Annotated in this window: 70 protein-coding genes and 2 pseudogenes (1 of these 72 running past the window's edge); 51 read left to right on the plus strand and 21 right to left on the minus strand. The window is 58.7% G+C overall.

All coding sequences use genetic code 11. The annotated features are described in order from the left end of the window. On the plus strand, positions 1-544 hold a 544-nt coding region (locus tag L4G42_RS25210), incomplete at its 5' end, for an ATP-binding cassette domain-containing protein (protein ID WP_237260031.1). A 503-nt stretch (positions 545-1,047) separates the two neighbouring features. Here the strand turns inward: L4G42_RS25210 and L4G42_RS25215 are convergent. The 3 genes from L4G42_RS25215 to L4G42_RS25225 form a co-directional block, all read right to left on the minus strand. Next, positions 1,048-1,233, minus strand: coding sequence for a hypothetical protein (locus tag L4G42_RS25215; RefSeq protein ID WP_237252434.1), 186 nt, complete (start codon positions 1,231-1,233; stop codon positions 1,048-1,050). Beyond that, positions 1,230-1,388: a hypothetical protein gene (locus L4G42_RS25220; RefSeq protein ID WP_237252436.1), complete on the minus strand. Its 159-nt coding sequence runs from the start codon at positions 1,386-1,388 to the stop codon at positions 1,230-1,232. The genes L4G42_RS25215 and L4G42_RS25220 overlap by 4 nt, the downstream gene beginning before the upstream one ends. 213 nt (positions 1,389-1,601) lie before the next feature. Beyond that, entirely contained in the window at positions 1,602-2,297 is a 696-nt protein-coding gene (locus tag L4G42_RS25225) for a hypothetical protein (RefSeq protein ID WP_237252437.1), read from the minus strand. Positions 2,298-3,034: 737 nt separating this feature from the next. Here L4G42_RS25225 and L4G42_RS25230 point away from each other — a divergent pair. Both L4G42_RS25230 and L4G42_RS25235 read left to right on the plus strand, forming a co-directional pair. After that, positions 3,035-3,580, plus strand: a complete 546-nt coding sequence (locus tag L4G42_RS25230; protein ID WP_237252439.1) for a GNAT family N-acetyltransferase — start codon at positions 3,035-3,037, stop codon at positions 3,578-3,580. 123 nt (positions 3,581-3,703) lie between these two features. Next, a complete protein-coding gene (locus L4G42_RS25235) occupies positions 3,704-4,573 on the plus strand; it encodes an AraC family transcriptional regulator (protein WP_237252441.1) in 870 nt (289 codons plus the stop codon). 278 nt (positions 4,574-4,851) lie between these two features. Here L4G42_RS25235 and L4G42_RS25240 read toward each other — a convergent pair whose 3' ends face one another. Continuing rightward, positions 4,852-5,589 (minus strand): hypothetical protein, encoded by a 738-nt coding sequence (locus L4G42_RS25240; RefSeq protein ID WP_237260032.1) that lies wholly within the window; start codon positions 5,587-5,589, stop codon positions 4,852-4,854. 132 nt (positions 5,590-5,721) lie between these two features. Then, positions 5,722-6,105, minus strand: a complete 384-nt coding sequence (locus L4G42_RS25245; RefSeq protein ID WP_237252444.1) for a hypothetical protein — start codon at positions 6,103-6,105, stop codon at positions 5,722-5,724. A 506-nt stretch (positions 6,106-6,611) separates the two neighbouring features. On the opposite strand from L4G42_RS25245, the gene L4G42_RS25250 reads away from it, so the two are divergent. Next, positions 6,612-6,884 carry a glycosyl hydrolase family 28-related protein gene (locus L4G42_RS25250; RefSeq protein ID WP_237252446.1) on the plus strand — a complete coding sequence of 91 codons (273 nt, stop codon included), beginning with the start codon at positions 6,612-6,614 and terminating at the stop codon, positions 6,882-6,884. A 91-nt stretch (positions 6,885-6,975) separates the two neighbouring features. Here the strand turns inward: L4G42_RS25250 and L4G42_RS25255 are convergent, their stop codons facing one another. Both L4G42_RS25255 and L4G42_RS25260 read right to left on the minus strand, forming a co-directional pair. Then, positions 6,976-8,022, minus strand: a complete 1,047-nt coding sequence (locus L4G42_RS25255; RefSeq protein ID WP_237252448.1) for a diguanylate cyclase — start codon at positions 8,020-8,022, stop codon at positions 6,976-6,978. A gap of 890 nt (positions 8,023-8,912) precedes the next feature. Then, a complete protein-coding gene (locus L4G42_RS25260; protein ID WP_237252450.1) occupies positions 8,913-9,302 on the minus strand; it encodes a response regulator in 390 nt (129 codons plus the stop codon). Positions 9,303-9,564: 262 nt separating this feature from the next. Between L4G42_RS25260 and L4G42_RS25265 the strand changes: the two genes are divergently transcribed. From L4G42_RS25265 to L4G42_RS26485, 5 genes and pseudogenes are all read left to right on the plus strand, one after another. Next, the gene (locus L4G42_RS25265; RefSeq protein WP_237252452.1) at positions 9,565-9,768 is read left to right on the plus strand and encodes a hypothetical protein; all 204 of its coding nucleotides are present in this window, start codon (positions 9,565-9,567) and stop codon (positions 9,766-9,768) included. 583 nt (positions 9,769-10,351) lie between these two features. After that, the gene (locus tag L4G42_RS25270) at positions 10,352-10,801 is read left to right on the plus strand and encodes a hypothetical protein (protein WP_237252454.1); all 450 of its coding nucleotides are present in this window, start codon (positions 10,352-10,354) and stop codon (positions 10,799-10,801) included. 1,577 nt (positions 10,802-12,378) lie between these two features. Continuing rightward, entirely contained in the window at positions 12,379-13,308 is a 930-nt protein-coding gene (locus L4G42_RS25275) for a S66 peptidase family protein (RefSeq protein ID WP_237252456.1), read from the plus strand. Between the two features lie 1,086 nt (positions 13,309-14,394). Further along, a pseudogene (locus L4G42_RS26480) lies at positions 14,395-14,589 on the plus strand (HAMP domain-containing protein); the annotation flags it as partial. Continuing rightward, positions 14,587-15,450, plus strand: coding sequence for a methyl-accepting chemotaxis protein (locus L4G42_RS26485; protein ID WP_419789407.1), 864 nt, complete (start codon positions 14,587-14,589; stop codon positions 15,448-15,450). The pseudogene L4G42_RS26480 and the gene L4G42_RS26485, both read left to right, overlap by 3 nt. Before the next feature lie 150 nt (positions 15,451-15,600). Here L4G42_RS26485 and L4G42_RS25285 read toward each other — a convergent pair whose 3' ends face one another. After that, on the minus strand, positions 15,601-16,788 hold the full coding sequence (locus L4G42_RS25285) for a benzoate/H(+) symporter BenE family transporter (protein WP_237260035.1): 1,188 nt from the start codon (positions 16,786-16,788) through the stop codon (positions 15,601-15,603). 129 nt (positions 16,789-16,917) lie between these two features. Next, the gene (locus tag L4G42_RS25290) at positions 16,918-17,361 is read right to left on the minus strand and encodes a MarR family transcriptional regulator (protein ID WP_237252459.1); all 444 of its coding nucleotides are present in this window, start codon (positions 17,359-17,361) and stop codon (positions 16,918-16,920) included. A gap of 81 nt (positions 17,362-17,442) precedes the next feature. Here L4G42_RS25290 and L4G42_RS25295 point away from each other — a divergent pair, with 81 nt between their 5' ends. From L4G42_RS25295 to L4G42_RS25305, 3 genes are read left to right on the plus strand one after another with little or no spacing between them, the layout of a single operon-like run. Further along, positions 17,443-18,609 (plus strand): aminotransferase-like domain-containing protein, encoded by a 1,167-nt coding sequence (locus L4G42_RS25295; protein WP_237252476.1) that lies wholly within the window; start codon positions 17,443-17,445, stop codon positions 18,607-18,609. Between the two features lie 60 nt (positions 18,610-18,669). Then, positions 18,670-19,272 (plus strand): glutathione S-transferase family protein, encoded by a 603-nt coding sequence (locus L4G42_RS25300; protein WP_237252461.1) that lies wholly within the window; start codon positions 18,670-18,672, stop codon positions 19,270-19,272. A gap of 30 nt (positions 19,273-19,302) precedes the next feature. Beyond that, on the plus strand, positions 19,303-19,689 hold the full coding sequence (locus L4G42_RS25305) for a lysozyme inhibitor LprI family protein (RefSeq protein ID WP_237252463.1): 387 nt from the start codon (positions 19,303-19,305) through the stop codon (positions 19,687-19,689). 110 nt (positions 19,690-19,799) lie between these two features. On the opposite strand, the gene L4G42_RS25310 is transcribed toward L4G42_RS25305, so the two are convergent. From L4G42_RS25310 to L4G42_RS25360, 10 genes and pseudogenes are all read right to left on the minus strand, one after another. After that, positions 19,800-20,165 (minus strand): glutathione S-transferase N-terminal domain-containing protein, encoded by a 366-nt coding sequence (locus L4G42_RS25310; protein WP_237252467.1) that lies wholly within the window; start codon positions 20,163-20,165, stop codon positions 19,800-19,802. Between the two features lie 79 nt (positions 20,166-20,244). Next, the gene (gene folE / locus L4G42_RS25315) at positions 20,245-20,790 is read right to left on the minus strand and encodes a GTP cyclohydrolase I FolE (protein WP_237261287.1); all 546 of its coding nucleotides are present in this window, start codon (positions 20,788-20,790) and stop codon (positions 20,245-20,247) included. Between the two features lie 22 nt (positions 20,791-20,812). Further along, positions 20,813-21,960, minus strand: a pseudogene (locus L4G42_RS25320) (tyrosine-type recombinase/integrase). Further along, a complete protein-coding gene (locus L4G42_RS25330; RefSeq protein ID WP_237261289.1) occupies positions 21,861-22,205 on the minus strand; it encodes a hypothetical protein in 345 nt (114 codons plus the stop codon). Before L4G42_RS25330 ends, L4G42_RS25320 begins: the two are co-directional and overlap by 100 nt. Before the next feature lie 628 nt (positions 22,206-22,833). After that, positions 22,834-23,232: a hypothetical protein gene (locus tag L4G42_RS25335; protein WP_237261290.1), complete on the minus strand. Its 399-nt coding sequence runs from the start codon at positions 23,230-23,232 to the stop codon at positions 22,834-22,836. Next, a complete protein-coding gene (locus tag L4G42_RS25340) occupies positions 23,225-23,617 on the minus strand; it encodes a hypothetical protein (RefSeq protein WP_237261291.1) in 393 nt (130 codons plus the stop codon). The genes L4G42_RS25335 and L4G42_RS25340 overlap by 8 nt, the downstream gene beginning before the upstream one ends. After that, positions 23,607-23,810 carry a hypothetical protein gene (locus L4G42_RS25345; RefSeq protein ID WP_237261292.1) on the minus strand — a complete coding sequence of 68 codons (204 nt, stop codon included), beginning with the start codon at positions 23,808-23,810 and terminating at the stop codon, positions 23,607-23,609. Before L4G42_RS25345 ends, L4G42_RS25340 begins: the two co-directional genes overlap by 11 nt. Then, positions 23,807-24,505, minus strand: a complete 699-nt coding sequence (locus L4G42_RS25350; RefSeq protein ID WP_237261293.1) for a hypothetical protein — start codon at positions 24,503-24,505, stop codon at positions 23,807-23,809. The genes L4G42_RS25345 and L4G42_RS25350 overlap by 4 nt, the downstream gene beginning before the upstream one ends. A gap of 139 nt (positions 24,506-24,644) precedes the next feature. Next, a complete protein-coding gene (locus L4G42_RS25355) occupies positions 24,645-24,962 on the minus strand; it encodes a response regulator transcription factor (RefSeq protein ID WP_237261294.1) in 318 nt (105 codons plus the stop codon). Positions 24,963-25,091: 129 nt separating this feature from the next. Continuing rightward, on the minus strand, positions 25,092-25,847 hold the full coding sequence (locus L4G42_RS25360; protein WP_237261295.1) for a S24 family peptidase: 756 nt from the start codon (positions 25,845-25,847) through the stop codon (positions 25,092-25,094). A 110-nt stretch (positions 25,848-25,957) separates the two neighbouring features. On the opposite strand from L4G42_RS25360, the gene L4G42_RS25365 reads away from it, so the two are divergent. The 13 genes from L4G42_RS25365 (at position 25,958) to L4G42_RS25425 (ending at position 32,698) form a co-directional block, all read left to right on the plus strand. Next, positions 25,958-26,254: a transcriptional regulator gene (locus L4G42_RS25365; protein WP_237261296.1), complete on the plus strand. Its 297-nt coding sequence runs from the start codon at positions 25,958-25,960 to the stop codon at positions 26,252-26,254. A gap of 135 nt (positions 26,255-26,389) precedes the next feature. Further along, positions 26,390-26,761: a hypothetical protein gene (locus L4G42_RS25370; protein ID WP_237261297.1), complete on the plus strand. Its 372-nt coding sequence runs from the start codon at positions 26,390-26,392 to the stop codon at positions 26,759-26,761. After that, positions 26,758-27,057 (plus strand): hypothetical protein, encoded by a 300-nt coding sequence (locus L4G42_RS25375; RefSeq protein WP_237261298.1) that lies wholly within the window; start codon positions 26,758-26,760, stop codon positions 27,055-27,057. The genes L4G42_RS25370 and L4G42_RS25375 overlap by 4 nt, the downstream gene beginning before the upstream one ends. Then, the gene (locus tag L4G42_RS25380; RefSeq protein WP_237261299.1) at positions 27,054-27,287 is read left to right on the plus strand and encodes a hypothetical protein; all 234 of its coding nucleotides are present in this window, start codon (positions 27,054-27,056) and stop codon (positions 27,285-27,287) included. The genes L4G42_RS25375 and L4G42_RS25380 overlap by 4 nt, the downstream gene beginning before the upstream one ends. Further along, the gene (locus L4G42_RS25385; RefSeq protein WP_237261300.1) at positions 27,284-27,568 is read left to right on the plus strand and encodes a hypothetical protein; all 285 of its coding nucleotides are present in this window, start codon (positions 27,284-27,286) and stop codon (positions 27,566-27,568) included. Before L4G42_RS25380 ends, L4G42_RS25385 begins: the two co-directional genes overlap by 4 nt. Beyond that, positions 27,565-28,329, plus strand: coding sequence for a BRO-N domain-containing protein (locus L4G42_RS25390; RefSeq protein WP_237261302.1), 765 nt, complete (start codon positions 27,565-27,567; stop codon positions 28,327-28,329). The genes L4G42_RS25385 and L4G42_RS25390 overlap by 4 nt, the downstream gene beginning before the upstream one ends. After that, positions 28,326-28,910, plus strand: coding sequence for a hypothetical protein (locus L4G42_RS25395; protein ID WP_237261304.1), 585 nt, complete (start codon positions 28,326-28,328; stop codon positions 28,908-28,910). Before L4G42_RS25390 ends, L4G42_RS25395 begins: the two co-directional genes overlap by 4 nt. Continuing rightward, the gene (locus tag L4G42_RS25400) at positions 28,907-29,134 is read left to right on the plus strand and encodes a hypothetical protein (protein WP_237261306.1); all 228 of its coding nucleotides are present in this window, start codon (positions 28,907-28,909) and stop codon (positions 29,132-29,134) included. The genes L4G42_RS25395 and L4G42_RS25400 overlap by 4 nt, the downstream gene beginning before the upstream one ends. Further along, positions 29,131-29,889, plus strand: coding sequence for a hypothetical protein (locus L4G42_RS25405; protein ID WP_237261308.1), 759 nt, complete (start codon positions 29,131-29,133; stop codon positions 29,887-29,889). The genes L4G42_RS25400 and L4G42_RS25405 overlap by 4 nt, the downstream gene beginning before the upstream one ends. Further along, positions 29,886-30,665: an ATP-binding protein gene (locus tag L4G42_RS25410; protein ID WP_237261310.1), complete on the plus strand. Its 780-nt coding sequence runs from the start codon at positions 29,886-29,888 to the stop codon at positions 30,663-30,665. The genes L4G42_RS25405 and L4G42_RS25410 overlap by 4 nt, the downstream gene beginning before the upstream one ends. After that, complete coding sequence (locus L4G42_RS25415; protein ID WP_237261312.1) at positions 30,662-32,038, plus strand: replicative DNA helicase; 1,377 nt, start codon at positions 30,662-30,664, stop codon at positions 32,036-32,038. The genes L4G42_RS25410 and L4G42_RS25415 overlap by 4 nt, the downstream gene beginning before the upstream one ends. Beyond that, positions 32,031-32,318: a hypothetical protein gene (locus L4G42_RS25420; protein ID WP_237261314.1), complete on the plus strand. Its 288-nt coding sequence runs from the start codon at positions 32,031-32,033 to the stop codon at positions 32,316-32,318. The genes L4G42_RS25415 and L4G42_RS25420 overlap by 8 nt, the downstream gene beginning before the upstream one ends. After that, positions 32,315-32,698, plus strand: coding sequence for an antiterminator Q family protein (locus tag L4G42_RS25425; RefSeq protein ID WP_237261315.1), 384 nt, complete (start codon positions 32,315-32,317; stop codon positions 32,696-32,698). Before L4G42_RS25420 ends, L4G42_RS25425 begins: the two co-directional genes overlap by 4 nt. A 58-nt stretch (positions 32,699-32,756) precedes the next feature. Here L4G42_RS25425 and L4G42_RS25430 read toward each other — a convergent pair whose 3' ends face one another. Together L4G42_RS25430 and L4G42_RS25435 are read right to left on the minus strand one after the other, a co-directional pair. Then, on the minus strand, positions 32,757-33,029 hold the full coding sequence (locus L4G42_RS25430) for a hypothetical protein (RefSeq protein ID WP_237261317.1): 273 nt from the start codon (positions 33,027-33,029) through the stop codon (positions 32,757-32,759). A 249-nt stretch (positions 33,030-33,278) separates the two neighbouring features. Next, the gene (locus L4G42_RS25435; RefSeq protein ID WP_237261319.1) at positions 33,279-33,605 is read right to left on the minus strand and encodes a hypothetical protein; all 327 of its coding nucleotides are present in this window, start codon (positions 33,603-33,605) and stop codon (positions 33,279-33,281) included. Between the two features lie 402 nt (positions 33,606-34,007). On the opposite strand from L4G42_RS25435, the gene L4G42_RS25440 reads away from it, so the two are divergent. The 26 genes from L4G42_RS25440 to L4G42_RS25565 all read left to right on the plus strand — a co-directional run. After that, positions 34,008-34,325, plus strand: coding sequence for a phage holin, lambda family (locus L4G42_RS25440; RefSeq protein ID WP_419789408.1), 318 nt, complete (start codon positions 34,008-34,010; stop codon positions 34,323-34,325). Positions 34,326-34,366: 41 nt separating this feature from the next. After that, on the plus strand, positions 34,367-34,753 hold the full coding sequence (locus L4G42_RS25445) for a hypothetical protein (protein ID WP_237261377.1): 387 nt from the start codon (positions 34,367-34,369) through the stop codon (positions 34,751-34,753). Further along, on the plus strand, positions 34,713-34,901 hold the full coding sequence (locus L4G42_RS25450) for a hypothetical protein (protein WP_074891356.1): 189 nt from the start codon (positions 34,713-34,715) through the stop codon (positions 34,899-34,901). The genes L4G42_RS25445 and L4G42_RS25450 overlap by 41 nt, the downstream gene beginning before the upstream one ends. A gap of 32 nt (positions 34,902-34,933) precedes the next feature. Continuing rightward, positions 34,934-35,251, plus strand: a complete 318-nt coding sequence (locus L4G42_RS25455; protein WP_237261323.1) for an HNH endonuclease — start codon at positions 34,934-34,936, stop codon at positions 35,249-35,251. A gap of 163 nt (positions 35,252-35,414) precedes the next feature. Next, positions 35,415-35,909 (plus strand): terminase small subunit, encoded by a 495-nt coding sequence (locus tag L4G42_RS25460; protein WP_237261325.1) that lies wholly within the window; start codon positions 35,415-35,417, stop codon positions 35,907-35,909. Continuing rightward, a complete protein-coding gene (locus L4G42_RS25465) occupies positions 35,909-37,594 on the plus strand; it encodes a terminase large subunit (protein ID WP_237261379.1) in 1,686 nt (561 codons plus the stop codon). Before L4G42_RS25460 ends, L4G42_RS25465 begins: the two co-directional genes overlap by 1 nt. Before the next feature lie 2 nt (positions 37,595-37,596). Then, positions 37,597-38,814: a phage portal protein gene (locus tag L4G42_RS25470; RefSeq protein ID WP_237254977.1), complete on the plus strand. Its 1,218-nt coding sequence runs from the start codon at positions 37,597-37,599 to the stop codon at positions 38,812-38,814. Continuing rightward, the gene (locus L4G42_RS25475) at positions 38,798-39,442 is read left to right on the plus strand and encodes an HK97 family phage prohead protease (RefSeq protein ID WP_237254976.1); all 645 of its coding nucleotides are present in this window, start codon (positions 38,798-38,800) and stop codon (positions 39,440-39,442) included. Before L4G42_RS25470 ends, L4G42_RS25475 begins: the two co-directional genes overlap by 17 nt. Beyond that, positions 39,439-40,659: a phage major capsid protein gene (locus L4G42_RS25480; RefSeq protein ID WP_237261327.1), complete on the plus strand. Its 1,221-nt coding sequence runs from the start codon at positions 39,439-39,441 to the stop codon at positions 40,657-40,659. The genes L4G42_RS25475 and L4G42_RS25480 overlap by 4 nt, the downstream gene beginning before the upstream one ends. Before the next feature lie 53 nt (positions 40,660-40,712). Then, positions 40,713-41,054, plus strand: a complete 342-nt coding sequence (locus L4G42_RS25485; RefSeq protein WP_237261329.1) for a hypothetical protein — start codon at positions 40,713-40,715, stop codon at positions 41,052-41,054. Next, a complete protein-coding gene (locus L4G42_RS25490) occupies positions 41,054-41,350 on the plus strand; it encodes a head-tail connector protein (protein WP_237259332.1) in 297 nt (98 codons plus the stop codon). The genes L4G42_RS25485 and L4G42_RS25490 overlap by 1 nt, the downstream gene beginning before the upstream one ends. Then, on the plus strand, positions 41,350-41,712 hold the full coding sequence (locus L4G42_RS25495) for a phage head closure protein (RefSeq protein WP_237254972.1): 363 nt from the start codon (positions 41,350-41,352) through the stop codon (positions 41,710-41,712). Before L4G42_RS25490 ends, L4G42_RS25495 begins: the two co-directional genes overlap by 1 nt. Next, positions 41,705-42,166 carry a hypothetical protein gene (locus L4G42_RS25500; protein WP_237261330.1) on the plus strand — a complete coding sequence of 154 codons (462 nt, stop codon included), beginning with the start codon at positions 41,705-41,707 and terminating at the stop codon, positions 42,164-42,166. The genes L4G42_RS25495 and L4G42_RS25500 overlap by 8 nt, the downstream gene beginning before the upstream one ends. A 15-nt stretch (positions 42,167-42,181) precedes the next feature. After that, on the plus strand, positions 42,182-42,769 hold the full coding sequence (locus L4G42_RS25505) for a phage tail terminator protein (protein ID WP_237261332.1): 588 nt from the start codon (positions 42,182-42,184) through the stop codon (positions 42,767-42,769). Then, positions 42,766-42,942, plus strand: coding sequence for a DUF2635 domain-containing protein (locus L4G42_RS25510; protein WP_237261334.1), 177 nt, complete (start codon positions 42,766-42,768; stop codon positions 42,940-42,942). The genes L4G42_RS25505 and L4G42_RS25510 overlap by 4 nt, the downstream gene beginning before the upstream one ends. Beyond that, positions 42,939-44,438: a phage tail sheath subtilisin-like domain-containing protein gene (locus L4G42_RS25515; RefSeq protein WP_237261336.1), complete on the plus strand. Its 1,500-nt coding sequence runs from the start codon at positions 42,939-42,941 to the stop codon at positions 44,436-44,438. Before L4G42_RS25510 ends, L4G42_RS25515 begins: the two co-directional genes overlap by 4 nt. A gap of 56 nt (positions 44,439-44,494) precedes the next feature. Beyond that, positions 44,495-44,842: a phage tail tube protein gene (locus L4G42_RS25520; protein WP_237259337.1), complete on the plus strand. Its 348-nt coding sequence runs from the start codon at positions 44,495-44,497 to the stop codon at positions 44,840-44,842. Then, the gene (locus tag L4G42_RS25525; RefSeq protein ID WP_237261338.1) at positions 44,839-45,135 is read left to right on the plus strand and encodes a phage tail assembly protein; all 297 of its coding nucleotides are present in this window, start codon (positions 44,839-44,841) and stop codon (positions 45,133-45,135) included. Before L4G42_RS25520 ends, L4G42_RS25525 begins: the two co-directional genes overlap by 4 nt. Positions 45,136-45,325: 190 nt before the next feature. Beyond that, entirely contained in the window at positions 45,326-47,488 is a 2,163-nt protein-coding gene (locus L4G42_RS25530; protein WP_237261340.1) for a phage tail tape measure protein, read from the plus strand. Further along, positions 47,489-48,856, plus strand: coding sequence for a DNA circularization protein (locus tag L4G42_RS25535; protein WP_237261343.1), 1,368 nt, complete (start codon positions 47,489-47,491; stop codon positions 48,854-48,856). It abuts the gene before it with no gap. 6 nt (positions 48,857-48,862) lie between these two features. After that, positions 48,863-49,966: a phage baseplate assembly protein gene (locus L4G42_RS25540; RefSeq protein ID WP_237261345.1), complete on the plus strand. Its 1,104-nt coding sequence runs from the start codon at positions 48,863-48,865 to the stop codon at positions 49,964-49,966. Next, positions 49,963-50,478, plus strand: a complete 516-nt coding sequence (locus L4G42_RS25545) for a phage baseplate assembly protein V (protein ID WP_237261347.1) — start codon at positions 49,963-49,965, stop codon at positions 50,476-50,478. Before L4G42_RS25540 ends, L4G42_RS25545 begins: the two co-directional genes overlap by 4 nt. A gap of 2 nt (positions 50,479-50,480) precedes the next feature. Then, positions 50,481-50,879 (plus strand): phage GP46 family protein, encoded by a 399-nt coding sequence (locus L4G42_RS25550; RefSeq protein WP_237261381.1) that lies wholly within the window; start codon positions 50,481-50,483, stop codon positions 50,877-50,879. After that, the gene (locus L4G42_RS25555; RefSeq protein ID WP_237261349.1) at positions 50,869-51,906 is read left to right on the plus strand and encodes a baseplate J/gp47 family protein; all 1,038 of its coding nucleotides are present in this window, start codon (positions 50,869-50,871) and stop codon (positions 51,904-51,906) included. The genes L4G42_RS25550 and L4G42_RS25555 overlap by 11 nt, the downstream gene beginning before the upstream one ends. Further along, positions 51,897-52,493 carry a YmfQ family protein gene (locus tag L4G42_RS25560; RefSeq protein ID WP_237261351.1) on the plus strand — a complete coding sequence of 199 codons (597 nt, stop codon included), beginning with the start codon at positions 51,897-51,899 and terminating at the stop codon, positions 52,491-52,493. Before L4G42_RS25555 ends, L4G42_RS25560 begins: the two co-directional genes overlap by 10 nt. 12 nt (positions 52,494-52,505) lie before the next feature. Then, on the plus strand, positions 52,506-53,267 hold the 5' portion of the coding sequence (locus L4G42_RS25565) for a hypothetical protein (protein WP_237261353.1). The gene runs 381 nt beyond the window's last position; the window shows 762 of its 1,143 coding nt (coding positions 1-762); its start codon is at positions 52,506-52,508; its stop codon lies beyond the right edge, outside the window.

Genomic DNA, 53,267 nt, shown 5'->3' on the forward strand with positions numbered 1-53,267 from the left:
CTGGGACGAACAGGCCTTGCACCAGCGCATCGGGGTGATCTTTCAGGACTACATCCGTTACCAGATGACGGTCGGCGAAAACCTTGGGGTGGGTGACGTCGAAGCGTTCTATGATCAGGACCGTTGGCGCGATGCGGCCACTCAAGGTATCGCCGCCGAATTCATCGAACGCTTGAGCAACGGCTATCACACGCAGTTGGGGCGCTGGTTCGCCGGTGGGCAGGAACTGTCCGGTGGGCAATGGCAAAAGCTGGCGCTGTCTCGGGCCTACATGCGCCGTGAGGCCGATCTGCTGATTCTGGACGAACCGACGGCCGCCCTCGACGCTGCGGCCGAGGCTGCCGTATTCGAGCACTTCCGCGAGTACGCCAAGGGGCGCATGACGTTGCTGATTTCTCACCGATTCTCCAGCGTGCGCAACGCTGATCACATCATCGTGCTGGATCAGGGCCGGATTCTGGAACAAGGAACCCACGTGCAACTGATTGCTGGCGGCGGGCGCTATGCCAGCCTGTTCGACATCCAGGCGCGTGGGTATCGGTAACCGCACCGACTACCCACTGACGAGGCAACACTCGTTTAGTCACCCAGGTAGTAGTGGTTGAACAAACCGGCGGCCTGCAGGCCGATCAACCAGTGGCCGGGATTGCAAACCAGTTCGTGCCAACCCCTGATTTGCCTGGACAGCGCAGGATCGATCTCTATTTAATCGTCCTGTACGCGTGGCCCGCTAGGGGGAAATTGCCCTGTACCTGACCACCTCTTCGCATTCAATTTGACCAGGTGTTCGCATCCTCTCTGACCAGCATATTTCGCGCCCTCGACCGGCTGAAGTCGACCCAAGGCGGACGGTGCGCTTTCAGGCAAATTTATTTGAGTTCCTCTTAGGAGCGATGCAGTCCTATTGCGTCCCGCCAGCACAAGATTTCTTCGAACTGGAAAGTTATAAGGAAGAGGGAGGAACAAGCCCGAGCAATGGATTTCTCTATTTTGTCCAGATCTTCCATGGGCGAATGCCCCTCCGGTTCAGGGCAATCGTCGTGAGGGTTATTTCATCGTGAGGCCACGATGCCTGGCCAGAGCGCGACGCAGGCGGAAGTTATCCACCCCCAGCGAGATGAGCAGCACGGCGCTCAGCACCGAAAACGCATCATCGCCCAGATAATGCAGGATCGCCCACGCGAGCAACGAGACGGCCAGGGCGCAGATCAACAGCAGCACAGAATCTTTCACGCGGTTTGCTGCCAGTGTTGATACAACATCTTCCTCTGCGTTGCCAGGGCCGTGGCGGTCGCAAGTGCAGTGGTTGCGTTGGCGAAGAGCGTTTCCGGGGCGGCAAGCCCGAGAGCATCCATGTTTTCTCTGAAGTACCGGTAAAACTCGGACATCTGTTGTCTTCCTTGGCAAAGTGGTTATTGCACAACCCGTAGGCGGTCTCGATCTGCAGGGTTGCTATCGTAGCCACCCGGAATCGGCCTGTCCAAAAAACATACACGCCTTTGGTAGCCAAATTTTTGGGTAGGGAAGCGATTGACCCATGAACAACTTATCCGGTGAGCAGAGGCAAAAACCGACCCAGAGTGGACCTTCACCGGAAGCTATTATTGCTTCAGGTTTTCTATCAGTTTGCTTACCGCCAAATCAGTCACATGCGAAAACACTGCACGCAGTGCTTCGGGGTTGGTGGCGTACTGCTGAGGGGTAAAAGCGACGGTGTTGGTTTCGTTAAATACCGAAATAGTATCGAAGTTACGCCACACTGATGTGCCGTTGCGTTTCATGGAGCCGTTGACGCCAATGACTGGGTAAAGCACGGTGCTGAAGTTTTTCAGGCAAAGCCCCCACTGCGAGACCATGAGTTCTACATCGGCGTCAGCCTTTTCTCCTTCCGCGACGATGGTGAATAGCCCTTCGCGCTTGATGCGCTTTTCAAAGCTTTCACGTACCAGCTGACCCAAATCAATACCATGGGCCTGCATGTTGTTCAGGATGGCTTGGGAAATATCTGCCTTTGCACCGTTAGCGGCCTTCGTGCCAGCTACAGAGCCGGCACCCGTCAAGGCGCTCGTGCCTGCGCTTGATGCTCCGGCGGCCATACCAGTAGCGGCACCTGCTCCAGCCCCCAGGCCTGCGCCCCAAGCCTGAGTCATGCTCGTGTATTTGAAGCTCTCCAGGGAAAAGTAAACGGGAAGAACCTTAATCGTCTTGATCTGGCTGCGGTCTTCAACACTCAACGACTTGGTTACACAACCAGAAAGTAAAGCGACCGACATCAACGCGAGAAATAGCTTTTTCATCAATTTTGCAACCGGTAGCGTAGATGATTGACGTATCGTCTGCCCCCGGATTTTCTTGAATTCCGAAACGTCTCCTTAGCCGTTGCAGTTTTCCCCTGATACTAAAGGCTCGCTATGCAGGGCTCTATGGGACAGGGCGCCTTGCCAATATCCACTGCCGATTCGTCAACCGCACACTAAGCTTATTTACCTGCTGAACCGCGACGCCACATGCCGTTGCGGCTGGAAAAATGCCACCAGCACGATTCATGATTGGTCGGACATTGCTGTTGATCTATGCCCCTCAGATACTTGCTATGGGTCGGTAGCAGCCCGTCCATGCCATCGGCAGCATACGACCCTAAGCAGACATCCACGACAGTCTGCTTTCGGCCGATTCTGTAGAAAAAGTCGGTTCCTCTAGACCGCCCGCATACTGACCGCAGAAAACTCCTTTTTTGGGCGCCGCTACGCGAAATGTGGGCCCGGAATCCTCTGCTAAATGTAGAGATTTCAATCTCAAGCGCGTACTTTTCTACGGTGGAAAACATGGCCGACTTTTTCAACAGAATCGGCCAACAGCTGCCTTTCAGAAAGGGCAGCTAACGATCTAAACCGCACAGCCAGCTGTTACTCGGAAAATAAATCCGTCCCCTTTCCTACAGCGATGGCTCCATCATTACCGTCACATTGGATCTTTCTTTATCAAACTGCCGCTCTAGACTGGCTCCATCCCTTGGCCAATCGGAAAGAAACCCATGTCCGCCCCCGACTTCGACTGCCAACCCGATCTGTGCGGAAGCACCCTGAGGCTTAAACCTCTGGCAGACAGTGATCTTGAAGGTATGTTTCAGGCTGCGGCTGATCCAGACATCTGGGGCGACCATCCCGCCAGGGATCGCTATAAACGCAAGGTGTTCGAGGCGTACTTCGCCTCTCTACTCGCCACCAAGAAGGCGCTCGCTGTCATTGATATTGCCTCGGGGGAAATCGTTGGCACATCAAGCTATTACACACCGCCGGACCTACCGAACAGCATTGCCATCGGTTTTACATTTCTGGTGCGTGCGAAGTGGGGTGGCAATTCCAACCGCGAGCTTAAGCAGTTGATGCTGGAGCATGCATTTATGGCTTACGACATCGTCTATTTCCACATAGCGACTACGAACATTCGTTCGCAAACGGCCACGATGAAGTTGGGTGCGGTGCACTTGTATGACGCCGAACTGAAAATATCCGCCGCGCCTGCCTTGGCGAAGTGTTACGGACTTACGCACACTCAATGGAAGACGTCACGGGGGTAAAAGGGGCGGTCACTCATCTATGGATGTTCCAACCCAAAACCTGCGTTGAGCAAACCCGGCTAGGCATGCTCGCGTCGCTATAGTCGACTCTATTGCCGACCGTACTTCCAGGAGCTTGTCCCATTGTCCGACACGCCGATCAACGTCGCTTACACAAAGCGCTTCAACGCCGTACTCGCCTACATTGATGAGAATCTCGAAGGTGATCTGTCGGTGAAGACGTTGAGTCATGTGGCGAATTTTTCGACGTTTCACTTCCATCGCCAATTCACCGCGTTCGTCGGCGTGCCTGTTTCACGTTATGTGCAACTGATGCGGCTACGACACGCCGCCCATCGCTTGGCCGCCGTTGCGGATCACTCGGTACTGGAGGCGGCACTCAGTGCCGGTTTCGACAGTCCCGAGGCATTTTGCAGGGCGTTCAAGCGGGCGGTCGGTATGACGCCGAGTGCGTTCAGGAAGGCGCCGAACTGGCAGGTCTGGCATGCGGTGTTCGCCACCCCTCATTTTTCCAGGACTATCATCATGCAAGTACGAATCGTGGAATTCCCCGAAGTCCGGGTCGCAGCGCTTGAACATTGCGGCTCCCCCGGGCTCGTCAATGAGAGCGTGAGCAGGTTCATCGAGTGGCGCATGCAGAGCGGCCAGTCGCCGGTGGCATCGAGTCGCAGCTTTGGCATTCCCTACGGCAACCCCGACACCACGCCAGCAGAAGTATTCCGCTTCGCCATTTGCGGCGAGATTCACGAGGCGGTGAAACCGAATGCGTTCGGCGTGCACGAACGGGTCATTGCTGGCGGTCGCTGCGTCGTAGTGCGGCACGTAGGGTCGCCGGACCATATCGGCGAATCGATCTATCCGATCTACCGCGATTGGCTGCCTGCCAGTGGCGAAGAACTGCGTGATCAGCCACTGTTCTTCCATTACCTGAGCGTGTATCCGCAAACACCGCAGGATCAATGGCAAACGGACGTGTATGTTCCGTTGCAGTAACGGGGGCGAGCTGCTTTTTGATCTTGGCTGACGTTGGCGAGTGTCCGCTCAGGGGGATAGCTTTTTGTGACAGGCCGCAATCGACCCAAAGCTGCCGCTCGGGGAGGGGCGCTACCGGCCGATTTCTGCCACCCCACGCAGCCAGAAATCTATCCGAAGCGGCCATTGAAGAACAGCCACTCCAAGTTTGAAACTGCTTCACCTCCGCTACGGTAACAATCCAATCGTAAAATTGATCGACGCGCATAGCATTAAAAAAGGATAGAGTGTTTGCCGATTTACTTATAGTCAATTTCACAGACGTACACTGGCGAATTCTCACCTTTTCTCTCCACTCTTACTCCGGCGGAACCAGCATTGATCAGGTAGGGCGTATCGCCATGTAGTTTAGGAAATCCGTACAAATTGCCTTGGCGATTTTCAACTGCCGTTAGATCGTTGTTTACAGGTGCTAGGATGCCATCCTCATAATCTTTTAGCGCGAGATGCGGACAAAGTTCGTCAGAACTGGTGAGAGCAGCTACGTTTCCAGGTATCCATGCCACGATCCGATCTTCAGGTACTTTATTTTTTCTGTCACGACCGAGAAACTCGCTATACGAATTCTTTGAGATCAAGATAATGTTGTGCTGTGAAATGAGCTTGTCTAGCTTTTGTTTGGCTTCGTTGACAAAGTAAAGGTTGCCTTTCTGGGTAGCGCTATCAGCATCCTTTTTGAATAATGCCTCATACCGCTCTGATCCGAGAGAATGCTGAATTAACATGCTGAGCGCGAGATCTTGGTGCTCGTCCAACTTCAACTGCTCCCACTGCATATCCTGAAACTCTTTCATCTCTAATACGGCTGCCCTAGTGCATTTGCCAAGACGCGACTCCAGCCCGCGATCAATCTTATGAGCTATTGATAAATCAATTTCGTTTCGCAATTGGTTAAATATCGCAGGGCACAGAGTTTCGTCTAAGCTGATCACTGTATTCCAACCATGCTCAAAGGCAAGCCCTGAGTCAGGCGTCACGCTAGTGTCGTCGCAGTATGTCTCCGTGTAACCAGCGTTCCAGTCCCAACTGGCATGACAGCCGGTTATATGCGGTGAATCTTGTTTTCCAATGATCTCGATCTTGTAGTATGAATCTGGATTAAAGCAGTACTAGTTAAAACTTATATCCTCAAGAACCGGGTGATCGTTAATTGACAACCGGTCGACGACTGCACCGCCTACCGCACCGCACATACCCTTATCTCTGATCTCGAGTATTGAGATCTGAGCTTCAATCTGAGCAGTATTGAGCGAACATTTTAAGGTGCTAGAGTCTGAAATAGGTTGGTAGCCATCGGGCACATCGACAGTCCCTACATCTGGTGTACTGGTAGCCATGGTGGCGACCAAGCTAAATGTGCCTGAGATTTGATCACATTTGTAAGCTACACCTGGGTTTGTCCAATCAGCGTATGATTGGCAGCAAAATAGCAAAGCTGCGACTAAGGTTGTAATTTTTATAGCCACGGTACTGTCCTTTTTTATTGGACTCATCAGGACATATCTCTTTGCCGCTTACGGATAGAGATCCAAGGGAACCATAGACAAACCGACAGTTATGACGGCTCTAAGTCCTATTTGCACGGCAGGTGCGTTACGCCTGCTAGCCATTTACCTGATGCATTTTGCCACTACTCCCCTGCGCGAGCTATTAGTAATGCAGGCGTATGTTGTTGCGGATTGGGATGAGAACGCAGAGCTGCCCAGTTATGTGGCAGGTCAGCAGCGGCCTGAATGCGGCCAGACGAACTGATCCGGGATGCAGAGGGAGTCAGCGCCTTGCTCTTGAGCATCCGAAGACGTAGAGAATGACCGCCCGAAACCTGGGGCGATTCAAGTTTTTACTCTTCTTGCGGGTTCCTACCTGTTAATTGCCGTCAGCGGCTGATCTTTCTCGAAAGGCGCTGAGGGGAAACTCTCGACTTGGCGTCCATAAAATCCCAGGGCCGCTATCGACCCAGCGCGGCCGTTCGTGATCCGTCTCTGCCTAGCTAGCGATCATGCTTTACAACCAAATCACGCTCTGGCCAGCCAAAGGGGCTTCTTTGTCTACCCTCGGTTCGGTTCGAAAACTCTGTACCGAACAACTCCCAACCAAAAACGACCTGATCGTGAAGTTTTTCAATATTGAAAACTACGGCGCGGTGGGCAATGGTCGTACCGATGACACCGAAGCGCTGCAAAGTGCTATCGATGCGGCAGTCAGCTTCGGTGTTAAGCTGTTCATACCGACTGGCGGCTTCCAAAACATTAATGACACGCTGAAACTGTAACCCGCCCCAAGCGATATTGTGTGGCCTGATCTAAGGCTCCCCCTGACTTAAAGCACGTCCGGCAGTCCATTGAATCGGCTAATTAGCCTCCTTAGATAAATCCCTTGTCTGTAGCTCCTATCACCACACGATTGCGTCCCTGGCGTTTGGCATCGTAGAGCGCGGCATCTGCTGCGATGACCCAGTCCCGGTGGTGGGCCATCGGCGCGGAGAGTTGTGCGGCCCCGATGCTCAGCGAGACCCTAGGCAGATCGCTCTGCGCTTTGAAAGCTTCAGTGATGCACTGCTTGAGCAAGACAAGCATCTCCTCGGCCTGAGATGCCGTTGCGTCCCTCATCACCAAACCGAATTCATCCCCACCTAAACGGCCTGCCACATCGATCGCATTGCTGGATTCCCGCAGCGTGGACGCGAGTAGTCGAATGACTTCATCACCCACAGGGTGGCCATAGGTATCGTTGATCGCCTTGAAATGATCGATGTCGATCAAAGCCAGCGTGGTTGGAAGCTTGCCCTGTCGAGCGGACGTGAATTCTTCATCTAGAAAGGTCTTCCACGCACCTTGGTTGAGAAGGCCTGTCAGACTGTCGAAACGGCTCGCTTCCTTGAATTGCCGCTTATGCTCGGCGAGCTTGGCGGCCAAATTATAAGCCGCCAAGGCGACCGCTATAGGATAGATGGCGAGCATCGGCAGACAGGCATATACCTGGTCATGGCGCGTTTCAGGCAGAAACGATGACCCCAGAAAAGCGCAAGCGACTACGCATATCGAGGCCATCATCGGCAGGCTTGCCACCAGTAGTCGCGGGCCACCAACGGCGATGCAATTCATGCAGAACATGGACACCAGCAACGTGCAAGGGAGGGCATTGAACTGCATAGCCGCGACCCATAGGCCTCCAAATGCCGACTCGACGATCATGTTGCGGCACTCGACCAGGTAAGGGACGGGCACTTTGCGGCCGAGCAGGTAGGCGACGTGCGGCCAAATGAATCCGTGAAAGACCAGCAGTACCCACACCCAGGCGGGCATGGCGTAGTCGTTAAGAACGACGGATACCGCCCAAAATCCCGCCGCAGAGCCTAAGAGCCTGGGAAGGTAAATGCGTTTTGCGAAAGAACCTGGCTTAGAGGTCATAAAGCGCCTGGGGCCGAAACGGGGGAATGTGTGAAGGACAAAAATGGTCGGCGTCTGCAGAGTGGAGCAAGCTGTTTGGCGACTAGTTGCGCTCCGATGTGCAGCGACTTAAGCGCGTCAAAACTCTTAGGCGCTCCGGGCTAAGGCCAACCTGGGGGTGATGAATCCTATTCGTTCGTTTCATCTAAGGCAGTCGCGTTGCGCTTGCAACGCTGATCGAGTCGATCTGGTAAGTCACCTGCAGATGAGAGGTTGCCATTGATGACTGTCAGCAAACGCCAGTAGCGTTAATACTGTGCAATGCCGAAAGCGCTGCCGAACTCAGTTGAGTGTCCATTCCGACATCGTATGCACTGTGCTCAGCTGGTTTTGCAAGCGAACCGGTGATCGCGATGACGTCATGCCAGTGAGTGTCAGGACGCTGGTCTGTCGACCGAGAGTTGCAGCCTGTCAGTTATAGCATTGTCATGGCAGTGTCTCGCCGGCCTCGACACTCCTTACAGGCTAACGGCCGGTAGCTACAAGGCTTGATAGCATTCTGATCGGCGGTATGACCGCAGTCATGGAAGCTTACCTAAAGTTGCCAGTGATCCGATTGAAACTGGAGCGTAATTTCTATGGCCCCAGAGCACTCTCCATGAACAAATCAAAGGGACTTTAGAGTTTCGCGGCGGCGGCCACCACAAGTCATTTGTAGCCGGCGCGGCCATCCTGCCCTCGGCCGCTATTGGCCTAAAGCGGCGGGGCGCGCCCTGTTGCGCCTGGTTATGGTCAGGTGGATATCAGAGATCCAGGTATGGGTGGCCCTGGCCCGTAGCTGATGCGCAGCGACACACATTCAGATCCGGCCGTTTCATGGTATGACAACTCACCCGGTAGTTCCAGTTTCACTACGCAGTGAGGCGCAGAATCAGGCTTGCCAAAACCTCAACTGACCAAGGCTTGGATACGTACGTAATTCCAGATACGAGTTTGTACGCAGTGCCGGCTGCACCAGAAGTCACGACAATGGGAAGGCTGGGAATCATCGACATTGCTTTGATCGCCAGCTCCCCGCCGGTTGTATCTCCCGGCGTACGAAAATCAGTCCATAGCAGTCGTATTTCGACAGGTCCTTCCTGCATAAAACTCAATGCGTCATCCGCGTTGGCAAACACCAGCGGCTTGAAGCCGAGATCCGTCACCAGCTCGATCATTGCGTCCAGTTGTAATGGGTCATCTTCGACTAGCAATACTGATCCGGAGCGCATTGGCTGTGCTGCAACTTCAGTTTGAATCATTGCGTAAATATCCGTTGAGTCGGCGGGATTGGCCCATAGGTTACGCAAATTTTGTAATGCGATCAGCTTGAAAAAAACCTGGTACGTTACTGTGGCGGGCTACCCGAGGGGGCCGCAATAACAAGCCCGGCAACATCGACTACAGCCTCATCCTGGATGGAGTACCGATCCTGGAAGCGCTTGAGCGGTGTGGCGCGCGAAGTTTGCATCCAAATGGTGACACTGGTTTTTCTACGCTCAACCCGATAAACCAGAGGGAGCAATGTTTGCTGACCCCGCAACTTGGTACCGAGGCAGCGCAGAATCCATGGCGACGGAAAATTATCAGGATTTGCAAGCCGCGATCCGCGACCCCGGAACCGTTATCGGAATGCTAGGTCAATATCGCGCCGGGATCGCGCTTGATCATCTGCATGATCGTGAAGACCGCGAGGTTGGCCGCAAAGGTGCCTGCTCAATGTTATAGGGTCGCTAAATGACGACATAGAAGACCTCTACGGCGACATATAGCCCTCTGGCGGCCGTGGGCTGAGCAAATTGTCACTGGTGCAGGAATCGATCGCGGGCATCAGATGGCAGAGCAGGCCCCTACCAAACTGGCAAAGGCTCTCAGGGTGTTCTTTCAAGAGGTGTTAATTTCAGGCGGTTAATGTCCGCTTTTGGCCGAAATCTGCCCACCGCGTCGGGGCTTGGCCTTATTCTTGGTCTAGGGGGCTGGCCTTCCCTACCGACTCACTGTTGTAGGCCCATTAACCTCCTCCCGTTTTCGTACATCGCACGCAACGGTAAAGCCGAAGCTGTTCGCGCAGAGTAGCGGGTGAGGAAAAAGCTGGCGCAGTTCGGAGACAGGCAAGGCAAGGCTTAGGGCTTGTGGGCGATAGGAGGTTGCGTCTCTAGCAGACGGGCTTACCGCTAGAAGGGGGAAGGCCTTATGTCCCTCGAGTAGCGGCGATATGATTCGCTGTGGTGGAAGAGATGAAATGCCTGAACAAACCTCAAGTTTATAGTAAATGTATATGGGCCTTAGCCCGCGCCGCAGTGGAGGAGTTATGTTGAGGGGGATCGTATGGGCAGCCGCGTTGTTTTGCGGTATGAGCCAAGCGGCCGAGCCGATTGCCAATAAAGACAAGTTCGAGGCTGATTATATCCGCTGCATACAGTCAGGTTTCGCCGGCGATTGTTGGGTGAAAGCTTTCATCGGCCACTCTGTGCCGTGGGCGGACGGGGAGGAGCAGCGACTGATTACCGCCTCTAGCGCCTACATCCAATGGTTGGATGGGCACCCGGTTTACAAGGTTCATCTGGGCACCAAGGAAATCAAAGGCGAGGTCTTTGACAACCGAGGCTACCTTCTGGAGCGCGACGACGGCGCCTTAGTGGGGCTGTGGGTGTCGTTCCGTCAGGTGAAAGGTCAATGGTTTGTGCTTGAAATACTGGGGTCGTCCTCGGACGAGTTCATCCGCACTTCCATCGGCATTAACCGGCCACGCGAGAAATAATGGGCTTTCACCCTGGATCACCGCCAGCTGCTCAGCGACCGCTGCCGACCCGAGTCGGTCGTAACGCAGCTTCCAAATCAGGGCTTGAATAAGTCGATCCAGCCAGGCCGAAGTTTTGCCTCGTATTCTTTGCGTACGTGGGCGAGCGACTCTGCGCATCCCATTTCCGCCTCAATAGCGCCTATGCATCCCCAGCAATCTCCGCCGCAATTGCCTGATAGCGGATCTGCCGGGTTGTCGAGTAAGCGTCTACAGATCGTGCAGTATTCCGACTCTTTGCTGTTCGTCATAATCCCGCTTCCCAAACGTCCGGTCTTGGCCGATAGCTGCCCTCCATGAACGGCAGCTTTGGGTCGAAAGCGGTAACTCACTAACGTCCGCTTTTGGCCGATAGCCGCCTTTCACTGATCGTTGATACCGACCCTACGCAGCCCTTTGGCATTTAGCTGAAACCGATTCACAAAAGACATTCACCAACACACGATATATATGTCCTCGCAGAGTATTGCGCGGAGATCTAAAGGTTGGATTGTTTCTGGTCAGGGTGATAGCTGCCGTCTGCACGAAAGGTAGCAATCTGCGCAATAATGCCTTTTCTGAATGGGTGTCTCGTAGCTCGAAGGTCAGCAATCACTTTAAACAAACAGCCTGGACGTGAAGTAACACCACCTGGCTGCCGGCTCAGGATGTCAAAAACTCCAATACTTGCACGACGAGATTTGCCAAGTCTACCCAAGCGCCGTCATTCCATATTCGGTTAAAGGTCTCCCGACTGGGATACGCGGCGAATCCCAAGGCGGTCAACCCGATAGTCCCCAACGCCCCACCAACGAGCCACGAGTGCACGATCAGGCCGCCGATGCCAAGTAAAGTAAGGGCGATGCCGCATAGTAGGTAGCTCAGACGCAGATAGGGGAGCTTGACGTTGACTGGGGCCAAGATGGCAGCACTCGCAGTGATAATTTGTCGAAGCTAGCAATCGGCCATTACTACGTCCATCGAGAGTTTGTAAGCAGATTTATATTCATTTCGTAGTTTCTCTGCACCCCTCTCACGAAACACAGCCATTCCTGTCGCCGCCGTAGCGCGATTGAGCCCGCCGCACAGTGTTCGTCGACTCAAACTGTTGGCCCTTGAACGGACATTTCAGCGTTGCACCACCAGTTGGGTCAATTCCGCATAAGCGGCAAAAGAGGTGATCGCTGCAAGCGGCCCTTCGTTATCGACCGGCTGCCATGGGTCGGCAGCCGCCACTTACATTTGATCGCGAGGCGATTGCTACCTCACATCAGCCAAGCATCCAGGAAACTATTGTCCACGAGCTGTCAGTCGGGCATCCGCGTGTAGAGAGTCCCAATCTCTCCCCCCATGTCCCCCCCAACAATGCTGCGTGCCACGAATCTTCAGGACACGCTGCGACAGCTTTGATCCACCAAGATCCGCTACAGCGCGCACCCACTAATCCGCAATCACGTCTCCAGCCAGTCCTACACAGCACGTCGACACTACCCGCTGGATTCACTGCCACGAGTGCTCTACATTGCACCGTGATCAAACACCCGCCGAGTCGTCGAAAAATGCCCGCATCCCGCCCAACCCTCCACCCTCGTGTCCTTCGCGCTGGCGACGCCGTAGCGCTGGTATCTCCAGCAGGCCCGGTCGCCGAAGCCCGGGTGGAGGCGGCCGTGCGGGAACTAACAGCCTGGGGATTACGCCCTCGCGTCTACCCCCACGCGCTGGACAACATCGGGTTCCTGGCAGGCAACGACGCTGATCGCATCTCGGACCTCAACGACGCCTTGGCCGACCCTGAGATCCGCGCCGTGTTGTGCAACCGTGGCGGCTACGGCGTGCAGCGCATCCTCGGGCAGCTGGATTACGACGCGGTGCTTCGCGACCCCAAACTGGTGGTGGGCTTCTCGGACATTACCGCCTTGCACGCTGCACTCTGGACACGAACGGGCCTCGCCACGGTTCACGGCCCGGTCGCCGCGCAGCTGGAAAAAGGCGGCATCTTTGCCAGCACGCTCAAGCACGCATTGATGAGCACTGAGCCTTCCATCATTCATGCCGATCCGGTAGAACCGACCTTCAGCGTTCGCACGTCGGGGGTGGTCGAGGGCGTCCTGCTCGGTGGCAACTTGAGCATGCTGAGCACCTGCGTCGGCACGCCGTTCATGCCTGACCTGGAAGGCGCGATCCTGCTGATCGAAGACGTCGGCGAGCTGGCGTATCGGGTTGACCGCAATCTGACTCACCTGCGCAACTGCGGAATTCTGCAACGACTCGGCGGCATCGCCTTGGGCCAGTTCAGCGAGCCCGGTCACGGCAATAACCCGATCAGGCCGCCCGACGTGCTGATCGAGCGCCTGGGCGATCTGGGCATTCCAGTCCTCGGCGGTCTGTCCATCGGCCACGGCGACCGCAATTTGGCGGTAGCGTTGGGCGCTCGTGCGGTGCTCGATACCGGTGCGGGCACGCTGACGGTGGCCCCGGCCACGCGCTAGTACGACGATGACCGTTCTGTAAGCGACCTCGATCTAGCTTTTTGCCATCATTCTGGCGTCAAGACCTTGTTTTGCCCCTTGGGCATTGCGAATCTGCACGGATATTGGATGGCCGTGCGCGGGTGGCCTTGCTGTGTGTGCCCTCAAGCTGTGAAGCGGAGACTGAGCATGATGATTTCGGCCGTGAAGACACGTTTCGCCAATCTTGGGATGGCCATGAAGCTGGGCATCGGGTTCGTGCTGGTGCTGCTGTTGACGGCGCTGGTCGCGGCCATCGGGGTCTGGTCGTTGCGCTCGATCAGCGCGCATTTCGACAGCCTGAAGGCGATGACCGCACTCAACAGCGATGTGAATCGCGTGCGGCTGCTGGAACAGGATTACGCCTTGCACAGCGATCCGAAGGTGGTGGATCAAGTTCACGCCGGGCTCGATGGCCTGCATGCCCAGGCGCAGCAGCTCAAGGCCGGCGCGCCGATCAACGAGCAGGTGATGGGCCAGGTGCAGCAGGCGATGGCGGCCTATCGTGCGTCATTCGACGAATTCGTCAGCATCAGTCAGAGCAAGGACCTGGCGCTGGAAATGGCCAGCTGGTCGGTCTCTAGCGTCGCCAATAACCTCGACGTGTTGCAGGCGGGGCTGGCCGACGACGGTGCCTATACGCTGAAGGATTCCCAAGGCCAGCAGGGCGCGGAATTTATCGAGCAGGCCGGTCAGGTCAGCCAAGTGTCCAAACTGATGATGCAGGCCATGGACGAGGCCCGGGTGCGCCTCGACAAGAGCCGCAAGACGGGCTCGGGCGAGGAAGTGAAGACCGGCAAGATCGAGCAGGCAGTTCAGGCCCAGGAACTGGCCGAGCAGCTCAAGGGCGTGATCAAGGACGCCGGTTACCTCACGGTGCTGAACGAGGTCGGCGGGCACATCAGCAATTTCAGCGACAAGCTCAACGAATACACTGGGTTGTTGGAGTCGGAAGCGAAGGTCTCGCAACAACTGGCGAACAACGCCAAAGCCGTGGTGCAGCAGGTCAATCAGGCCTATGACGCCGAAGGCCAGTCGATGCAGAGCGAGTTGCAGGCCAACTCGATGATGATCATCGGCTCCTCCGTGCTGGCGCTGGTGGTCGGGCTGATTGCGGCGCTGGTGATTACGCGCTTGATTGTGGCGCCGCTGCGCAGCGTGATTGCCATGGCCCGGCGGATTGCGGCCGGCGACCTGAGCCAGCACGTCAGTGTCTCGCGCAACGACGAAATCGGCCAGTTGATGCAAGCGATGCAGCAGATGGGCGCAGGGTTGAGCACCATCGTCAGTGGGCTGCAGGCGGGCATCAAGCAGTTGGCGACGTCCGCCCATTCCCTGTCGGCCGTGACCGAGCAGACCAATCTGGAAGTCAGCAGCCAGAAGGAAGAAACCGAGCAGGTGGCGACGGCGATGAACCAGATGACCGCCACCGTCCACGACGTTGCACGCAACGCCGAAGAGGCGGCACTCGCCGCACAGACCGCCGACGACAAGGTCGATTCGGGCCAGGCCGTGGTGCGCCAGAGCATGCAGCGGATTGAGCAGTTGGCGTCGTCGGCCAGCTCCGCCAGCGATTCGATCGAGAACCTCAGCGCGGAAATCCAGAACATCGGCAAAGTGCTTGGCGTGATCAAAAGCGTCGCCGAGCAGACCAACCTGCTGGCACTGAACGCCGCCATCGAAGCCGCGCGAGCGGGGGAGCAGGGCAGAGGCTTTGCGGTGGTGGCCGATGAGGTCCGCGCGTTGGCTAAACGCACCCAACAGTCCACCGAAGAAATCGAGCGCCTGGTCACCCGTCTGCAAAGCGGCGCCCAGGCGTCAGTGGCGCAGATTCAGAGCAGCGGCGAGCTGGTCAAACTGGCGGTGAGCGATGCGCTGCAGACCGAGAGCGCGCTGGGCAGCATTGCCGCGGCCGTGTCGATGATTCAGCAAATGAACCAGCAGATTGCCGCCGCGGCGGAAGAGCAGAGTTCAGTGGCGGAAGAGATAAACCGCAGCGTCACCAGCATTCGCGCCAGCGCCGATCAATCCGCGCTGGCGATGCAGGGCAACGCGGCTTCAAGCATCGAACTGGCGTCGCTGGGCATGGAATTGAAAGGCATGGTGGGGCATTTCAAACTGTAACTTCAGGCTTGGTAGGCAAATGATTCGAGGCAAAACTGTAGGAGCGCGCTTGCCCGCGATTCGCGGTGAGTCAGGCGATATCAATTGCAGCAGGCAGATCGCTTTCGCGGGCAAGCGCGCTCCTACAGAAAAGTGGCATGCCGCGCGGGGTCATTTGCGATAGTTGAGAATCAGCAGCGTCAACACGCCCGCGACAATTCCCCAGAACGCGGAACCGATGGAGAACAGCGTCAGCCCCGACGCTGTGACCATGAAGGTGATCAGCGCGGCTTCGCGCTCCTTCGGCTCGTTCATGGCCACGGTCAGGCCGTTGATGATCGAGCCGAACAGCGCCAGGGCAGCAATCGACAGCACCAGTTCCCGGGGAAACGCCGCGAACAGTGCCGCCAGCGTCGCGCCGAACACCCCCGCGATGGCGTAGAAAATCCCGCACCAGATCGCCGCCGTGTAGCGCTTGTCGCGGTCTTCATGGGCGTGGGGGCCGGTGCAGATCGCGGCGCTGATGGCCGCGAGGTTGATGCCGTGGGCGCCAAACGGCGCGGTGATCAACGAGATGATCCCGGTGGCCGTGATCAGAGGCGAGGCGGGCACCTGGTAACCGTCTGCGCGCAACACTGCAACGCCCGGCATATTCTGCGAGGTCATGGCCACGACGAACAGCGGAATGCCAATGCTGACGGTCGCCGCGATGGAAAAGGAAGGCGTGGTCCATATCGGCATCGCCACTTCGAGGGCGAAGCCGCTGAAATTCAGCAGCCCGAGCATGCCCGACAACGCCACACCGACCAGCAACGTCACCAGCACGGCGTAGCGCGGCGAGTAGCGTTTGACGATCAGGTAGGTAAAGAACATGCCCAGCACCAGGCCGGTACGGTGTTGCGCAGCGACGAAGATCTCGCTGCCGATCTTGAACAGAATGCCCGCCAGCAGTGCCGCCGCCAGTGACGTCGGCAAGCGCTTGACCAGCCGTTCGAAGCTGCCGGTGATCCCGCAAATGATCACCAATACCGCACAGGTGATGAACGCGCCGATCGCTTCGGGGTAAGCGACACCGCCCAGGCTGGTGATCAGCAACGCCGCGCCCGGGGTCGACCACGCCACGGTGATCGGCGAGCGGTAGCGCAGCGACAGGCCGATGCTGCACACCGCCATGCCCATGAACAGCGCCCAGATCCACGAGGAAATCTGCGCCGAGCTCAGTCCGGCGGCCTGACCGGCCTGAAACATCAACACCAGCGAACTGGTGACGCCGGTCATCATGGCGATGAAACCGGCGACGATGGCAGAGGGCGAAGAGTCGGTCAGCGGTCGCAATGGCGCGAGGGGCACGTCAGTCATGCGGGTCTATCCTGGGCGCGGCGGTTGAACAGAGCTGCCAGCCTATACGCAGTGGTCATGCCCCGTTGCAATACAGCCATCGGCGCAATGGTCGGCACAGTTGGCGGGGGCGGTCTGCAAACCGGCGGGTCAGCCGCGGGTCATCGTGTTGCCCAGCGCCTGATTCACCGCCAGCCAGCCATCCACCGCCTCGCGCCCGGCTTCGGCAAACACCCGTTGTAGCAGCTTGACCTGCTCGCGTCGCAGGGACTCTTCAAACTTCCGTCCCTCGGCGGTCAGCTCCAGCAGGCGCTTACGTTTGTCGTCCTCGGGCGCAACGCTGAGCACCAGCTCCATCTCGATCAACTGCCGCAGCGGCGTGTTCAACGCCTGCTTGCTCACCCCAAGCACCCCGAGCAATTCCTTCACGCTCAGGCCCGGATAACGGGCGATGAAAAACACAATGCGCTGGTGCACCCGACTCAGACCACGACGGTCGAGCATTTCATCGGCCTTCGCGGTGAACGCCTGGTAGCCGAAGAAAAACGCTTCCATCGCAATCTGCTGGGTCGATGAGTTTTTAAGGTCAAGCATATTGACGTATCCGTGCGCGGCATCGTAATTTCGGTCAAGCAGTTTGACGTATTCCCCTTTCTTTCCGCCAGCGGTGATCCGATGCCATTTTCCGAACGCGTTACCCGTTTGAAGAGTTCACTGATTCGCGAAATCCTCGCCGCCGCTCAGCGCCCGGAGATGATGTCGTTCGCGGGCGGGTTGCCGGCCGAGGCCATGTTGCCGAACAGCGAATGGTCTGACATGCCACGCAGCATCGGCCAGTACGGCATGAGCGAAGGCGAGCCGCAACTGCGTGAGGCGCTGGCCGCCCAGGCGCAGGCGTTGGGCATCGACTGCGACGCCAGTCAGGTGATGATAGTCAGCGGTTCCCAGCAGACGCTGGATCTGGCCGCCAAGCTGTATATCGACAAGGGCACCGAGATCCTGCTCGAAGCGCCGACCTATCTGGCCGCGCTGCAAATCTTCCAGCTCTTCGGCGCCGACTGCCTGACCGTGCCGCTGCTCGCCGAAGGCCCGGACCTCGACGCGCTGCGTCAGCGCCTGGAGCGGCACTCGCCGTCGTTCGCGTACCTGATTCCCACGTTCCAGAATCCGTCGGCGGTGCGTTACAGCGAAACAGCGCGCGATGCGGTGGCGGCGTTGCTCGACGAATTCGGCGTCACGCTGATCGAAGACGAGCCGTATCGCGAGCTGACGTTCGACGGCGGCAGCGCGCGGCCCATCGCCAGCCGCCTGAAAAAAGCCAGCTGGATCTACACCGGCACTGTGTCGAAAACCCTGATGCCGGGCTTGCGCGTCGGCTACCTGATCGCCACGCCCGACCTGTTTCCGCATCTGCTCAAGCTCAAGCAATCGGCTGACCTGCACACCAATCGGGTCGGCCAGTGGCAGGCGTTGCAATGGATCGGCAGCGAGCACTACGAGCAGCATTTGCTGGAGTTGCGCAGCTTTTATCGCACCCGTCGCGATGCGTTCGAAGCCGCGCTGCAGCGACACTTCGCTGATCTGGCCGAATGGAACAGCCCCCAAGGCGGCTTGTTTTTCTGGCTGACGCTCAAGCACAAGCTCGACACCCGCACGTTGCTCGACAGCGCCTTGGCGCAAAATGTGGCGTTCATGCCGGGCGAGCCGTTCTTCACCGATCCGGACGCCAACCCAGGTTATCTGCGGCTGAACTTCAGTCACATCGACCCCGAGCGCCTGGACGAAGGCTTGAAACGACTGGCCACCGTCATTCGGCAAACACAGCTTTCACAGGCAGCCTGATACATTACGCACACGCACGACCGGCACGATTGACGGCACACGATTGAGGGGAGAGGGCTGATGTATAAGGTTTACGGCGATTACAACTCGGGCAACTGCTACAAGATCAAGCTGATGCTCAACCTGCTCGGCACGCAATACGAGTGGGTGCCGGTGGACATCCTCAAGGGCGAGACCGAAACCGAAGCGTTTCTGGCGAAGAATCCCAACGGCAAGATTCCTGTCCTTGAGCTCGAAGACGGCACCTGCCTGTGGGAGTCCAACGCGATTCTCAACTTCCTCGCCGAAGGCACGCCTTACCTGCTGACCGAACCGCGCCTGCGCACGCAAATGCTGCAATGGCAATTCTTCGAGCAGTACAGCCATGAGCCGACCCTGGCGGTGGCGCGCTTCATTCAGTTTTATCTGGGGCTGCCAGAAGATCGGATGGAGGAATACCACTCGCTGCACCGGCGCGGTAACAAGGCGCTGAAAGTCATGGAGCAACAGTTGCTGCGCACGCCGTTTCTGGTGGGGGATAGTTTCTCCATCGCCGACATCGCGCTGTACGCCTACACCCACGTGGCCGATCAGGGCGGCTTCGACCTGGCGCAGTTCCCGGCGATTCAAGCCTGGCTCGCGCGGGTCAAGCAGCAACCGGGTTACGTCGGCATGCTGGATTGACGTTTGGCGTTCACTAAAAGGAGACGAGACATGCAATACAGGATGATCGCGGTCGGAATGCTGATGGCGCTGGGCATCGGCTGCTCGGCCCAGGCCCAGGACTGCGACGCCACTCAGGCGTCGATGAACCAGTGCGCAAGCAAGGAATACGCGGCGCTGGACGCCGAGTTGAACACCCAATACAACGCCCAGATGGGCTACCTGAAGACGCCGGCGCGCAAGAAATCGCTGCAGGATGCGCAGAAGAAGTGGATCGCTTTTCGTGACGCCGATTGCCAGTATCAGGCAGGCAAGCGGGAGGAGGGCGGGAGCATGTGGCCGCTGGTGCAGGCGCAATGCCTGTCAGCGCAGACCAAAGTGCGGGTTGAGCAGTTGAAGGCGTATACGGCCTGTCGTCAGGAAGGCTGTCCGAAGTAACGGCAAGGCCCCTACAGGAGCGCGCTTGCCCGCGATGCATTCGAGCAGCCGACAGGGAATGTCTGACAGATCGCAATCGCGGGCAAGCGTGCTCCTGCAGGTGATGTGATTCACACTGAGGAGAAGCGTTTCTCCAGGTAATCAACGATCACCTTCGATTCATACATCCACACCGTCTGACCTTGCTCCTCGATCCGCAGGCAAGGCACCTTGATCCGGCCGCCGCCACTGAGCAGTGCCTGACGATCCGGCTCGTTGTTCTTTGCGTCACGAAGGGCCACGGGCACGTTCAAACGGCGCAGCGCCCGGCGAGTTTTCACGCAGAACGGGCAGGCGTGAAACTGATACAGCGTCAGCGCTTTCGCCGACGCCTCGACGGCAGCCTGAGCCTCGGAAGAACGCTTCTTTTTGCTCGGCCGGGTCAGGAAATCGCCCGCGATCACGAGTTGGCCGAGACCGACTCTCACTGCTTTCATCAACACGCTAAAACCTCACTCGGCGGTACGAACCGCCAGACAGCCGCAGCCTGATGCTGCGGCCTTCAGGACGCCGGGATCACTTGATCAGGCTGAGAAACTCGGTGCGGGTCGCAGCGTTTTCGCGGAATTCACCCAGCATCACCGAGGTGATCATCGACGAATTCTGCTTTTCGACGCCGCGCATCATCATGCACATGTGCTTGGCTTCGATGACCACTGCCACACCCAGCGCGCCGGTGACCTGCTGAATGGCTTCGGCGATCTGGCGGCTGAGGTTTTCCTGGATCTGCAGGCGGCGGGCGTACATGTCGACGATGCGCGCGACCTTCGACAGGCCCAGCACTTTACCGCTCGGGATATAGGCAACATGGGCCTTGCCGATGAAGGGCAGCAAATGGTGTTCGCAGAGCGAATACAACTCGATGTCCTTGACCACCACCATTTCGCTGTTGTCGGAGCTGAACAGCGCACCGTTGGTGACTTCTTCGAGGGTTTGCTCGTAGCCGCGGCAAAGGTACTGCATGGCTTTGGCTGCGCGTTTCGGGGTGTCGCGCAGGCCTTCGCGGGAGACGTCTTCGCCGAGTTGACCGAGGATGGCGGTGTAGTTCTGTTCCATCGTCACAGGGGTGTGTTCCGTAAGGGTTTCAGAGTGGGGGCGGTTCAGGCCGTACCAATTTTGTACCAATCAGCTTCGTTTCCAGCTTGTCCAACTCGCCCCAGTCGGTGCTTGAGTTGATCCACTTGGCGTACGTTGACAGCAGCATCTGCACGCTGTGTCCCAGCTGATTAGCGATGAATGCGGGGTTCATGCCCGCCATGAGGCACATGGTAGCGTAGGTGTGTCGGCAGTTGTACTGCCGTCTGCCCCGGAGGCCCAGGTCCTCAACCGCCACTTTGAAGAATTTGTCGGTCAGGCTGGCTTGCTGCAGGTACTCACTGATTCTGGTCGGGGGGAAGATGTAAGGCGAGTCCCTCTGCATCCGTTTTTTCTGGGACCTGCGCAGCGTTGCGACTTCCTCAGCAATACGAAGCGCGTTCAATGCTCTGCTGTTGAGCATTACCGTGCGGGCAGCTTTTGTCTTGGTCCGCTCTTCGATGACCTTGTCCACCACGATCCGACAGACATGGGCGAGTCGGCGCTCCTTGTCCACTTCATCCCAGCGCAGGGCTGCTATCTCGCCTGGGCGCATGCCGGTATAGAAGGCGAACTCGAAGTACGCTGCATATATGGCCGTCGAATGCTTCAGAGTGTCGTACAGACGTCCGATTATCTGGTCTGCCTGCTCCACGGTGAAAGGATCGGGAGCTTTCTTCGGGCGCGCCGGCAGTTCGATCGCATCAACGGGGTTGCGTGTTATAACGCCGTCAACGACTGCGGAGCTGAACATTGTGCCCAGGCGCTGTATCGCCGCGCGCTTGACCTCCTGGCTCAGCCAGTTCGTTTCAGTGACGACTCGGCGGAGATCCAGAGACGATACATATTCGATCGGCATCGTCGCGAAATGCGGCATCCAGTACTTGTTGAGAGAAATTCGATAGTTCTTGCGGGTGCCGTTTACGACCTCGCGGCCGTTCAGCCATGCCTGGGCATAAGCACCAAAGAGCATCTTTGCCCCGTGTGTGAGTGCTTTGAGTTAGGGAACAGCTCGGCGTACCTGTCCGCATCCAGTACGCCGTGCTTGGCCAGGCTGATTACTTGAGCACGTAGATCGGCGGCAGCCTTGATCCCTTTTGGCGTCTGGGGATAGGGGAGGGTTTCGCAGCGTCTCTCACCATTCCATGTGAACCGGATGCGAACTGAGTTGCCCGCGAATTCAACTCCGGTGGGCAGTCCCATTGGCTTTCGATCCACGCCTCGTATCTCCTGATGCTGTAATAAATGCGGCCATCGATCTCGTTCCAGACGCCTTTGGGGATAATCCCTCGAGCACGCTTACCCTGCAGTGCCCGTCGCGTTGTGCCGACGAGCTCTGCCATCTTTGCCTCAGGCACCTTGTCCGCCACGTACTGCTCTTCAATCTTCTCTGCTACGGCCATGGCTATACCTTCTGATTCGGCTCGCCCGCCCTACACCGGCAGGCCTGTGGATAGATGGAAATGGATTAGTGCGTAAAGGTGAAAACCCTTATATGAGGGCCTTCGCTACCATCTGTCCGGTGGTTTTTTTTGACTTTAATAAAACGACATTCGCGCGGTCTTTACTGCTCGCCGACTTAGAGCAGAGCCATGCGGTCCCATGAGATCAACGTTGAAGACAGCGGATGTCTTCTTAGCGTATTGAACAGAGCAACCGAGGAGCTGATGTCGATGAGCATTGCCAGGCTCGGGACGCATGAGTGGAAACGAGCTCATCGCGATCAGCAGTTGGCATTTGACATATGGCTTGATTACCTCAGGAAGGACCCTGTCTTTGATTAGGAAGGAGTGAGCGAACGAGATGCTGCCTCGACGCGGGCATGTATATCCGATAGCAAAGCTAGACGCCGAAGGCCTCGACAATGCACGGCGCGCAGCGTTTCGGATTGCGGTACGGGGCTTGGAAGATGAGGCGAGTCTGCTGCCTCCTTGCCGCGCTGCCCCGCCACAGTCATCACGCCGGAGTCCGCCTGCCTGATTCGCTAGGGTGTAGCCGGTGATCCGCCGTAACTCCCCGAACTCCAGCACGTTAGCTGCGCTCATGGCCGCTTGCCCCTTCCTGACTCGTCAGGTTTTCTGTATGCAATGAAACTGATGCGTCACGGCTATGCGTCACGCGCACCGGGAAAGCCTCGCCTTCCCACTTGCCCGGGGTGCCGCGTATCACCGCCCGGTCGTGGTACTGGTGCGCCCGCTTGCCGGCGAAAGTCTTCATGCAAGCCTCGAAGCGCTCCTTGTCGGTCGTGGTCGCTATCAGCTCCTGGCCCACCGTCGAGCCGACCTGAACCCAGCCAGATTTGTCGCGCCCGAAGTTTTCGGTCTTCAACAGCCGGTAGCGGTTACGAGTGCGGGAATTCGGCGAGCTGCTCTCGGTGTTGAGGTAGAACTGAACGCCGTCCTGCTTGACGTGGAAGACTGTCTTAGCCATGACGTACCTCCTGGCCCATGGCCGATCCCGCGATGCGCAGTACTGCTCGTGCGATGTCAGCGTGACCTGATCCGTCAGCGCTGGTCTGCACTTCGAATTGTTCGACGGCAAATTGCACAGCGGCCCGCAGCAAATCGTTATCGGCCTTGAGCTTTTCCGCGACTACAAGAACCTCAGTCCAAGATTCATAGCCGTGTGCTTCGCGCATGGATTTCATGTGGTCGTAGAGCCCCTGATGCCGATTAATCTCCGCGATCAGCTCCAGCGCCACGGCAGGCGTCGTCAGCTGTTCGAACTGCTCCAGCGCCTGCTCGGCGTCGTGCACAGACTCGAATCGCTGGCCGACCACCTGGCACAGCACCTTCAGTTCGCTGTCACAGCTCATCGTCACGGCCCCCGCTTTCGGCGACGGCGCGCAGCTTGAGGTTGATACCGCAGGAAGCAGCCAGAGCAGTGAGCTGGCCAACGTTTGTCATTGGATCTTGCAGCGCCTGGCCGAAGCGGATTAGTCGGTCGCCCAAACTCTGGAACTCGGTCTTCAAGTAGGGCTGCGATCCTTGGGGCTGGGTGGTCGTCATGCTGGCTCACCTTGCGCAACATCAGCCGGATAAGCTCGCATTGCACAGTCAATCTCATCATCAAGGTCGCGCTCGATCAGCATGTTCCCTGACTTGTCGCGCAGCGCCAGATCCTGACGAGGGGTGTCAAAGGCCACGTCTCGCAGCCACTCGTAGCGCTTGGCGTTGGTCACCGTCCTGATCCATTCGCCGATATCGGTGACGCGCACCTGGGCGTATGGCGTTTCAGCTACGACAACAGGCTCCGGTTCGGAAACTGCTACGGAAGTAGCATTTAACAGGTCTGGCTCCAGCAGCTTTTCTAAGCGCTGCTTGAACATCACCAGCACGCGGATGGCCTGGCCTGCCGCTTCCTCGGCCATCGATTCGTCGTCACCGTCATCGAGCGCCGCCTGCTTGACCGCGTCGGCGACCTGCAAATACATCGCAGGTACGTGAGCGATAACACGACGCAGAGCCGGTAGGTGATCTTGGTCGTGCATAACCGTGCCTCGACGCATGGCAGCCTCGGCGATAGTCACCTGGCTCTCCAGTTGCTCGGCACGCTCCATCACATCCCCTTCACCTGCGCTGGCAATGACGCCGAGTGCACGGCCCACTCCTACGGGCATTCCGAGCTTCGCGTACTGCCGCAGGTCTTCAATCTTTGTGCCGGCGTGCGGCCGCAGCACCAGCGTGATCTTGTTCGTCTGCATCTGAATCTCCTTTCTTCAGGCAAGGCGATGCCCGGCCGCGTTTGTCGGCTTTCGAAAAAATCAGTTGGGTCTGTGGTTCAGATCAGCCTGAGCACCGGACTGCGTCCCTATCTGGAGGCGCACGCCGCTGCGAAAGCGGTCATGCGACGAGCACGCCCTGGTGATTCTGATCTTCGTGCTGCTGGCCTGGATCTGCTGGCGCTGCGCAGGAAACGGCTGCGATCAGCCCGCGCTTGAATGCTTCCATCACCAGACCGCGAACGCTGCGGGCGCCAAGCTTGAATCGGGCGTCATCGAGGCGTTTGGAAACTGATTTTGGCGTGATGCCCATCAAGCGGGCGATTTCTTTCGCAGTCAGGTCGGCTGCGGCGTATGCGGTTGCTTCCAGCTCGCGAGGAGCCAGACCTCTGCCGAGGAACCCGGTCCAAGCGCCTGCAGTGATGGTGGTAAGGTTCATTTTGAAAGCTCCGTGCTGGTTCGTGATGTGGCGAGATTACAACCAACACTTGTATCTCTGCAAACGATATTTGTAATTGCGGTCGAAAAAAAACCAGGACTACCCTGGCTTTTCATTCTCTTCCACAGCTCACCATATGACGGATGACCAAAAAACTCTTCCAATGATGCTGATGTCCCTCTGATCCATCTCCTCCAGCGTGTACTCCTCATCCAGATATTCGCGGTTGAAGCTTCTCAGTCTGACGCCGCCGTCTGGAAGTCGATGAAGCGTTTTGATTCGCAGATGCCCACTTTGATTGATGGCGTACATCTTGCCATCCTTCACCACCGTCGATCCCATATCTACCGCGACAATGCTGCCGTCTGGTAGCAAAGGACTCATGCCGTCGCCCTGGACCGTGACGCATATCGCTTTATCCAGCTCAACGCCGAGGGCGCTTAACTCAGCTTTACTAAAGCGTATTTTTCTGCGCTCTGACATCTCGATAGACGTCCGGCCAGATCCAGCAGGAGCCTCTACCTCGGTCAGGAACGGCACGAAAACGTCTTCACTATCCAAAGGCGTTCCGACATCCCAGGGAACAACCCTACCATCTACCACCGCTTCAACCTTTGGTAATGGAGGCTCCGCGAGACCGAATCTCTCGATTATCTCGGGCACGGTACCCACGAGAAGTCCGCTCGCCTTCAGCAGAACATGAGCGGGCGTTTCAAGCGCATGAGACATCTCAACGAGTTTCTTCGGTCTAGGTATTGATCTCCCTGACTCCCACGCTTGCACAGCCTGAGGAGATACCTTGAGACGGCGGCCCAGTTCCGACTGGCTGATACCAAGTCTTTCTCGGGCTGCGGCGATAGTTGAGGCCAATTTAGATGTAGTCATGGCTAAAAGATACAACCTCGTGTTGTAGCGGTCATTGCAAATAACGTTTGTAAATTGAAAATCACAGTTGTAGTCTTTGCGGCAATGTCATAAGTCCGCAGGCTCAGACCATGAGTAACAGTCCCTTAGCTTCGGCGGTGAAAATCGTTGGAAGCCAGACAGCCTTAGCAAGGATTCTCGGCTGCACTCCGCAAAACGTTCAGCGGATGTGCGCTACGGGGAAAGTGCCAGCGAGGCATGTCCTAAAGATTGAAGCTGCTAGTGGTATCTCACGGTCGCTTCTTAGCCCCGATCTCTACCCGTTAGCTTCGCCGACCTTGGAACAAAATATACCGACGGGCGCTACCGATTGTCAGGTGGTCGGTTCCGCTGTTCGTCCATCCAGTGCTTCGCAGGCATCTCCATGAATGCCTGCCAGCCCCTCCTTTTGAGGTCCGGTTAGCTTTTCGACCGGACACAAAAAAGCCCAGCCTTGGCTGAGCATCTTGTCACGACCTGTTAGAGCAGGAAGTGCGCGTTCACTTTGCCCTGAGAAAGTCAAAATGAAATCAGAAAATACCACCGCGCCATCAAAGGCGCAAGAGCAAACCCGCGAATCAGATGTGCGCGAGTTGATTGCTGTCATCCCCTGCATTCAAGGAGTTGAGCCGCCTATGCAGCTTCTCGAGTGCGCTACCAAAGGTCTCGCCGTTGAGGTGATGGAAATGTTGAGGCCGGTTTTCCCGGGCGCCAAGTTCTGCTGCTTTGAAGTTGCGGTTACTGAGTCTCTTGATGCTCGCCGTCGCGGTATGGAGCACCACAAGGACTTGGTTTTGAGCTGCCGCGAAGCCGACTACCCGGGGGATGTTTACCTTGAGCGTCTCCACATGAATCGTGAAGTAAAGGGCATTAACACCCAAGGCGGTGCTCAATGACTGCCCGCACCCGCCCCGCATTCGAAGTCGCTCATGGCGCGTTGCTCGATCTCGAATCCGCAAGCTACGCGCTCGAAATGATTGATGCCCTGCTTTTCTTTGCCGCAAACGGCAAGGAGCTTCCTGGGGCGCCAGAGCACGCTGACAAGCTGATCGATATCGCGCGCACGTTGGTTGCCGATGCTGCCAATACCGCCTCAAGCAACTACGAAAAAATCTGTCGCGAAATTGAAGAACTCCGCCATAAAACTGCGCAATCCGAAACCGTGGCGCGAGAATCTGAGGTGCAGCCATGACCCCTTCTCGCGAGCTCTACAACAAGATTGACACCAGTCTGCGCGTGATACGCGGCCTTGCCGACGTCCTCATCAATAACGACTCCTTCAAAACAGATGCGACGGATGAAGCTCCGGCCCAATTGGACCAGAGTAACGAAATGGTTCTCCACGAAGCCGTGCTGTTGCTGGCAGATGCGGCACAGAACGAACTGGTCGAGCTGGTCAATTCGTTGGGGTTGCCGTCATGACTCGCACCTACAAAGAAGTTGCCAGCGAGGCCTACGACGACCTCTTTAGCCAGAGCTGCGCGCATACAGACGCCAAGGCGATATTCCGGGCCATCTCGAAGCTGCTCCCCTTGGGCGATGTCGCGGGTGATCTGGCGCGTATCGGCGAGGCTCACGCCGAGGAATGGCGTTGCTTTGCCGAGGAGTGGGCCAATCGCATGAGCTCCGAAATGGACACCATCGAAAGCGCTGCGCCACAAAACGTCGAGATGCCGAATCGTGGCGCGGGAGGTGCGGCATGAATCCTCTTGTGAAGTTCGATTTCAACGGTGCCGGCGTTCGTGCCGTCACGGATGAGCATGGCGAGGCGTGGTTTATCGCTCGGGACGTTGCCGAACTGCTGGACTATGTCGATACCGACCAAGCCATTCGCACCCACTGCAAAGGTGCTCAGACCTACCCCGTCGAAATCACGGGTCAGGTCCGGCATGTGAAGGTGATCCCTGAACGTGATGTTTATCGTCTGGTGATGCGCTCACGTCTTCCTGCGGCCGAGGCATTCGAAGAGTGGGTGGTGGGGGAGGTCCTGCCGACCATCCGCAAAACAGGCAGCTATCAAAGACCAATGACCCAGGCCGAGATGATCGCGGCAAGCGCGAACATCCTCGTCAGCCTGGAACGGCAACAGGCCCAGCAGCAGGTTGACCTAGTACGGGTCGAGCGCAAAGTCGAAGACATGGAACGCTTCCATGTATGGGATCACCGGCCATCAAACTGCTTGTCGCTGACCGGCGTTAAGGCCGAGATGAACAAGCGCTACGGCCTGTCCGGCGCAGTGGTCGATTACGTTCTGAAGGACTGGCCACATCTTCCGAACCCTGCCGGCATGGTGCGCAACGGCCACGAGGAAGCTCTCGGAAGCCAGTACATGGTGTGGGCGAAGACTCTCGTCACCACTGCGTTCAAGCGCTTCGTCAGCGAATGCCAGATGGAAACCGCGACCCAAGCGCGCCACCCATATTTCGAGGGCCGGTTCCGCCTGGTCCAGGAGGTCCAGTCATGAGCAACTCCAAACCAATCATCACAATGGATGGCATTGTTCTCGACGTCGACCATTACAAGAAGTATGCCGACGGCCCGTTGCTGCTCAAGTGCTTTGAGGTCATAGACGAAGCCATTGATGCGGTGGAAGAGGGCGCAAAAATCCGGCTTCACGATGAGACCTATATCGGTTTAATCGCGGCGTACTGGGCGCTGACGGCGTTATTCGAGCGCCATACAGGAGCTGTGGCCAAAGAGGTCTCCGACAAGCGCATTGAAAACCTGCGCGCGCGGCTATTCGGCGGTGACCCGGGGCCCACGCAGCTCCCCGTCAGTAAGCCGTTGGACCAGCCTGTGATTCTCAGTGAGGCACATCTTGAGCAGGTCGACGACTACACGCTTGCCAGCCTTGCGTTGACCGATTGCGATAATAGCCAAGTGAACTTGCTCGGCGCTGACCACAGCCTGTCGCCTGAGGACTTCCGCAACACGATCGTACCGATGGCGAACGCCCAGACGGCTCTGCGCCTGCTGTGCCGCCGCTTGCTTGAAGACAAAATCGGTTCTTCCTCGTACCTACCTGCGGGGGAGACGCTGCAATGACCCTGACCAACTTGAACAACGCTGCAGGTCTGCGCCCGTCAGCTCGCGTCGTCGCGGGCCCGTGGCCTAACTACACGAACTGTCGTCATCTGCCCAAGCGCGAGCGCTGGGAGATTTACGGCCTGGCGAAGGCTGGCCGGATGGCTCTCGAAGATCGTGGCATCGTCATGGACGAGTCCTACGACGCGTTCATCAAGCGCGTGACGCGGGAGCTCCACATATGAGCCTGCTCTTCAATTTCCGCCCACTAGTCATCAACCCATTGCTTGCCGAGCGAATTGGCCTGAACGAAGCAATCGTGCTGCAGCAGCTCAAGTACTGGTTGAACGAAACTGAGTCCGGCGTCGAGCACGACGGTCAGCGGTGGGTTTACAACACCATTGAGCAGTGGCAGCGGCAGTTTCCGTTCTGGTCACCTGACACAGTCAAACGGGCCCTCAAATCTCTGCAGAAGCAGGGCCTGATTGTGGCTGAGCAGCTAGCTAAGGCCAGGCATGACCATACGAACCATTACTCGATCAACTACCTGTCGGGTGCACTGATCGATCAGGGCAATTTGCACCGATCAGAAGAGGGCAAATTGCCCCAATCGGGCGGGGCAGAATGCCCCGATCTTCATACAGAGATTACAACAAAGACTACTCCAGAGACTTTCGTGGTCTTCGAGCGATTCTGGAAGCTGTATCCCCGCAAGGTCGACAAGGTCAAGGCCGAGAAGGCATGGATCAAGCTGAACGTGACCGAAGAGATGTTCGCCGTGATCGCCACAGTGCTTGCTCGCCAGTGCCAAAGCGTGGGCTGGCTGAAAAGCGGTGGGCAGTTCATCCCCCACCCGACCACATGGATCAACGGCAATCGCTGGGAAGACGAACCCTTGGCGGCAGCCGCTCAGTCCCATCACACCGACCTCGATCAAATCGACCACACCGAAGGGCTTGTTCGCCAGCCTGACGGTTCGTACCGAGTAGCCAAACCATGACCGCACCGACCATCTTCAAAACTGAATCTGCCCAGTGCAGCGAGCATGGGCAATACCTCAACCACCTGACGGAATCGTTTGTTGGTGATCACTTCTGGCAAGGCTGTCCTCGGTGCCAGTTCGATGCCGTGCACTCCCCGGATGATGCGACCCACAAGCCGGCCGCCGCAGTACGTGATGCTCGCAGGCTGAACGCGGCTCTCATCGCCTCGGACATTCCGCTGCGCTTCCGCAAAGCGACACTGGACAGTTACGAGACCACTGCCAGCGCTGCGCAGCAAACCGTAGCCCTGCGGCAGTGCCGTGAATACGCCCAGGGCTTCGAAGCCAACTGGAATGTGGGTCGGTCGATGATGTTGCTTGGAGGCCTTGGTACCGGGAAGACTCATTTGGCCTGCGCCATTGCGCAGCACGTCATTCGCGAATTCCGCGCAGTGGCTCGCTACACCTCGGCGCTGTCGATCATTCGGGACGTGAAGAGCACGTTCGCCAAGGACGCCGCGCTGACTGAAACCCAAATCTACGAGGGGCTGACGAAACCCGATCTGCTGATCGTGGACGAGGTCGGGGTGCAAAACGGCAGCGACTTTGAGCGCCAGGTCTTGTTCGAGACGATCAATGGCCGGTACGAGAGCCTTCAGCCCACCATTGTGATTTCCAACCTGAACATATTAGCGATTCGCAAATACCTTGGGGATCGTGTGGTGGACCGACTCAGCGACAACGGTGGTCCGGCCGTGTTGTTCAACTGGGCCTCGGCGCGAGGTGAAGCATGAGCCGCGATCTTTTCAACGTAGACGCGGAGTTCGGTTTGCTGGGTGCGATTTTTGTAGAGCCAACGCTACTCGACGAGATATCCAGCAAGGTCGACATCGCCGACTTCCACGAGATCGAGAATGCTGCGTTATACCGGGCGATTCTGGATTGTCACGAAGCGGGCGACCCGGTTGATGTCGTGACCGTGAGTATCCATCACGAGCGCCTTCCGGACGGCAGCAGCATGTTGGCTCATGCCGCGCAGATCCATCAGAACGCCCAAGGAAGCTCGAGCTGGAAAACGTACGCACGAGTAATCCGGGAGCGGGCGGTCTTGCGCAAGGTGGTTGAAGCCGCCCACTCAATCACTGAGTCCGCCAATGATGACCTGCCGGTGGCGGAGATCATCGCGCGCGGTCAGCAAGCCATGGCCGATCTGCGTGACCTGGAAGATGGCGAGCCGGACTATCACAAGGTCGGCGACATCCTGCCTAAGGTGATCGACATCATCGATTCCAAGTTCTCTGGCACGGCGCCGAAAGGGCTCTCGACCGGCATACCGGATCTGGACAAGCTGATCAGGGGCCTGCGTCCTGGCAACATGGTGGTTGTGGCGGGCCTGCCGGCGTCCGGCAAGACTATCCTCGGCGTGCAGATTGCCCAACACGCGACTACCCAGCTCGGCGGCGCCGGTTTGGTTTTCAGTCTGGAGATGACCAAGGAAGAGCTGGTGACGCGCAATATCGCCTCGCTGGGCGCGGTGGATCTGACCCGGCTGGATGAAGGTCACTCGCTGAAGGATGAAGACTGGCCGCGCATCACTAGCGCGGTGAGCGTCCTGCACAGAGCGCGGCTGTACGTTTGCGATCAGGCCGGCATGACCGTCGCGCGCATTCGCTCAATCGCCCGCCAGTGCCAGCGTCAGGAAGGGCTGGACGTGCTCGTGGTCGACTACATCACCCTGATCGCGGGTGAGGGTGGGCAGAACCGCACTCTGGAAGTCGGCAAGATCTCCACGGCGCTGAAGAACTTGGCCAAGGAGCTGAAGGTGCCGGTGATCGTGCTTGCGCAGCTCAACCGTGGACCCACCAATCGCCCAGACAAGCGACCGCGCCCGAGCGATATCCGCGACAGCGGGCAGATCGAGCAGGACGCCGACGTCGTCATTCTGGTTCATCGCGACACGGATACCGACGAGGGGGCGAACGGCGTCACGGAGCTGATCGTGGGCAAGTGCCGACACGGCAAGCCGGGCACCTGTCTGGTCCAGGCTCAAGGCCAGTTCGTTCGCTTCGTGCCGTTTGGTGGAAAGCCGCCCAGCGCCGAAGAGGTGGAGATGGGCCGAGTGCTGAAGTTCACCGGACGCTCCAAGGGGAGGAAAGATCATGAGTAACGTAACTGTGGCGCTGCCGCGCAAGAGCCTCACTCAGGTGGAGTGCAAGTTCCTCAAGATGGGGAACCGCATGCTCCTGGAGCAAACCAACGGCCGAATCGCATCGGCAGCCCTGATGGACATCGTGGCGGACTGGCACGGTACATCGGGGCAGACCGGATTCGAGGCCTATGCGAAAGCCTGGGTGCTCGAAGGCAACGCCAAAAACAAACACGCCGACAAGATGCTTCGCGATCTGCTTGGCCTGAAAAACGCACCAGATCCGAGGAAGGCAGCATGATGACTCGCAACCCGTTGGGGCGTCCGTTGGGAGACACCGAATACTTGCTTGAGCAGTGGGGGTGGTGGCGTATGGATGGGATGGGTGTGCCTAGCTATGCTTCGCCCATGTTTGCGTTGATGCGCGATGCACTGCCGAGCCCAACGAAGTCTTACTGCATCACTGATGACTGGGCTGTGGGGATTGATCGCGCTGTGGCCAGGCTTAGCGCACGCGACCAGCAGATGGGTGATGTCCTCTGGCTGTATTTCGGCGCCAAGTGGCCAATGCTGCGTGTTGGTAAGCATTTTCGCATTAGCGAGGCAAAAGCAAGAGAGCTGAAGCAGGCAGGGGTAGCCTGGGTGGACTGTGCCGTCGCCGAACTGCGCGACGCCGCCTAGGGATATCTGCGATCGCTCAGTTCAGCGTGGATGTAGCCCGGGGTCTACCGGCCCCAGGCTACTGATCCAGCTTAGGCGTGAGGGTACGGCGAGAGTGTTTGTATTTCTCATCCAGCCACGAGACTAGGCTTTCAATTCTGTAGGGAGGACGGCCTGGGGCTGCTTCGAGTTGCTGGGCCAACAGGAGACGATTGCTCTCAGTGAGTTGATACCCTCGTAATTCGAGATATTCGTCAATGAAGCGCTCTACACGCCATGCCTCGGCAACCGATACGAATACGCTCTCTACCTTGCCTTTTTGGTACTGGGCGTCTGACTGCGAGGGCAACATGATATGTCCTGATTGATGGTAATTCGCCACTATAGAGCGCCTTCCCTATGCTCACAATCATCCTGGTGGTCCTGCCGATGGCCGGTGGATTGATCTCATCATCGGGACATCATTCGCTCAGTGAAAAAAAACACTTTTACGCGCGGAATAACTCTGTTTTCATGGCACGGTGTTCAGCTGATTCAGCGCGGCACGCACACATGAAGACGAAAGCCCGGCCATATTTGAGCCGGGTTTTTTATGCCGGTGTCAGGAGATTCGCGGAGGGACGCATTCGCTGCTCCAGCGTTGCAAGGCTTTGAATCCCTTCGAAGTCAAGATGAAGGTTGAGCTTTGCCCCGCCGGTGATTGAGCGATTAGTTGTTCCAGCGTTAGCCACTGAAGGGCCAGATTTATTTCGTCGCGGATGATTTCCCACTCCGCGCTGACAAGCTGGCGTCCCTTTTCGAGTACTGGTTCCTCATCGGTCAGCCCGATCGACTTGGGATTAGGCCGGCTGCCTTGAGGAAACTTGCCGTATAGGTCGCGCAGGACTTTTCCAGCTATCTCGTCGAATCGGTTGATGTGCGCGTGCATTGGAGCTCCTTGGTAGGTGAACAGGTTGAAGACCCAGCATAGAGCTCGTTACTGACGCAGCGCCAGCAGAGCTGCTTAGCCTGACTTATGTAGTGATGCCAAAAATTTACGATTTCATGCGGGACGCCATAGCCAGGGTGGTTCCTTCGGGAGTGGCCTGGACGTCGATAGCCGGAAGTGCGGCGTACGGAAATAACACCGGCAGTCATTGAGCCCCTTATATCGAGAGTGCGTGGGGCGGCTTTTGCGGACTGATGGAAAGACATCGCGTATTTCGAGCCTCGGCATTTGCCGGGGCTTTTTAGTTTCAGCCCTGCCACACCCATCGCTCCGAGCTGGGAGTGCTGTGGGGCTGACCCATTCCCCGATCCCGAAAGGGCGGACTGTCGGATGTCGACGAAGATGCCGGAAAAAACACCTGACTTCTGGGCGCACGTCTGGCTCGTCCTGTCGAATCCGCTCTGGCAAGGAGCGATCATGGCCGCAACCATCTCGTTACTGCGTGTGCTGTACGAGGGCAAGGAGGCGAACAAGTGGCGCGTCCTGCTTGAAGCGCTGATCTGCGGCGCCTTGAGCCTGTCAGCCAGCAGCGTCATCGAGTGGATGGCATGGCCGTCGAGCCTGTCGGTCGCCGCCGGCGGAACGATCGGGTTCATCGGCGTAACCGCCATACGCGAACTGATCATCCGATTCCTCGGCCGCAAGGCGGACTCACTATGAGCCTCGAACCCGTTGTCGCAGTTGCCAAGGCTGGCTCCACATTGCGAACCATTGCAGTCGCCATCGTCATTGCCATCGTCATGGGGTTGCTGATTGCCATCCAGCAGGTCCGCGTTGTGACTCTGCAGGGCGCCGTGACCGTTGAGCGTGACGCAAAGCAACTGGCGGTCGATGCCAACAAGGAAAGCCAGGCCACCATCACCACGCTGAAAGCCGAAGCTGTTCGAAACGCCGCGTACACCGCCGACTTGAACAAACGTATCAAGGCCAGCGAAGACAAAGCCAAGAAGGCGAGGAAGGAATTCGATGATCTCAAGCGCAACAGCAAACCTGTTCGTGATTGGGCTGCTCAGCCTTTGCCTGACGGCCTGCGCGGCAAAGCCGCAAGTGGTAACAAAGACAACAGCCATAAGGCTGGAAGCCCCTGAGCTGATCCCCTGTGAGCGGGTCAACGCTGACGATACCGATTTGCGGGACAACGGCGATGTGTGGGAACTGAAAGACCAGGCGATCAAGCTGCTCGACACGTGCGCTGACCAAGTTGATGCGCAGATCGTCCGCAGCCAGAGCAAGTAAACCCCATGCTTGACCGGTTCAGGAGAGTGGCAGTGACGAAGCTTACAACCCTCAAACCGCGTATTCAGACGATGGATACTGGAAGGCTGAGCAGCAAGCCTGCCGCCCAGACTGGTGAAGGCTGGGGCTCGGGTCGAGGCGGCAGGGCTTGGCGCCGTAAGCGTGAGCAGATCCTGCACCGTGACCTCTACACCTGCCAGTCGTGTGGCCGCGTAACCCCAGAGCTTGAGGTTGACCACATCATCAACAAGGCGCAGGGCGGCTCAGACGACGATGACAACCTGCAAACCCTCTGCGTCCCCTGCCACAAGCTGAAGACCGCAGCCGAGTCGCTGGCAGGTCGAGGATAGGTTGAGGCACGTCGGTGGCCCGATATAGCACGTCACTACCCCGACCGTTCGTCTTTCCTGCACCGTTCTGGTGCGGGGGGGGGGTGAATTAATAGGGTTTCCAGGCCTGCGGACACCGCCCACCCCGCATTCACAGATTTTTTTCCGCTCAGGATTTTTGTTAATGGCTTTAACACCCAAAAAACGCGCGTTCATCGCTGCGGTGAGGGAAGGTGCGTCCAAAAAAAATGCAGCCATCGCAGCCGGATGCCCAGCAAAGACGGCTTCCTCGGCGGGTTGCAGGCTTGCGAAAGATCCCGATGTCATCGCCGAGCTGCACAAGCTCAACGCCCTGCATCCCGTTAACACTGATGTTAAAGGTGTTAAAGCTCCACTGCCGGGCAACTCTGACGATGTTGCGCCAGAAACTGTGAAGCCCAACGGCTTCGATTTGGCTCGCGCGCTGATGCACGCGGATCCGAAAGACTTCCTTCTGGCCGTGATGAACGATTTTGATTCGGAAGCAAAGCTGCGGGTGGACGCCGCGAAGGCGCTGATGCCGTTCGTGCATGCCCGCAAGGGAGAGAGCGGCAAGAAAGAGCAGGCCAAAGACAAAGCTGCTCAGGTTGCAGCGGGCCGGTTCGGTACCCGGAAGGGCCCATTGCAGTCAGTTAAATGATGGCGTGGTCAACAGCGTGTCCCGACTGGGAGCGCCGGATTGTCGCCCGCGAAAGTCTCATTCCGTTTGCGCCATTGTTTCCTGATCAAGCCGCAGAGGCGTTGGAAGTCTTCGGCGCCCTACGCATGGTGGACGCCACAGGCAGCCCGTTGATGTGCGAGACGGTGCGTTCCTGGGTGAATGAGTTCGTAGCTGCGATCTTCGGCGCATACAACCCAGACACTGGGCGTCGGATGATCAGCGAGTTCATGCTTCTGATCAGTAAGAAGAACGGTAAATCGACAATCGCCGCAGGGATCATGTTGACGGCCTTGGTGATGAACTGGCGCATGTCTGGTGAGTTCATCATCTTGGCGCCTACCAAGGAGATCGCAGATAACTCCTACCTCCCGATCCGGGACATGGTCAAGGCAGACGAGGAGCTGTCGGCACTGCTCAAGGTGCAGGATCACCTGCGCACTGTGACTCACATGGAGACCGGCGCCACGCTGAAAGTTGTGGCGGCGGACAGCGAAACGGTCTCCGGCAAAAAAGCCATCGGCGTCTTCATCGACGAACTCTGGGTGTTTGGCAAGCGAGCCAATGCCGAGGCCATGTTGCGCGAAGCCACCGGCGGCCTGGCTTCAAGGCCAGAGGGTTTCATCATCTGGGCTACCACCCAGTCCGATGCACCGCCGGCGGGTGTGTTCAGGCAGAAGCTGCTGTATGCCCGCCAGGTGCGTGACGGTCTGATTGTGGACAAGTCGTTCTTGCCGGTGCTGTACGAATTTCCCAAAGCAATGCTCGACGCTGGTGGCCACCGCGATGTCGTCAACGCTTACATCACCAACCCAAATCTGGGCCTTTCCGTTGATGAGCCATTCATTGAGCGCGGATTTACTCAAGCTCAGATCGACGGCGAAGAATCATTTCGCGGTTTTCTCGCCAAGCACTTGAACGTCGAGATCGGCTTATCGCTGCTCTCGGATCGCTGGGCGGGCACTGACTTTTGGGAGGTGCAGGCATCAAGCGAGTGCCGGACGCTTCAGGACCTGATCGACCGCTGTGAGGTTATCGACATCGGCATCGACGGCGGTGGCCTGGATGACTTGTTGGGCTTTGCAGCGCTTGGCCGGGAGACGGGCACGCGACGTTGGCTTCTATGGACGCACGCTTGGGCCCACCCCTCAGTGCTCGAACGCCGCAAGGGTGAAGCGCCGCGTTTCAAGGATTTCGCAAAAGACGGGCACCTGACACTGGTCACCCGAATAGGTGATGACGTTGAAGAGGTGGCTGGGCTTGCGGCTCAGGTCGAGCAGGCCGGCCTGCTCGACAAGGCAGGGCTCGACCCGGCGGGTGTCGGCGCGATTCTGGATGCGCTTGAGTCAGCGGGAATTCCCAGGGAAAAAATCGAAGGTATCTCTCAGGGTTGGCGACTCGGTGGCGCGATCAAGACGGCAGAGCGAAAGCTCGCCGAGGGCGGGTTGCTTCATGGCGGTCAGCCAATGATGGCCTGGTGCTGCGGTAACGCGCGGGTCGAGCCCAGAGGCAACGCGATCCTGATCACAAAGCAGGCAAGCGGCTCCGCAAAAATTGACCCCCTGATGGCGATGTTCAACGCCGTGTCGCTGATGGCCCTCAATCCAGAGGCCAAGGGCGGAATGGATAACTACCTGCAGAAAGGGTTCTTTGGACTTATAGGCTGAATATGGGATTCCGTTGGTACAACCCGCTGAGCTGGCGGATGTTCGGCTATGAAGATCCTGCCACTGGCGACTATGTCGAAGTCGATATGGCCGTCGGTGGCAAGGCGACCAAGTCCGGGGTCAGAGTCACACCGACCAAAGCGATGACCATCAGCATCGTTTGGGCATGTGTGAAAATTCTGAGCGAGTCCGTCGCCGGGCTGCCCCTCAAGCTTTACGACGACAAAGACGGCAAGCGGCAATTGGTTCCTTACAGGGACCGAGCCAGCCGCATCATGCGCAAGCCAAATCCGTTCATGACCCGCCTCAATTTTTTGAAAGCGGTTGTCGTGAACATGGCGTTGCGCGGGAACGCTTACGCGATTATCGAGCGCTCGGACAGTGGCGAGCACATAGGCTCCACACTCGTATCGCCCGATAACGTGGTGGTCGATACGCTTGATTCCCAGCTCATCTACTACGTCACCATCGATGGCGACAGAGCACCTGTATCGCCGCAGAACATGCTGCACTTCAAGCTGTTCAGCACTGACGGCATCAACGGGATGTCGCCTGTCGAGCATCAGGCTGAGACGTTGGGACTTGCGAAAGCGGCTCATGACTGGTCGGCGCGCTTCATGCGCAAAGGCGGGTTCTCCGGTGGTTACGTTATCTACGATGGGTTCCTGACCGACGCCCAGCAAGAGCAGGTCATGTCCCGCTTCCCCGATGTCCGCAAGGCCGACACGGATGACATCGGCAAGATGGCGATCTTGCAGGGCGGGCCGAAGATTGTGCCCGCCGGGCTGAGCCAGAAAGACAGCCAGTTCATCGAATCCCAACAGTTCCAGGAAGAGGCTTTAGCGGGCGTCTGGGGCGTGCCTCTGTATCTGGCCAACCGGGCCAGCAAGACCTCGATCATGGGCTCGAACCTGGAACAGCAAACCAGCGGGTTCGTGACGTTCGGCCTGAAGCCCTACCTCGACGCCATCGAAGACGAATACAACGACAAGCTTTACAGCGACACAGACCGATTCGTCGAGTTTGTCGTCGAGGGTTTGTTGCGCGCCGACAGCACTGCGCGCGCGGCCTACTACCGGGCTGCGCTGGGCGGATCTGGAGGCTCTGGGTGGATGAGCACAAACGAAGTCCGTGAGAAGGAAAACCAGCCGCCGCTGGCGGGAGAAGAATACGACCGGGTCACTCGGTGGGAGACGCAAGGCAATGCTGACAAAAATTGAAGTGCCATTCGAGGTCAAGGCCGTAGACGACGCGGGCAACTTCGAAGGCTACGCCGCGGTGTTCAACAACGTCGACCTGGGCGATGACGTGATCATGCCGGGAGCCTTTACGAAGGTGAAGACAACCCGCGCAGGCCGTCTGAAGCTGGCGCTGTTTCATGACCTGACACGCCTGATTGGCTCAGCGGACTACAGCCAGGATGCGCACGGCCTCTACATCAAGGGCAAGGTGAATCTCGCTGTGAGCTATGCGCGCGATGCGTACGAGCTGATGAAAGAGGGCACGCTCGACAGCATGTCCATCGGCTTCAACACCCTGCTGGCGGCCTACGAGGAGCGCGAGGGGCGCAGCATCCGAATTATCAAACAGGCCGAACTGTGGGAGGCGTCCCTTGTTCCGTTCGGCATGAACCCTGAAGCGCAGGTTACCGACGTGAAGTCGGACATCAGAGTTTTTGAAAAGGCCCTGCGCGATCGCATGGGGCTTTCGCAAAAGGAGGCGGCTGCGGTCGCTTCGCTCGGCTACTCCGCTGTACACCGTGATGGTGGTGCGGCGGCCACGGTGATCGTGGATGAGCTGAAAGACATTTCTCAACTGTTCACCCACCATTTTGGAGCATCGCAATGAGCGAAGTGAAAGAGCTGCGCGATTCCCTGGACAAACAACTGAAAGACGGCTTCCAGGGCCTGCAGCAAAAATACGACCACGTTGCTGACGAGTTGCAGAAAGGCAACACCGTGACGCTGGAAATGAAGTCCAAGATCGAAAACCAGAAGGGCGAGATCGAGCGCATCATCGAGCAAGTGCAGAAGCTCGAAGAAAAGGGCCTCCAGCTGCGCGGCCAGGCTGGCGAAAAGAAAAGTTTCATCGACTTGGTGAAAGGCAACGACGCGTACAAAGCGCTGCAGCAGAAAAACCAGAACCAGGCCGAGATCGAGATTACTAAATCCGACATGGCCTCCATGTCCGAAACCAAGCTGACCAGCGCCGGCCTGGTCCCAACTCAATGGGACCCTGTCATTCAGGACCGCCCTCGCCAAGACCTGGTTATTCGCGATCTGATCCCGACCACCCCGGTTGAAGGCCAGAGCTACAGCTACTTCCTCGAGAAGTTGCACACCCGCGGCGCTGGCATGGTGGCCGAGGGCGCGGCCAAGCCTTCCAGCGATGTGACCTTCGAGCAGAAAACCGACAACGTCCGCAAAATGGCGGTGTGGATGCCTGTTACTGATGAAGCGCTCGACGACATCCCGCAGCTCTACAGCTACATCCAAGAGCTGTTGCGCTACGACCTGAAGCTCAAGGAAGAGGGTCAGATCCTCAAGGGCGACGGCACGGGCAACAACCTCAACGGCATCATGACTCAGGCCACGGCGTTTGCCGCAGCCCTCGGCATGACCGGCGACACCGCCATCGACACCGTGCGACGTGCGATCTACCAGGTTCGCAAGCAGTCCAAACGGCCGGCCGATGCCGTGGTGATGACCGACCTGGACTGGATGAACATCGAGCTTCTCAAGGATGCGGACAATCGTTACTTGTTCGCCAACCTGCAGGGCATGATCACTCCGGTTCTCTGGGGCCGCCCAGTGGTGGTGTCCGACAGCATGGATGAAGGCACCCCGGCCGCCGGCGGTACCGCTGCAACTGGTGGCGAGTTCCTGGTCGGGTCGTTCGCACAGGGCGCGCGTTTGTACGACCGTATGGCCTTCACGGTGAAAGTGGGCTGGATCAACGACGACTTCGTCAAGAACCAACGAGTGCTGCTGGTCGAGGAGCGCCTGGGTTTGGCGGTTCGCCGTCCATACGCGTTCGTCAAAGGCCGGTTCGCGGTCGCTCAGTAACTCCGTCCAGTCACAGGGGCCCTATGGGGCCTTTTTTTTTGCTGAGGTGAATCATGAAAATCCGAACTCTGTGGGGCTTCGAGGGCAACGCGGCCAAGCTGGGGACCGCGAGCGATCAAGTTCGCGCCGGCGTTACGCTTGAAAGCGTCGAGGACGAGTATGCGCATGTGCTGATCGGCAAAGGCCTTGCCGTGTCAGTGACTGAGGGGGCAGGCCCCAAAGAGAACAAGCAGGCGAGCGCGGCCGAGAAAAAAGCTGCTGCCGAGAAAGCCGCAGCTGAAAAGGCAGAAGCGGAAAAAGCCGCTGCCGAACAGGCCGCCGCAGAAAAAGCCGCTGCCGACGAAGCTGAAGCTGCGCGACTGAAAGCGCTGGAAGCCAAGAAAGAGAAGCCGTAATGATCGATCTCTCCCTGGTTAAGCTGCATCTTCGCGTCGACCACGACGAGGAAGATTTGCTTATTCAGGGTTATCTCGAAGCCGCCCTTGAGCACGTTCAGCAGCACTGCGACCGCCGCCTAGTGGAAATCAATCCCGTGCTCCCGAACGAGATGACTCTGACGAAAGATGTCATGCATGCGGTTCTGCTTCTGGTTGCTCACTGGTACACCAATCGAGAAGCCGTATCAGGGCAGTCGGTCAGCACAGTGCCATTGGCAGTTGAACGGTTGCTATGGTACAGGAAGAAATTCTGATGGCGATGAAGGAGCCCGGCGCAGGGGATTTGAACCGGCGCGTAACGTTACGTCGCCGATCCGACATGCCAGCCACTAATGGCGGCCTTGATTCGTTGTTCACGGATGAAAGGAAGCGCTGGGCGCAGATACAGCCGGTCGGAACAGCTGTTTACAGCGGCAGTATCCAGGCGGCTGCCAAAATCACGCACCGCATTACGCTTCGATATCTCGGTGTTCTGCCGACTGACTTTGAAGTGCTCCACGGCGATATCGTCTATCGCGTGCAGCGCGCGACCGACATGAACGGTGGTCACAAATTCACCGTGCTTGAAGTGGAAGAGCTCGGGTCCGACCAGCCTGGAGGAAGCCTCTATGGCTAGACCAGCAGCTTATTTGCACTTCGGCGGATTCGATAGCTACGGCAAGCTCGATTTCGACAAGAAGGAAATCCGCAAAGGCATGCGCAAGGCCGGTGTGCTGGTGCGCGCCGAGGGCCGAAAGCTGGTCAGCAAGCGCGCGGTGTCAGGAAAAGGCCAGTACCCCGGCATGCGTAAGGGCAGGCTACGCCGTTCGATCACATACCGGGTCAGCCGTGCTGGCTTCCTGGTGAAGATCGAACCGCAAAAGACGGCCGACATGAAGGACTTCTACCCGGCTTATCTCTGGTACGGCGTGCGCCGCAGTGCCAAACGTGGCAAGTCCCATAAAAAGCAGGAAGCCACCGGGGCGTGGCGCATAGAGCCTCGCGAGAACTACATGGTCGACTCGCTCAACAACAGCAAGGACGCCGTGCGCTCCATTCTCAAGCAGGCCTTCGCTGCCGCTCTGCGCTGATCAACGAGACCACCAATGAAAATCACTCCTGTGGTGCTGCACCTGCGGCAGCGCTGCCCGCTGTTCGGTGGGCGCGTGGCGGGCGGCATCGACTTCGACGCGGTGAAAGCAAGTCAGCAGGTTGACCGGCCTGGTGCGTTCGTCATCGCGACCGGTGATGACGCCACGGACAACGACCTGCAGAACGGCATCCGGCAAGACATCACGGACGCCTTTGATGTGGTGGTCATCCTGGACGCCAAGGATCAGCGCGGACAACTGGCGGTAGACGTGCTGCACGACATCCGCGCAGAGCTGTGGCGGGCCTTGGTGGGCTGGAAGCCTGGCGTCGAATACGAACCCATCACCTACGACGGTGGCGACCTGATGCAGATCGACCGCGCGCTGGTGATCTACCGCTATTCGTTCGTCACCGCCTTCCAGTTGGGGCGCAACGCTGAAACAGACCCTGCTGAAACTTGGCATGAGCTGGAGCTCGACGGCCTGCCCAGGCTGGAAGGCATGGACATCAACGTGGACTGCATTGATCCGGCAGACCGCAACCTGAAGTACCCCGGCCCGGATGGGCGCATTGAATTTCAACTCAAAGAGGAACTGCCATGAACCGCATCACTGTGGTGCCGGCCAAGGGGCGCGCGGTGCCCGATCCAGAAACCGGGGAACTGCTGCTGCCTGGAGGGCGCGACGTGCCCGATGACGCCTACTGGCGCCGCCGTCTTGCTGATGGCGACGTCGTGATCCCTAACCCTCCTGCCAAAGAGGTCGCGACCAAATGAGCGTAGGATTTCAACAGATCCCCGCGGACGTCCGCGTGCCGCTGTTCTATGCCGAGATGGATAATTCCATGGCAAACAGCGCGTCCAGCGCCTTGCGCCGGCTGATTGTCGGGCAGGTCAAAGACACTTCAACCGCCGAAGAGATCGGCAAGCTGGTGCTGGTGTCCAGCCTGGCGCAGGCCAAGACCATCGGCGGCCAAGGCTCGATGCTGGCGGCAATGTATGACACCTGGCGCAAGAACGATCCTGTCGGCGAGATCTGGTGTCTGCCAGTCAAGCCTACAACCGGCGCCGCCGCCTCGGGCAAGGTCACACTGACCGGAACCGCAACAGAGACTGGTCTGATCAATCTCTATGTGGGCGGTGTTCGCATTCAGGCAACCGTGGCGTCTGGCGCGGCCGCTGCTGTTGCGGCTTCCGCGTTGGCGACCAAGATCAATGCAACGGCGGACCTTCCGGTCAGCGCAGTGGCCGCCGCCGGCGTCGTAACGCTCACCGCCAAGTGGCTGGGTGATTCGGGCAACGACATCAGCCTGGTGCTGAACCGACTGGGCAAGAGCAATGGCGAATACACCCCCGCCGGGCTCACTGCGGTGGTTGCCCCTATGGCCGCTGGCGCGGGCACGCCTGATGCCGCGGCCACGCTTGCGGCGTTGGGTGATGCGCCGTTCGAGTTCATCTGCGTCCCGTGGGCGGATACCACCACCCTCGATGCCTGGAAAGTGGCGATGGGCGATGCGAGTGGCCGCTGGTCGTGGGCCAAACAGCTCTATGGCCATGTTTACGGAGCACTGCGCGGCACCCTGGGTTCTCTGGTTGCCGCTGGGCAGTTGCGCAACGACCAGCACACCACCATCTATGGCTTTGAAACCGGTGTTCCGCAGCCGTTCTGGCGCGTTGCCGCCGCTGCTGCCGCGCGTCAGGCGGTGTTCATTTCCGCCGATGCCAGCCGCCCAACGCAAACCGGCGCTCTGGTCGGGATTGACCCAGCAGCTGAAGGCTCCCGCTTCACGCTCACCGAGTTCAACTCGCTGCTGCAATATGGCATCGCCACGTTGTTCTACGAAGGCGGCTACATGCGCATTCAGCGCGCAATCACCACCTACCAGAAGAACGCCTATGGTCAGGCTGATGATTCGTACCTGGACAGCGAAACGATGCATCAGAGCGCGTACATCGTGCGTCGGCTCAAAAGCATCATCACCAGCAAGTACGGGCGGCACAAGCTGGCGAACGACGGCACCCAGTTCGGCGATGGCCAGCCAATTGTCACCCCGAACGTCATCAAGGGTGAGCTGATCAGCGAGTACGGCAATCTGGAGCGCGACGGCCACGTCGAGAACGCCGGGTTGTTCGCGCAGTACTTGATTGTCGAGCGCGACCCCAACACCCCGACCCGCGTCAATGTGCTGTATCCGCCGGACTATGTGAACGGGCTGCGCATCTTCGCGCTCCTGAACCAGTTCCGGCAGCAGTACGCCGCTGACGCGGCATAACGCTGTCCCATCATCCAGGCCCGCCATGTGCGGGTTTTTCATTTGGAGGCCCACCCATGGGGCAGAAAGTTGCAGGTACGTGCTACGTCAAGGTCGACGGCACGCAGTTGACCCTCAAAGGCGGCGTGGAAGCTCCGCTGATGGATAAGACCCGGGAGACGATCGTGCCCGGTTACTACAAGGAAGAGGACAAGGCCCCCTGGCTGAAGTTTTCTGCCGTGCACACGCCGAACTTCCCGCTCAAGGCATTGACCGAGGGCACAAACATGACCATCACCGCCGAGCTGAAGAACGGCAAGGTCTACACGCTCTCCGGCGCCTACCTGGTCGATCAGCCCAGCTCGAACGGCGAAGAGGGCACCATTGAAATGCAGTTCGACGGCATCAAAGGGGTATGGCTGTGAGCGAATCTTTCAAACTCAGTTTCCCCATTCAGGCGCACGGTGAAGAGCTGACAGCTTTGGACATGCGCCGTCCGACGTCGCAGGAAGCCCGGGCGATCAAGGCCTTGCCGTACAAGATCGACGCGGACGAAGCGGTTTGTCTGGATCTGGACGTTGCAGCCAAGTACATCGCCGTATGCGCAGCAATCCCGCCGTCCGCAGTCAACCAGCTGGACCTGGCAGACCTCAATTCGCTGGCGTGGATGGTGGCGGGTTTTTTCATGAGCCCGGCGTCGAAAGTCTCGACAACCTGATCGCTCTGGTCTACGACCTGGCCTACTTCTGGAAGGTTGACCCCGAACAGATGATGGCCAGGCCGCTGGATATCTTTCTTGAATCGCTGGCGCAGGCTCAGCGCATCAACCGCACGCTGCAGGTGGACTGATGGCAGATCAATTTCAGCTCAAGGCGCTGATCACCGGCGTCGACAAGCTGTCGCCGACCTTGGCCGGGATCCGCAAGAACGTGGCGGGCTTTCGCAAAGGACTGCAGAACACCGGCCTGGGCAACATCAGTTTCCGAGACGTGGTCACAGGCGGTGCGCTCGCGGCGCCCTTCGTCATGGGCACGCGCGCTGCGATTCAGTTCGAGTCGGCCATGGCGGACGTGCGCAAGGTCGTCAATTTCGACACGCCTGATCAATTCAAGGCAATGGGCGAAGACATCACCAAGATGTCGGAGCGCCTGCCAATGGCCGCCAACGATATCGCCAAGATTGTCGCCGCGGGCGGACAGTCCGGCATCGGTCGCGGCGAACTGCTGGGCTTCGCTCAGGATGCGGTCAAGATGGGCATCGCTTTCGATCAGACCGCCGAGGAAAGCGGCGACATGATGGCGAAGTGGCGAACCTCTTTCAAAATGACTCAGGCCGAAGTGGTGGGACTGGCCGACAAAATCAACTATCTGGGCAACACCGGTCCGGCCAATACCAAACAGATCTCCGACATCGTGACCCGGGTGGGGCCTTTGGGTGAAGTCGCGGGCGTGGCCTCGGGCCAGATTGCAGCAATGGGCGCGACAATGGCTGGAGTAGGTGTCGAGCAGGAAGTCGCCGCCACCGGCATCAAGAATTTCATGTTGTCCCTTACCAAAGGCAGCGCTGCTTCAAAGAGCCAGGCCAATGCGTTCAAGTCGTTGCGGCTCGATTCCAAAGCTGTGGCGGCGGGCATGCAGAAAGACGCGCAGGGCACCATGGTCAGCGTCCTAAAACGCATTGCGGCCGTGGATGCGGTCAAGCGCCCAGCGCTACTGACCAATCTTTTCGGGACTGAGTCCGTCGCCGCCATCGCGCCGCTACTGACCAATCTCGGGCTGCTCGAGAGCAACTTGAAAAAGACGGGTGATGCTTCGCAATACGCTGGCTCAATGGAGGCCGAGTACGCCTCGCGAGCCGCCACGACTGAAAACAACCTGACGCTCATGCGCAATGCGGTGAGCCGAGCCGGCATCGCGCTCGGTAACGCCTTTTTGCCTGTGCTCAATGCGGTGGTCGAAAAGCTTCGGCCATTTATCAGCCAGGTGGGCGACTTGATTCAGGCCAACCCGATGTTCGTCAGAGGCTTGGCTGCGGCAGGCGCAGCGTTCACCGCAATCCGAGTCGGTGCTTTGGCCGCGATGGTTGCCACGCGTCTGCTGACGCTGGCGTTCGCCGCCACACCCATCGGGATTGCTGCTGTGGCCATCGCCGCCGCCGTAGGTTTGATCGTCGCAAACTGGGACACCCTGGCTCCTTACTTCGAGCAGTTGTGGAACAGCATCAAAGGCCCGGCCATGGCCGTTTGGGGGTGGATGAAGGAGGCGTTTAAGTGGTCGCCGGTCGGGCAGATTATTGCCAACTGGCAACCCATCAGTACCTTTTTGGGCGCTCTATGGGATGTCGTCAAAGCGGCGGCCGGATCAGTCATGGAATTCCTGAAGTCTGCTTTTAACTGGGCGCCCATGACTGTCGTGGCCCGCAATTGGCAACCGCTGTCCGAGTTCTTCAGTGCGTTATGGGATGTGATTCGCGCGGTGACAGCAGCGGCTTGGACTGGAATCAAAGACACGATGTCGGCGGCGTGGAGTTGGATCAAGGAGCAAATCGGATTCGACCCGGTGCAGATCGTCACTGCCGCCTGGGATCCGCTGGTGGCCTACTTCAAAGGCTTGTTCGAGAAGATCCGGCCGTTTATCCAGCCGTTGACGGATGCCGGAAATTGGGCTGGTGACAAAGCGGGCGCCGCTTCCGACTGGGTCAAAGGCAAGGCGGGGGAAGTCAGCAACTTTTTCTCGAAATCCGATCCGACCTCTCTCGGCGCCGGCGTGATCAACGACGGCACACAGGGGCTTCGACGGTTTGCGGCCGGTATCAATAAGCAGGCCGAGCCTGTCGCCGGTGTTGCTGGCCCAAACCTGAGCACGCCAACACCGCTTCTGCCCGGGGCCGTTCTACCGGCGCCGGGCAATCTGCTTGCCGGCGCATCAAACAGGTCACAACTCAACGGCGAGCTGGTCATCCGGCTGGAGGGCGACACACGCGGCGTACGCCCTCAACCCGCCAAGACCGATCAGCCGGGTCTGAAGGTCAGCACCAACGTCGGTTATCGATCCCTATCAGGAGCGCAGTAGATGGCTGACACCTGGCGCGAGCAGTTACTGCCGGCCTCTTTCCGGGACGTGACTTTCCTCATCGAGGACACTTCGACGCCGGTGGGCCGTAAGGTCCAGTTGCACGAATACCCCAAGCGCGATCAGGCCTACACCGAGCAGATGGGCAAGGTGGCCCGGATTCACAGGGTAAAGGCTTATGTGATCGGGCCCGATTGCTTCGAGCAGCGCGACAAGCTGCTCAAGGCGCTGGAAACCGAAGGCGAGGGCACGTTGGTGCATCCTTGGCTCGGCCAGATGCTGGTAGTGCCTGGCGCGGCAGAAATGGCGCACAGCCGGCGAGAAGGGGGGATGGTCACTTTCGAGTTGACGTTCTACCCCGGCAACGCGCAGGCGAACCCTTCGGTGCGCAGCAACACTGCACGGATGACGGCGCAGACTTCGGCCAGTTATTGGAGCAGTGCGCTTGATCGGTACAAGTCGGCCATGGCCAAGGTGGACACTGCGCGAATCAACCTAATCGGCCTGCAGAATGGGCTGACCGGCGTGTTCGGTGTTCTGACGGGACAGTTTTCGCCCTTAAGCGGTGCCATTGGTTCGGTGCGTTCGTTGGCCCAGATGCTGACTAACACACCCGGTTCGTTGTCCAGCCTGTTCAGCGGGTACTTTAGCGATCTGGGATTGTCGACCCCGAAGGGTGCGAGCTCATCTTTCAAACCTGGCGGCAGCAGTGGCGGCAGTGTTGGCAATGCGGGCAGTTCGGCGGGCTCAGCTACGGTGAGCAGCGCGACCAGCCCGACCAGCGCTGGCGCGGCGACGTTCGACAGCTACAGCAACGCGGTGGCCACCGTATCCAGCCAAGCTGAAGACGCTGCGTCGATCAACGACGTGCCGGTGTCCAGCGGCGCCGATACCACGGCCGCCGCTCAGGCGCTGGCGAACTTGGTCCAGGATGCGGTGCTTGTACAGGCCACAGCCACCGTGGCGCAGATGCCCGTTAATTCCGCAGCCTCGGCGCTGGAAAGCACGCCGTCTGTTGAGCAGCAGTTGATCCACCCTGTCGTTCGCGCCGAGGTGCCCGTCGCGCAGGATGTGATTGCGGCTCGGGACTCTCTCGATCAGGCGTTCTGGCAGGCGTCGCTCAAGGCGGACGCCACCTACTACCCGACAATCAATGCTGCTCGCCAGCAGGTGGTGCGCCACCTCACGGCCGTGGCCGCGTCAGGGGTGCAGCTGGTCAGCGTGACCCCGCTGGAAACCGTGCCCGCGGTGGTGCTGGCTTACCGCCGTTTCGGCGACGCCACTCGCGAAGGTGAAATTGTCCAGCGCAACAAAATCAATCATCCCGGTTTCGTGCCGGCCGCACCTTTGCAAGTCGCCAGGGAGTAACAGCGCATGTCCGATCCGACGACGGCCGTGACCCTGACCGTCGACGGGCTGGATTATTCCGGCTGGACCTCGGTCGAGATCAGCACCGGCCTTGAGCGCCAGGCGCGCAGCTTCAGCATCGGCATCACCTGGAAGTGGCCGGGCCAAAATATCCTCCGGCCGGTAAAGCAAGGTGCGCGCTGCGAGGTGCGCATCGGGGGTGATCTGGTGATCACTGGATGGGTGGACGCCACACCCATCAGCTACGACCACGAAAAGGTCACCACCTCCATCACTGGCCGGTCGCTTACCGCTGACCTCATCGACTGTGGCGCGATCAACCAGCCAGGCCAATGGAAGGGCCAGAGCGTGCAGAAGATCGTCCAGGCGATCGCGGGTGTGTACGGCCTGACCGTGAAAAGCGAAATAGCGGCCACCAGCGGCCTGACCGACCACACCATCGAGCCGGGCGAGACCGCCTTCGAGTCCATTGACCGCTTGCTGACCCTGTTCCGGGTGTTCAGTACCGACAACGCGCAGGGGCAAGTGGTGCTGGCCGAGGTGGGGAGCGCGGGCCGCTGTTCTGAGTCGCTGCGGTTGGGCGGCAACGTGCTCAAGGCGGATGCGGCTCTGGATTTCACCCAGGTCTTTTCCGAGTACCGCGTCATCGGTCAGCGCTCCGGTACCGACGAGGATTTCGCCAAAACCGCCACGGAGGTAAATGCCTCGGTGAGCGATCCGCGTATGACGCGCAAGCGGGTCAAGGTGATCCACGAAAGCGGGCAGCTCACGGACAAGATGGCCGCTGACCGGGCGAACTGGGAGCGGGGCACCGCGCTGGGCAAGGCGCTGGAAACGACCTACGAGGTGCAGGGCTGGCGGCAGGCAAACGGCGCGCTCTGGATACCCAACACCATCGTCAGGGTGATCGACCCTGTAATCGGCTATGACCGCGACATGCTTATCGCGGAGGTGACATACCGCCTCGATGACCAGGGGACTATCTGCCAGCTGCGTGTCGGGCCGCCCGAAGGGTATCTGCAAGAACCCGACGATCCGCACAAGCACCGCAAGGTGAAAAAGGGCGACAGCGTCGAATACCTCCTACCAGCGGATTACCAAGATAAATGAGCCGACTAATGAACATGCTGACGCGTGGGGTGGTGGCGCTGGCCAAGTCCACCGGCAAGCTGCAAACCCTGCAGATGCGCCTGACACACGGCGAAGTAAAGGACGGCATGGAGCATCTGGAGCCTTACGGTTTCACCAGCTGCCCGCACGAAGGGGCCGAGGGCCTTGCGGCGTTTATGGGTGGGGACCGGTCGCACGGCGTTGTGATTGTAGTGGCTGACCGGCGCTACCGGTTGCAGGCGTTGGCCGCAGGTGAGGTCGCGATCTACACCGACGAAGGCGACAAGATCCACCTCAAGCGCGGCCGGATCATCGATATCCAGACGGACACGCTCAACATCACGGCGGCCACGGCCGTCAACTTCAACACCCCGACGATCACCCAGACAGGCGAGATCGTCAGTCAGGGCGACCAGGTTGCCGGTGGCGTCAGCCAGATCGACCACCCACATACCGGTGTTCGGCAAGGCAGCGATCAGAGCGGACCGCCGGTTCCGGCAGGTGGCGCATGAGCGTGATCATCAATGACGACGTCGAGGTCAGCCTGCGGCGTGCAGTCGAGATCAGCCTGTTCACATGGCGCCGAGCCAACACGTCGGACCGGGCAGACGACGATGAGCGTTTCGGCTGGTGGGGAGACAGTTACCCACTGGTGGCGAATGACCGCATTGGCTCACGGCTCTGGCTGTTGCGCCGCCGCAAGCTCACCGCCGAGACCATCGGTGCTGCGGTGATGTATGCCCAGGAGGCGCTGAAGTGGCTGATCGATGATGGCCACGTTGCAGGCGTGCAGGTGCTGACGCAGAGGACGGGGCACTCCCGGTTGAACATGGGGGTGGTCCTGACGCTGCCGAGCGGCGAACGCCTCGACATTTACCCACACGAAGATTGGCAGGTGCTCTATGCCGTTTGAAACTCCTAACTTGCCGACATTGATTACCCGAACCGCTGCGGACCTTGCCAGTGATGCGCTGCGCCAATCCGACGCGCAAGTACTTGCCCGTGCCATCAGCGGTACGGCTTACGGCTTGTACGGCTACCTCGACTGGATCGCCCGGCAGATCCTGCCGGACACCGCGGATGAAGCCATGCTCGAGCGGCAGGGACTGCTTCGGCTGGAGACGCCGCGTATCGCCGCCAAAAGCTCCAGCGGTACCGCAAGTTTTCAGGCGGCTACCGGTGCGGTGCTGGACGCCGATCGGGTGGTGCAGGCCACGGACGGCCGGCAGTACCGCGTCGTAACCTCGGTTACCACGACGGCCGGTCTCAACGTTGCCTCGATTGAGGCGGTGGAAGGTGGGGCGCTGGGCAACGCTGCGGCGGGGCTGGTCCTGACCTTGGTGCAGCCGGTAGTAGGCGTCGATCAGACGTTCACCGTTCTGGCACCGGGTCTCACCGGCGGCAGCGATCAGGAGTCGGTCGAATCGCTGCGCAGTCGAGTAAGTCGCAGCTATCGGGTTATCCCTCACGGCGGTGACGCCGACGACTACGTCACATGGGCGCTGGAATGCGCCGGCGTGACGCGCGCCTGGACGGTTAAAAATTATCTGGGCCCCGGCTCCGTCGGGGTTTTCTTCGTGCGCGACGGTGACGCAACGATCATTCCGGATGCCAACGAGGTCGCCACTGTCCAGGCTTACCTCGAAAGCAAGGCCCCCGTTACCGCCGAAGTCTTCGCCTCGGCGCCGGTCCTCAAGGCCGTGAACTACACGATCAAGCTTACGCCCGACACAAGTGCTGTCCGGGCCGCGGTGGTAGCTGAACTTGCGGACCTGCACAAGCGACGGGCGGGGTTGGGCAGCAAGCTGTTGATCAGCCACATCCGGGAGGCCGTCAGTGGCGCCGAAGGCGAGACCGATAGCGTGGTGATAAGCCCTGCAGCCGACGTCCCTGCCAACGCCAATGAGCTGCTAACGGTGGGGACTTTCACATGGCAGTGAGGACCGCCGAACAGTATTTGTCGCAGTTGCATGCGCTGCTGCCGCAAGGGCCGGCCTGGGACATGGAGCGCGTACCGGAGCTGGGCATCGTGCTGGCGGGCCTGGCGCAGGAGATGGCGCGAATCGATGCGCGCGCCGTTGCGCTGAATTCTGAGATGGACCCCACGCTGGTGACCGAACTCGTCCCGGATTGGGAGGCCGTGATGGATCTGCCCGATGCATGCCTTGGGCTCACGCCTTCATTTTCCGACCGACAGAAAGCGGTGCAACAACGCCTCATCGCGGTGGGCAGCCAGCGCGCGTCCTACTTCATAGCGATCGCCAAAAGCCAGGGCTACCCGAACGCCACCATCACCCAGTACAGAGCGCCCCGCTTTGGCAGGTCGCGGTTTGGCGTCAGTCACTTCGGAACCTGGAGCGCCCAGTTCATGTGGACGCTCAACACCGGCGGCAGGCTGCAGCTGGGTCGCCGGTTCGGTGCGAGCTTCTGGGGCGAGCGGTTCGGCACCAATGCCGGCAGCTCGCTTGAGTGCCTGATCAGCCGTTATGCCCCGGCGCACACCGTGCCGCATATCAATTACTCATGAGGAAATAAACACGTGGATTATCCCAAGAGCGTGCCCAACGTTGGGCTGGTGGGCGGTAAGTTTGTCGACGAGAACACCGCGACCGGAACCCCAGGCTCGCTGATACCGGCGGCCTGGGGCAATGCCGTCACTGACGAGATCCTGTCCGTCATCAACAACGGCGGCCTGGCTGCGGCCGAGTCTGACCCGGCGCAGTTGGTGCAGGCCATCCGTGGAGGCGCTTTCTCGTACGCCGGGACTACCGGCGGGGCGAATACTTACAAAGGAACCTTCGTACCTGAGGTCGTCAATTTGATTGACGGCATGACCCTGCGCTTCAAGGCGAACACCACCAACAACAGCACTGCGACCTTCGCGCCGAACAACCTTCCTGCAAAAAACATCATCAGCCTGGGCCAGAACCAACTACGCGGTGGGGAAATCACGGCGGGCAGCTACTGCACTGTGATGTATTCGGCATCCTTCGACGCGTGGGTTCTCGTCTCCGCCACAGGGGGCACCTCGCTAGGTGGAAGACTCATCGGTGTGCAGGCCTTCACACAGGCTGGCGGCACCTACATTCCTACGATCGGCACTAACTTCGTCGTGGTTGAAGTTCAAGGCGGTGGAGGTGGCGGCGGTGGCGCTCCGGCCACAGCAAGCGGCGTCGGCAGCGCGGCCGGCGGCGGCGGGGCTGGCGGTTACAGCTCCGCGCGACTCACATCAGGTTTTGCGGGTGTTGCGGTGAATCTGGGCGCGGGCGGTGCCGGCGGAAACGCGACGCCGAGCTCAGGA

It is taken from the genome of Pseudomonas petrae (genome assembly GCF_021728295.1).
GTDB classification, from domain to species: Bacteria; Pseudomonadota; Gammaproteobacteria; order Pseudomonadales; family Pseudomonadaceae; genus Aquipseudomonas; species Aquipseudomonas petrae.

Bases quoted from the DNA above. Each gene is read 5' to 3' on its own strand.
- L4G42_RS25220 (WP_237252436.1), bottom strand. From the start codon at position 1,388: ATGTCCGAGTTTTACCGGTACTTCAGAGAAAACATGGATGCTCTCGGG.
- L4G42_RS25225 (WP_237252437.1), bottom strand. From the start codon at position 2,297: ATGAAAAAGCTATTTCTCGCGTTGATGTCGGTCGCTTTACTTTCTGGT.
- L4G42_RS25230 (WP_237252439.1), top strand. From the start codon at position 3,035: ATGTCCGCCCCCGACTTCGACTGCCAACCCGATCTGTGCGGAAGCACC.
- L4G42_RS25245 (WP_237252444.1), bottom strand. From the start codon at position 6,105: ATGAGTCCAATAAAAAAGGACAGTACCGTGGCTATAAAAATTACAACC.
- L4G42_RS25250 (WP_237252446.1), top strand. From the start codon at position 6,612: ATGCTTTACAACCAAATCACGCTCTGGCCAGCCAAAGGGGCTTCTTTG.
- L4G42_RS25255 (WP_237252448.1), bottom strand. From the start codon at position 8,022: ATGACCTCTAAGCCAGGTTCTTTCGCAAAACGCATTTACCTTCCCAGG.
- L4G42_RS25260 (WP_237252450.1), bottom strand. From the start codon at position 9,302: ATGATTCAAACTGAAGTTGCAGCACAGCCAATGCGCTCCGGATCAGTA.
- L4G42_RS25265 (WP_237252452.1), top strand. From the start codon at position 9,565: ATGTTTGCTGACCCCGCAACTTGGTACCGAGGCAGCGCAGAATCCATG.
- L4G42_RS25270 (WP_237252454.1), top strand. From the start codon at position 10,352: ATGTTGAGGGGGATCGTATGGGCAGCCGCGTTGTTTTGCGGTATGAGC.
- L4G42_RS25275 (WP_237252456.1), top strand. From the start codon at position 12,379: ATGCCCGCATCCCGCCCAACCCTCCACCCTCGTGTCCTTCGCGCTGGC.
- L4G42_RS26485 (WP_419789407.1), top strand. From the start codon at position 14,587: ATGGGCGCAGGGTTGAGCACCATCGTCAGTGGGCTGCAGGCGGGCATC.
- L4G42_RS25285 (WP_237260035.1), bottom strand. From the start codon at position 16,788: ATGACTGACGTGCCCCTCGCGCCATTGCGACCGCTGACCGACTCTTCG.
- L4G42_RS25290 (WP_237252459.1), bottom strand. From the start codon at position 17,361: ATGCTTGACCTTAAAAACTCATCGACCCAGCAGATTGCGATGGAAGCG.
- L4G42_RS25295 (WP_237252476.1), top strand. From the start codon at position 17,443: ATGCCATTTTCCGAACGCGTTACCCGTTTGAAGAGTTCACTGATTCGC.
- L4G42_RS25300 (WP_237252461.1), top strand. From the start codon at position 18,670: ATGTATAAGGTTTACGGCGATTACAACTCGGGCAACTGCTACAAGATC.
- L4G42_RS25305 (WP_237252463.1), top strand. From the start codon at position 19,303: ATGCAATACAGGATGATCGCGGTCGGAATGCTGATGGCGCTGGGCATC.
- L4G42_RS25310 (WP_237252467.1), bottom strand. From the start codon at position 20,165: ATGAAAGCAGTGAGAGTCGGTCTCGGCCAACTCGTGATCGCGGGCGAT.
- L4G42_RS25330 (WP_237261289.1), bottom strand. From the start codon at position 22,205: ATGGCCGTAGCAGAGAAGATTGAAGAGCAGTACGTGGCGGACAAGGTG.
- L4G42_RS25335 (WP_237261290.1), bottom strand. From the start codon at position 23,232: ATGGCTAAGACAGTCTTCCACGTCAAGCAGGACGGCGTTCAGTTCTAC.
- L4G42_RS25340 (WP_237261291.1), bottom strand. From the start codon at position 23,617: ATGAGCTGTGACAGCGAACTGAAGGTGCTGTGCCAGGTGGTCGGCCAG.
- L4G42_RS25345 (WP_237261292.1), bottom strand. From the start codon at position 23,810: ATGACGACCACCCAGCCCCAAGGATCGCAGCCCTACTTGAAGACCGAG.
- L4G42_RS25350 (WP_237261293.1), bottom strand. From the start codon at position 24,505: ATGCAGACGAACAAGATCACGCTGGTGCTGCGGCCGCACGCCGGCACA.
- L4G42_RS25355 (WP_237261294.1), bottom strand. From the start codon at position 24,962: ATGAACCTTACCACCATCACTGCAGGCGCTTGGACCGGGTTCCTCGGC.
- L4G42_RS25360 (WP_237261295.1), bottom strand. From the start codon at position 25,847: ATGACTACATCTAAATTGGCCTCAACTATCGCCGCAGCCCGAGAAAGA.
- L4G42_RS25365 (WP_237261296.1), top strand. From the start codon at position 25,958: ATGAGTAACAGTCCCTTAGCTTCGGCGGTGAAAATCGTTGGAAGCCAG.
- L4G42_RS25370 (WP_237261297.1), top strand. From the start codon at position 26,390: ATGAAATCAGAAAATACCACCGCGCCATCAAAGGCGCAAGAGCAAACC.
- L4G42_RS25375 (WP_237261298.1), top strand. From the start codon at position 26,758: ATGACTGCCCGCACCCGCCCCGCATTCGAAGTCGCTCATGGCGCGTTG.
- L4G42_RS25380 (WP_237261299.1), top strand. From the start codon at position 27,054: ATGACCCCTTCTCGCGAGCTCTACAACAAGATTGACACCAGTCTGCGC.
- L4G42_RS25385 (WP_237261300.1), top strand. From the start codon at position 27,284: ATGACTCGCACCTACAAAGAAGTTGCCAGCGAGGCCTACGACGACCTC.
- L4G42_RS25390 (WP_237261302.1), top strand. From the start codon at position 27,565: ATGAATCCTCTTGTGAAGTTCGATTTCAACGGTGCCGGCGTTCGTGCC.
- L4G42_RS25395 (WP_237261304.1), top strand. From the start codon at position 28,326: ATGAGCAACTCCAAACCAATCATCACAATGGATGGCATTGTTCTCGAC.
- L4G42_RS25400 (WP_237261306.1), top strand. From the start codon at position 28,907: ATGACCCTGACCAACTTGAACAACGCTGCAGGTCTGCGCCCGTCAGCT.
- L4G42_RS25405 (WP_237261308.1), top strand. From the start codon at position 29,131: ATGAGCCTGCTCTTCAATTTCCGCCCACTAGTCATCAACCCATTGCTT.
- L4G42_RS25410 (WP_237261310.1), top strand. From the start codon at position 29,886: ATGACCGCACCGACCATCTTCAAAACTGAATCTGCCCAGTGCAGCGAG.
- L4G42_RS25415 (WP_237261312.1), top strand. From the start codon at position 30,662: ATGAGCCGCGATCTTTTCAACGTAGACGCGGAGTTCGGTTTGCTGGGT.
- L4G42_RS25420 (WP_237261314.1), top strand. From the start codon at position 32,031: ATGAGTAACGTAACTGTGGCGCTGCCGCGCAAGAGCCTCACTCAGGTG.
- L4G42_RS25425 (WP_237261315.1), top strand. From the start codon at position 32,315: ATGATGACTCGCAACCCGTTGGGGCGTCCGTTGGGAGACACCGAATAC.
- L4G42_RS25430 (WP_237261317.1), bottom strand. From the start codon at position 33,029: ATGTTGCCCTCGCAGTCAGACGCCCAGTACCAAAAAGGCAAGGTAGAG.
- L4G42_RS25435 (WP_237261319.1), bottom strand. From the start codon at position 33,605: ATGCACGCGCACATCAACCGATTCGACGAGATAGCTGGAAAAGTCCTG.
- L4G42_RS25440 (WP_419789408.1), top strand. From the start codon at position 34,008: ATGCCGGAAAAAACACCTGACTTCTGGGCGCACGTCTGGCTCGTCCTG.
- L4G42_RS25460 (WP_237261325.1), top strand. From the start codon at position 35,415: ATGGCTTTAACACCCAAAAAACGCGCGTTCATCGCTGCGGTGAGGGAA.
- L4G42_RS25465 (WP_237261379.1), top strand. From the start codon at position 35,909: ATGGCGTGGTCAACAGCGTGTCCCGACTGGGAGCGCCGGATTGTCGCC.
- L4G42_RS25470 (WP_237254977.1), top strand. From the start codon at position 37,597: ATGGGATTCCGTTGGTACAACCCGCTGAGCTGGCGGATGTTCGGCTAT.
- L4G42_RS25475 (WP_237254976.1), top strand. From the start codon at position 38,798: ATGCTGACAAAAATTGAAGTGCCATTCGAGGTCAAGGCCGTAGACGAC.
- L4G42_RS25480 (WP_237261327.1), top strand. From the start codon at position 39,439: ATGAGCGAAGTGAAAGAGCTGCGCGATTCCCTGGACAAACAACTGAAA.
- L4G42_RS25485 (WP_237261329.1), top strand. From the start codon at position 40,713: ATGAAAATCCGAACTCTGTGGGGCTTCGAGGGCAACGCGGCCAAGCTG.
- L4G42_RS25490 (WP_237259332.1), top strand. From the start codon at position 41,054: ATGATCGATCTCTCCCTGGTTAAGCTGCATCTTCGCGTCGACCACGAC.
- L4G42_RS25495 (WP_237254972.1), top strand. From the start codon at position 41,350: ATGGCGATGAAGGAGCCCGGCGCAGGGGATTTGAACCGGCGCGTAACG.
- L4G42_RS25500 (WP_237261330.1), top strand. From the start codon at position 41,705: ATGGCTAGACCAGCAGCTTATTTGCACTTCGGCGGATTCGATAGCTAC.
- L4G42_RS25505 (WP_237261332.1), top strand. From the start codon at position 42,182: ATGAAAATCACTCCTGTGGTGCTGCACCTGCGGCAGCGCTGCCCGCTG.
- L4G42_RS25510 (WP_237261334.1), top strand. From the start codon at position 42,766: ATGAACCGCATCACTGTGGTGCCGGCCAAGGGGCGCGCGGTGCCCGAT.
- L4G42_RS25515 (WP_237261336.1), top strand. From the start codon at position 42,939: ATGAGCGTAGGATTTCAACAGATCCCCGCGGACGTCCGCGTGCCGCTG.
- L4G42_RS25520 (WP_237259337.1), top strand. From the start codon at position 44,495: ATGGGGCAGAAAGTTGCAGGTACGTGCTACGTCAAGGTCGACGGCACG.
- L4G42_RS25535 (WP_237261343.1), top strand. From the start codon at position 47,489: ATGGCTGACACCTGGCGCGAGCAGTTACTGCCGGCCTCTTTCCGGGAC.
- L4G42_RS25540 (WP_237261345.1), top strand. From the start codon at position 48,863: ATGTCCGATCCGACGACGGCCGTGACCCTGACCGTCGACGGGCTGGAT.
- L4G42_RS25545 (WP_237261347.1), top strand. From the start codon at position 49,963: ATGAGCCGACTAATGAACATGCTGACGCGTGGGGTGGTGGCGCTGGCC.
- L4G42_RS25555 (WP_237261349.1), top strand. From the start codon at position 50,869: ATGCCGTTTGAAACTCCTAACTTGCCGACATTGATTACCCGAACCGCT.
- L4G42_RS25560 (WP_237261351.1), top strand. From the start codon at position 51,897: ATGGCAGTGAGGACCGCCGAACAGTATTTGTCGCAGTTGCATGCGCTG.